This is a genomic window from Sphingobacterium sp. ML3W, assembly GCF_000747525.1.
Lineage (GTDB): Bacteria > Bacteroidota > Bacteroidia > Sphingobacteriales > Sphingobacteriaceae > Sphingobacterium.
Genome location: NZ_CP009278.1, coordinates 4,726,083 through 4,783,753 on the forward strand (window position 1 = coordinate 4,726,083; position 57,671 = coordinate 4,783,753).

At 37.7% G+C, this 57,671-nt stretch carries 42 protein-coding genes and 1 tRNA gene (1 of these 43 only partly in view); 14 read left to right on the forward strand and 29 right to left on the reverse strand.

Going from position 1 to position 57,671, the window contains the following annotated elements:
- The 9 genes from KO02_RS20210 to nagA all read right to left on the reverse strand — a co-directional run.
- Positions 1–1,143, reverse strand: partial view of a RagB/SusD family nutrient uptake outer membrane protein gene (locus KO02_RS20210; protein WP_038701229.1) — the 5' portion only. The gene continues 597 nt to the left of window position 1, outside the view; only the first 1,143 of its 1,740 coding nucleotides appear in the window; its start codon is at positions 1,141–1,143; the stop codon falls past the left edge of the window.
- A 4-nt stretch (positions 1,144–1,147) separates the two neighbouring features.
- Positions 1,148–4,450: a SusC/RagA family TonB-linked outer membrane protein gene (locus KO02_RS20215; protein WP_051960100.1), complete on the reverse strand. Its 3,303-nt coding sequence runs from the start codon at positions 4,448–4,450 to the stop codon at positions 1,148–1,150.
- A gap of 42 nt (positions 4,451–4,492) precedes the next feature.
- Positions 4,493–5,725, reverse strand: coding sequence for an exo-beta-N-acetylmuramidase NamZ domain-containing protein (locus tag KO02_RS20220; protein WP_038701231.1), 1,233 nt, complete (start codon positions 5,723–5,725; stop codon positions 4,493–4,495).
- A 482-nt stretch (positions 5,726–6,207) separates the two neighbouring features.
- Entirely contained in the window at positions 6,208–6,852 is a 645-nt protein-coding gene (locus tag KO02_RS20225; protein ID WP_038701233.1) for an N-acetylmuramoyl-L-alanine amidase, read from the reverse strand.
- 67 nt (positions 6,853–6,919) lie between these two features.
- A complete protein-coding gene (locus tag KO02_RS20230; RefSeq protein WP_051960102.1) occupies positions 6,920–8,692 on the reverse strand; it encodes a SusD/RagB family nutrient-binding outer membrane lipoprotein in 1,773 nt (590 codons plus the stop codon).
- Positions 8,693–8,703: 11 nt separating this feature from the next.
- Positions 8,704–11,865: a SusC/RagA family TonB-linked outer membrane protein gene (locus KO02_RS20235; protein ID WP_038701237.1), complete on the reverse strand. Its 3,162-nt coding sequence runs from the start codon at positions 11,863–11,865 to the stop codon at positions 8,704–8,706.
- A gap of 251 nt (positions 11,866–12,116) precedes the next feature.
- Positions 12,117–12,668, reverse strand: coding sequence for an acyl-CoA thioesterase (locus KO02_RS20240; RefSeq protein WP_038701239.1), 552 nt, complete (start codon positions 12,666–12,668; stop codon positions 12,117–12,119).
- Between the two features lie 168 nt (positions 12,669–12,836).
- A complete protein-coding gene (locus tag KO02_RS20245; protein ID WP_038701241.1) occupies positions 12,837–14,447 on the reverse strand; it encodes a glycoside hydrolase family 10 protein in 1,611 nt (536 codons plus the stop codon).
- A 172-nt stretch (positions 14,448–14,619) separates the two neighbouring features.
- Complete coding sequence (gene nagA / locus KO02_RS20250) at positions 14,620–15,729, reverse strand: N-acetylglucosamine-6-phosphate deacetylase (RefSeq protein WP_038701243.1); 1,110 nt, start codon at positions 15,727–15,729, stop codon at positions 14,620–14,622.
- Positions 15,730–15,854: 125 nt separating this feature from the next.
- On the opposite strand from nagA, the gene KO02_RS24300 reads away from it, so the two are divergent.
- The 9 genes from KO02_RS24300 to lipB all read left to right on the forward strand — a co-directional run bounded on the left by KO02_RS24300 (position 15,855) and on the right by lipB (position 27,806).
- Positions 15,855–15,929, forward strand: coding sequence for a hypothetical protein (locus KO02_RS24300; protein ID WP_316929689.1), 75 nt, complete (start codon positions 15,855–15,857; stop codon positions 15,927–15,929).
- Positions 15,930–15,939: 10 nt separating this feature from the next.
- On the forward strand, positions 15,940–16,326 hold the full coding sequence (locus KO02_RS20255; protein WP_038701245.1) for a RidA family protein: 387 nt from the start codon (positions 15,940–15,942) through the stop codon (positions 16,324–16,326).
- Positions 16,326–17,240: an EamA family transporter gene (locus KO02_RS20260; protein WP_038701247.1), complete on the forward strand. Its 915-nt coding sequence runs from the start codon at positions 16,326–16,328 to the stop codon at positions 17,238–17,240. The genes KO02_RS20255 and KO02_RS20260 overlap by 1 nt, the downstream gene beginning before the upstream one ends.
- Positions 17,241–17,316: 76 nt before the next feature.
- Positions 17,317–18,039: a hypothetical protein gene (locus tag KO02_RS20265; RefSeq protein WP_038701249.1), complete on the forward strand. Its 723-nt coding sequence runs from the start codon at positions 17,317–17,319 to the stop codon at positions 18,037–18,039.
- A 500-nt stretch (positions 18,040–18,539) separates the two neighbouring features.
- Positions 18,540–21,599 carry a SusC/RagA family TonB-linked outer membrane protein gene (locus KO02_RS20270; protein ID WP_081918441.1) on the forward strand — a complete coding sequence of 1,020 codons (3,060 nt, stop codon included), beginning with the start codon at positions 18,540–18,542 and terminating at the stop codon, positions 21,597–21,599.
- A 10-nt stretch (positions 21,600–21,609) separates the two neighbouring features.
- Complete coding sequence (locus KO02_RS20275) at positions 21,610–23,280, forward strand: SusD/RagB family nutrient-binding outer membrane lipoprotein (protein WP_038701251.1); 1,671 nt, start codon at positions 21,610–21,612, stop codon at positions 23,278–23,280.
- Between the two features lie 195 nt (positions 23,281–23,475).
- Positions 23,476–25,581, forward strand: a complete 2,106-nt coding sequence (gene recG / locus KO02_RS20280; RefSeq protein WP_038701253.1) for an ATP-dependent DNA helicase RecG — start codon at positions 23,476–23,478, stop codon at positions 25,579–25,581.
- 228 nt (positions 25,582–25,809) lie between these two features.
- Positions 25,810–26,997 carry a GTPase HflX gene (gene hflX / locus KO02_RS20285; RefSeq protein WP_038701255.1) on the forward strand — a complete coding sequence of 396 codons (1,188 nt, stop codon included), beginning with the start codon at positions 25,810–25,812 and terminating at the stop codon, positions 26,995–26,997.
- Positions 26,998–27,107: 110 nt separating this feature from the next.
- Positions 27,108–27,806, forward strand: coding sequence for a lipoyl(octanoyl) transferase LipB (gene lipB / locus KO02_RS20290; RefSeq protein ID WP_038701257.1), 699 nt, complete (start codon positions 27,108–27,110; stop codon positions 27,804–27,806).
- 100 nt (positions 27,807–27,906) lie between these two features.
- Here the strand turns inward: lipB and KO02_RS20295 are convergent, their stop codons facing one another.
- The 3 genes from KO02_RS20295 to KO02_RS22995 all read right to left on the reverse strand — a co-directional run bounded on the left by KO02_RS20295 (position 27,907) and on the right by KO02_RS22995 (position 30,432).
- On the reverse strand, positions 27,907–29,127 hold the full coding sequence (locus KO02_RS20295) for a hypothetical protein (protein ID WP_038701259.1): 1,221 nt from the start codon (positions 29,125–29,127) through the stop codon (positions 27,907–27,909).
- 305 nt (positions 29,128–29,432) lie between these two features.
- Complete coding sequence (locus KO02_RS20300; protein ID WP_038701261.1) at positions 29,433–29,825, reverse strand: hypothetical protein; 393 nt, start codon at positions 29,823–29,825, stop codon at positions 29,433–29,435.
- A 190-nt stretch (positions 29,826–30,015) separates the two neighbouring features.
- Positions 30,016–30,432 carry a hypothetical protein gene (locus tag KO02_RS22995; RefSeq protein ID WP_051960103.1) on the reverse strand — a complete coding sequence of 139 codons (417 nt, stop codon included), beginning with the start codon at positions 30,430–30,432 and terminating at the stop codon, positions 30,016–30,018.
- 100 nt (positions 30,433–30,532) lie between these two features.
- On the opposite strand from KO02_RS22995, the gene KO02_RS20310 reads away from it, so the two are divergent.
- The gene (locus KO02_RS20310; RefSeq protein ID WP_038701263.1) at positions 30,533–31,159 is read left to right on the forward strand and encodes a hypothetical protein; all 627 of its coding nucleotides are present in this window, start codon (positions 30,533–30,535) and stop codon (positions 31,157–31,159) included.
- Between the two features lie 218 nt (positions 31,160–31,377).
- Here the strand turns inward: KO02_RS20310 and KO02_RS20315 are convergent, their stop codons facing one another.
- The 3 genes from KO02_RS20315 to KO02_RS20325 form a co-directional block, all read right to left on the reverse strand.
- Entirely contained in the window at positions 31,378–32,160 is a 783-nt protein-coding gene (locus tag KO02_RS20315) for a hypothetical protein (protein ID WP_038701265.1), read from the reverse strand.
- 479 nt (positions 32,161–32,639) lie between these two features.
- Positions 32,640–33,434 (reverse strand): MBL fold metallo-hydrolase, encoded by a 795-nt coding sequence (locus KO02_RS20320; RefSeq protein ID WP_038701267.1) that lies wholly within the window; start codon positions 33,432–33,434, stop codon positions 32,640–32,642.
- Positions 33,435–33,589: 155 nt separating this feature from the next.
- Positions 33,590–35,017, reverse strand: a complete 1,428-nt coding sequence (locus KO02_RS20325) for an L-serine ammonia-lyase (RefSeq protein ID WP_038701269.1) — start codon at positions 35,015–35,017, stop codon at positions 33,590–33,592.
- 152 nt (positions 35,018–35,169) lie between these two features.
- Here KO02_RS20325 and KO02_RS20330 point away from each other — a divergent pair, with 152 nt between their 5' ends.
- Positions 35,170–36,747 (forward strand): glycoside hydrolase family 10 protein, encoded by a 1,578-nt coding sequence (locus KO02_RS20330; RefSeq protein WP_051960105.1) that lies wholly within the window; start codon positions 35,170–35,172, stop codon positions 36,745–36,747.
- 63 nt (positions 36,748–36,810) lie between these two features.
- Here KO02_RS20330 and KO02_RS20335 read toward each other — a convergent pair whose 3' ends face one another.
- The 5 genes from KO02_RS20335 to KO02_RS20355 all read right to left on the reverse strand — a co-directional run bounded on the left by KO02_RS20335 (position 36,811) and on the right by KO02_RS20355 (position 40,424).
- Positions 36,811–37,254: a hypothetical protein gene (locus KO02_RS20335; protein WP_038701271.1), complete on the reverse strand. Its 444-nt coding sequence runs from the start codon at positions 37,252–37,254 to the stop codon at positions 36,811–36,813.
- Positions 37,255–37,326: 72 nt separating this feature from the next.
- Positions 37,327–38,457 (reverse strand): TlpA disulfide reductase family protein, encoded by a 1,131-nt coding sequence (locus tag KO02_RS20340; protein ID WP_038701273.1) that lies wholly within the window; start codon positions 38,455–38,457, stop codon positions 37,327–37,329.
- Positions 38,458–38,494: 37 nt separating this feature from the next.
- On the reverse strand, positions 38,495–39,244 hold the full coding sequence (locus tag KO02_RS20345) for a TPM domain-containing protein (protein WP_235212400.1): 750 nt from the start codon (positions 39,242–39,244) through the stop codon (positions 38,495–38,497).
- An 80-nt stretch (positions 39,245–39,324) separates the two neighbouring features.
- Positions 39,325–39,756, reverse strand: coding sequence for a TPM domain-containing protein (locus KO02_RS20350; protein ID WP_038701277.1), 432 nt, complete (start codon positions 39,754–39,756; stop codon positions 39,325–39,327).
- A gap of 89 nt (positions 39,757–39,845) precedes the next feature.
- Complete coding sequence (locus KO02_RS20355) at positions 39,846–40,424, reverse strand: LemA family protein (protein ID WP_038703091.1); 579 nt, start codon at positions 40,422–40,424, stop codon at positions 39,846–39,848.
- A 177-nt stretch (positions 40,425–40,601) separates the two neighbouring features.
- On the opposite strand from KO02_RS20355, the gene KO02_RS20360 reads away from it, so the two are divergent.
- Together KO02_RS20360 and KO02_RS20365 are read left to right on the forward strand one after the other, a co-directional pair.
- On the forward strand, positions 40,602–42,140 hold the full coding sequence (locus tag KO02_RS20360) for an NAD(P)/FAD-dependent oxidoreductase (protein WP_038701279.1): 1,539 nt from the start codon (positions 40,602–40,604) through the stop codon (positions 42,138–42,140).
- 64 nt (positions 42,141–42,204) lie between these two features.
- Positions 42,205–42,277 (forward strand) — tRNA-Gly (locus tag KO02_RS20365).
- A 55-nt stretch (positions 42,278–42,332) separates the two neighbouring features.
- Here the strand turns inward: KO02_RS20365 and KO02_RS20370 are convergent.
- Entirely contained in the window at positions 42,333–43,547 is a 1,215-nt protein-coding gene (locus tag KO02_RS20370; RefSeq protein ID WP_038701281.1) for an MFS transporter, read from the reverse strand.
- Positions 43,548–43,827: 280 nt separating this feature from the next.
- On the opposite strand from KO02_RS20370, the gene KO02_RS20375 reads away from it, so the two are divergent.
- Positions 43,828–44,187: a PH domain-containing protein gene (locus KO02_RS20375; RefSeq protein ID WP_158500320.1), complete on the forward strand. Its 360-nt coding sequence runs from the start codon at positions 43,828–43,830 to the stop codon at positions 44,185–44,187.
- Here the strand turns inward: KO02_RS20375 and KO02_RS20380 are convergent, their stop codons facing one another.
- The 8 genes from KO02_RS20380 to sufB all read right to left on the reverse strand — a co-directional run bounded on the left by KO02_RS20380 (position 44,188) and on the right by sufB (position 57,662).
- Complete coding sequence (locus KO02_RS20380; RefSeq protein ID WP_038701285.1) at positions 44,188–44,913, reverse strand: LytR/AlgR family response regulator transcription factor; 726 nt, start codon at positions 44,911–44,913, stop codon at positions 44,188–44,190.
- A gap of 70 nt (positions 44,914–44,983) precedes the next feature.
- Positions 44,984–46,306, reverse strand: a complete 1,323-nt coding sequence (locus tag KO02_RS20385; protein ID WP_038701287.1) for a RagB/SusD family nutrient uptake outer membrane protein — start codon at positions 46,304–46,306, stop codon at positions 44,984–44,986.
- Between the two features lie 11 nt (positions 46,307–46,317).
- Positions 46,318–49,662: a SusC/RagA family TonB-linked outer membrane protein gene (locus tag KO02_RS20390; protein ID WP_038701289.1), complete on the reverse strand. Its 3,345-nt coding sequence runs from the start codon at positions 49,660–49,662 to the stop codon at positions 46,318–46,320.
- Positions 49,663–49,686: 24 nt separating this feature from the next.
- A complete protein-coding gene (locus KO02_RS20395) occupies positions 49,687–52,302 on the reverse strand; it encodes a zinc-dependent metalloprotease (RefSeq protein WP_081918442.1) in 2,616 nt (871 codons plus the stop codon).
- Between the two features lie 158 nt (positions 52,303–52,460).
- Entirely contained in the window at positions 52,461–53,942 is a 1,482-nt protein-coding gene (locus KO02_RS20400; protein WP_081918443.1) for a sensor histidine kinase, read from the reverse strand.
- A gap of 85 nt (positions 53,943–54,027) precedes the next feature.
- Positions 54,028–55,329, reverse strand: a complete 1,302-nt coding sequence (gene sufD / locus KO02_RS20405) for a Fe-S cluster assembly protein SufD (protein WP_038701291.1) — start codon at positions 55,327–55,329, stop codon at positions 54,028–54,030.
- Between the two features lie 54 nt (positions 55,330–55,383).
- A complete protein-coding gene (sufC, locus tag KO02_RS20410; protein ID WP_038703097.1) occupies positions 55,384–56,142 on the reverse strand; it encodes a Fe-S cluster assembly ATPase SufC in 759 nt (252 codons plus the stop codon).
- Between the two features lie 68 nt (positions 56,143–56,210).
- Positions 56,211–57,662 carry a Fe-S cluster assembly protein SufB gene (sufB, locus tag KO02_RS20415; protein WP_038701293.1) on the reverse strand — a complete coding sequence of 484 codons (1,452 nt, stop codon included), beginning with the start codon at positions 57,660–57,662 and terminating at the stop codon, positions 56,211–56,213.
- Positions 57,663–57,671 lie beyond the last annotated feature (9 nt).

Sequence of the window (57,671 nt, forward strand, 5' to 3'; positions counted from 1 at the left end):
CAAGAATTTTCTAGTCGAGTAACCCGAACTTGAATAATTAGCTACGACACTCATTAATCTTAATTCAGGAACAACAATTGCAGATAGACGTCCATCACGATTAGCAAGAACATCACCTACAGAAAGATCACCCTTATATACTTTTGACTTACCAATCGGTAAACCATCCTTTGCTAAGTAATTATCAATGGCATCCTTAGAAATACCTGACTGTGCCTCTTTATTATTATAAGACATCAATGCATGTTGCAAAACACCATTCACATATTCTTTAAACAAAATCATCTCCGAATGACCAACTAAAGATTCCGAAGAGAATAAAGCACGATAGTCCGAACCCAAAGAAAATTTACCTGATTTAATAATTTCTTCAGATGCCCATTTCGAAGCCTCTAGATAAGCCTTGGCCTTTTCTTTATCAATATCATGATATTTCAACCAAGTCCCCTCAAATAAGAAAACCCGAGACATATATGCCAATACCACATACTTATTGACAGCCTGTTTATCTGCACCGTCCGCAGCACGAACATTTTCAGCTGCAAATTTAAAATCTGCCAACACTTTATCCATCACAAAAGTTCTCGAATCTTTGTTACGATAGAGATCTGCATCATTTTCGGTCATTACGTGATCGATATACGGCACATCCCCAAAACTGTTGACAAAATTAGCATACTCAAGAGCACGAAAAAAACGACCTATTCCAGACCAATGATTTTTAGCTTCTTCCGATATAGGAGCGATTGGTACACTCTCAATAAACTGGTTCGCTTTTCTAATCCTTGAATAATAAGATTTTGTTCCCGCCACCGTTTGCGATGTCGGTAAAGCTGGTGACCATCCACCACCAGAAGTAGGGACATTTAAGGTAAATTCTGCCGGTGAAGTTGGGGCAAAATCATCATTCAAACTTTGACCTGAAAAATAAATTCCCCAAGTGTTATTTTTTCCATAACCCTTAAAATAAGAATTATAAAAACCGTAAGTATAAGTTCTTACATTATTTTCAGAAGACCAAAATGCAGGGTCTGACAATTGATCCAGAGGTTCCTTTACCAAAAAATCATTGCCCAAGAAATCTTTGGAACACGAACTGAACCCCAAAAGACTTACAATAGCTATATATTTTAAATATTTCATGTTACTAAAATGTTAATTGAACTCCAAAAGAAAAAGTTCTACGATATGGATACGAACGACCAAATGAGTTTTTATCATTTTTACCTTTTACTGTATAATCAGTCTCTGGATCAATTGGAACATCCAAATTTGTTATTTCAAATAGATTCTCACCAGAGAAGAAAATACGAGCTTTCTGAAATTTCGCTCTTTTAACAACCTCTTCAGGTAAAGAATAACCAAAGGTTAAGTTCTTTAGACGAACGTAAGACATATTCATCAAATATCTACTCTGTGGCATTGCATTGAATATTTCATTGCTCTGCAATTGATCTGTCGGACGGTAATAATAAGCATCGGTATTTTCCGGTGTCCAATAATCCATTTGATAATCGTACCATGCTTCACCTGGACGCCAGCCTGGGATAGCTAATGCTCCACCTGCCCATACACTACGCTCACCTACACCTTGTACAAAGACCCCTAAGTCAAAGCCTTTATAATTAAAATCTGCACGGAAACCATATTGGTATCTAGGTGTTGTATTTCCAAGAATTTTACGATCCCCTGGATTTTCCACCGTTCCATCACCCACACCAATCACACCGTCACCATTCAGATCCTTGTACTTTACATCTCCAGGCCCATATTTCAAGGTTGCTGTCTCATAATATGATTGAGAAGGAATACCACCATTTAAGATGTATTGACCTGAATTATCTTTTGTGAAATCACCTTCTTGAAACAATCGATCGGTTTCATAACCCCAGATTTCTCCAATCATCTTACCCGCATAATTTGAAGACAAACCTGATGCATATACAAGTGCAGAACCATCGTATTTAGAGATTTTCTCTGTGTAATCAGATAACTGACCTGACAATCGCATGCCTAAACCATTTGAAAATTGGTGGTTATACGCTAACTCCAATTCCCAACCGTTGGTTTGCATTTCACCAAAATTCCGCAATGGAGACGGTGCTCCAAAACTAGCAGGTTGCATTACTCCCCCTGTGATTAAATCTGAAACAGTACGTCTATATTTATTGAACGTTACATTCAACTTGTTTTTGAAGAACACCGCATCAAAACCGATTTCTTTAGTCGTCACCGTCTCCCAAGTAAGATCTTCCGATACAACAGAAGGTGTCGTCATCGTCACTTTATTCTCCCCATTAATTACCCAATCCGAAACATCCGTTCTTAAAGTAGATAGGTATAATGAATTAGGAACAGTCTGATTACCAACACTACCAATAGAAGCTCGTATCTTGAAGAAATCCAAAAATGACTTGGACCAATCCATATAATCTTCTTTCGAAACAACATACCCCAAAGATGCTGCAGGGAAAAACCCCCAAGTATTTGCTTTATTAAAACGAGACGAACCATCTTTACGAGCAAGGACCTCTACTAAATATTTATCTGCAAAATCATAGTTTATACGACCAAAAAAGCCCAAAGTAGACCAATGTGATACTTCAGAACCAGCAGTTATCGTTCCGTCAGCCAAGCCTATTTGAGGAAATGCAGGATCTAATAAACCCAATCTCTGAGAATATACCATATCTGCATTATACAGTTCAGCATTTGCACCAGCCATAACCTTAAAATTATGTTGATTTAGACTTTTACTGAAAGTAGCATATAAGTTTCCGACATGACGATCATTAAAACCACGTTGAATCTTGACCCTATTAAATTGCTCCGAAGTCCATGTTGATTGTTTGAAACCACCTAAATTCCAAAAATCATACCCAGAAACAGAACCACCATTTTCATTGTATTTATTTGTAAACGAGGTGTATGAATAATCTCCATCTATAACCAAACCCGGTAGAATCGTAGCTTTTGCTCCAAAAGTAAAACGGGCCATATTATCTTTTGTCAGATTCATATTAGCTTGCTCCGTTTCAGTAATCGCGTTACGAGTACCTACGCCATCAATTGTTCCATAAGGGTAGTTTCTTTGCCATCTATATAAATAAAACCACGGGTCATAAGTTTCAGAAGTATTAAAGATAAATGGTTTAGTTACATCCGAAGCTGAGTACAATACTTTAGCATACCCTGTCAACCAGCTGGTAATATCCGCATTAACACCTAAGTTAAAATTATAACGATTATATTGATCAGAGTTGACTTTCAAAACACCAGACTGACTCACTAATCCAAATCCTGCATTGTAATTCACTTTTTCAGATCCACCTGCAATGCTTAAATTGTGATTTTGTTGTGGAGTAAAATCTTTCATAAAAAGATCTTCTGCATCCCATGATCGATGAACATATAGATTTCCGTCCTTTACTTCATAATCACGTCCTTCCAACATATCACTACCAAGATCCTGACCTTCATACAACTGATTCCATTCTCTCATCTTATCAATGGCATAATCATCATAACGAATACCAAGATTTGAATAGCCCGCTAGCGCAGGGTTCGTTCTTTGCATAGCCAAGAGACCCGCACGAACACCGTCTGGAGCTGACGCCAATTTTGGCGTAGTTGTAGGTTTCTGCCAAGCAAAATTATTAGAATAATTGATACTTGTCTTTGTATTGCGTTTGCCGGATTTTGTCTTAATTAATACGACACCCCAAGCTGCTCTTGAACCGTAAATCGCAGCTGAAGCATCTTTAATAACAGACATAGACTCAATATCTGTAGGGTTTATCATCGACAAGCTCGGTACCTCGACACCATCTACCAAGATTAAAGGAGAAGCACCACCACTTGTTTGTAAAGAACCACTCACACCACGCAATCTGATTTGTGGATCACCACCTAAATCACCACTGGGGCTTGAAATTGTCAAACCAGAAACCGCACCTTGCAACGCTCTACCAGCATCGGTAATCGGACGCGTTTCAAAAGTTTTAGCTGCATCTACAGTTGTAACAGATCCTGTAACATTTGATCTCTTCTGACTACCATAACCAACAACAACAACCTCGTCTAAAGCCAGATTATCTTCCTGAAGTATGATATTAATCGTATTTGAAGAAACTACCACATCTTGCGAAACGTAACCAATAGAAGAAAATCTCAGTTTGCTACCAACAGTAGCCGTAATTTTGAATTGACCTTGAGCATCAGTTTTAGTAGCGGCAGTTCCTCCAATAACTACTACACTCACCTCCGACATTGGCCCATCTGGTCCTGTCACTACTCCTTGAACTGCATTTTGAAGTGCAGATTTGGATGAAGCTAGAAGTGACTGTGTTACTTTAGGATTATTCAGAACACTCTCTTTGCTTACATTACTGAAAGACTTGGAAGGCGCACTCAATCCCACTGCAACAGAAAATAGTATAAATTTTCTCATTGTATTGTAGCGTTTTAAAATAATAGATTTTTATATTGTAAATTAGTTTGTTTGTTCAAAATCAGGATATAATAAATACTTTTTACGCATCAATTTATAGACCTCTAAGTCAGATGCCCATGAAGCTCTAATATCTTGCTCTGATTTCCCAGCAAGAATTTGCAACCGTAATTGATCTGTACCAGCTAGCTTATCAAAAAAAGCAGGCCGAGCGAAAAAAGTCGATTTGTCAGGAGTTTTATTATAAAAATCCAAAAGGAATTTTAACGTAAACTTATGTTCAGAAGGAATAATATTTCTAAGGTCAAGACCATAATTAACAGCGCCCTTTCCCTCAACATGTTTTGTCATACCATGGCGTTCACCAGGAGTGAAAGTAAATGATCCATATACAGGATTGTTATAGCCAATAATTTGGAATGGCCAGTCCGTTCCACGACCTACAGAAATATCCGTGCCTTCAAAAAGACATAATGATAGGTATAGCCGTACTGACAATGCATTAGGTAGACTTGGGGAAGGGACTACAGGCAGGTCATACATCATCGTGTGGTCATAACCTTGCACCGGAATAATAGTGACATCACATTGTCTGCCATCTTCCAACCACTTTTCGCCATTTATCATCTGCGCCAATTCACCTATAGTCAAGCCATGGATCATAGCTATTTTATGCCAAGAAACATCAGATTTGAATTTATCATCGTGTCTCACAGGTCCATCAACTTGATCTCCATTGGGATTAGGTCGATCTAATATTATTAATTTCTTATTATGCTTGGCACATAATTCCATCACACGATGTAACGACGTGATATAGGTGTAAAAACGAGCACCAACATCCTGTAGATCAAATATCATGACATCAATTGACTTTACAATAGAATCTTGTTTCTGGTTACCCCCATATAAAGTATATAATGGCAATCCAGTTTTTGAATCAACGTCATTATCAAATTTCTCACCTCTCTCCACATCACCCCTAAATCCGTGCTCAGGTGCAAAAGCAAATTTCAGATTTATTTGTTCGTGCAATAGCACATCAACTAAATGTGTTTTTGATTGCCCAACTATAGAAGTTTGGTTCCCCATAACACCTACCTTCTTACCTTTTAACATCGGTAGATAAATAGCTAACTGATCTGCTCCAGTTAAGATCTGAGTGTTATTATTGATAGAAGTAAAAGAAGCCTGATTTACAACTGCTAATTTACTTGCACACGAAGTGAAAGTAAGAAAACTCGTCAATGCAAGGAATGCAAATAGTCTTTTCATATTTAATTAAAATTGATGATAGCCTATCTATCATACTGCCAAATAGTTAATAATTCGAGAATAAATGTAAGTAGATGTTTTCGTTTTTTTAACTAAATCACTTACAAAAACGCAAAACAAAGTAAGTAGTCACTTTTATTTCAAACAAAATACACCTGTAACTTTTTAACAGTTTTTAACATTAAAAATATCAAAAACATCATAAGTCATTGAAATATAGCTATTTATTAACAATTCTTAACGTTTACAAAAGCTAAATTAGTGTACCATATACACTAGTATGTAACATTTGTGATACTAAAGCAAAGTGTAGCATAAAACAGCAATTAAGGATTTATTAAAAATTCAATCCAAAAACATCACACGGGATATAAATACATTTATAAAATCGATTAAATTTCAAACAATCAAAGGAAAAAATGCGAATACAAAAAAGGAGTCCATAAGGACTCCATATATTTACACATTAATTTTCAGCAGTTCTATAGGGAGGATAATTTCAAATCAGCCAATTTTTTTCGCAATTTAACCATGAAAACATCACCAGGATCAGACTTTAACGTGATATAATTAGGATCTGTTTCTTTCCAATAAGTAGTATTACGAAAGGTTTTGTACTCGTGATGTCCAATCACAAAGTCTATCGGATATTTACTTTTCAATTGTCGTATAAGTGCTTCATTGGCCTTTAACTGTGCAGCGGTAAGTGGATACTTATCCCCGCCAATATTTTCAATACCTATTGCACAATAATTTAAACCAATTGTGTGTCTTGCAAACACGGTATCGGGTAAAAATTGATAAATAGTGCCATCTCTATCGATGACATACTGTGAGGATACGTTCAATGTACTAGCCTTCGTTAATTCCGGCCTACCGGGTAATAATACGGGGTTAAAAGTATTAAAAGTAGCCTGAACACTGTTATTTGCCGTCCAATGAACCACAACCATCGTAGGATGGATATAAGCATTTTCCTGCAATATACCATGTCGATTTTTAAGATACTCCAGAGAGAGCTGCTCACGCTCCGCATTCCAAGTAATCGGCTTTTGAATGATAGTTGGAGTTTGGGCAAAAACTAAAACAGGAAATAGGGTAAAAATTAATCGCAAAAGATTTTTCATATTAATGAAATAATTAGTAAAACGATAAAAAAGAAAGCCGCATTTTATTGCGGCTTTCAAATATAAATTATTCTTTGATATCCCACCAAACTGGGAATGACCAAATATCATCATTCAGAGCATTTGGATGTGACGCTCGCAAGTTCTCAGCATTATAATTTATTTCATGTGATACCTGACGCACTCTTCTAAACTGTTTTCCTTGCGGTATCTTTGTTTGGGCAGCTGCCGTAACCGTATATTCATAAGGCACTTTCCATCCGGGATAAACAAGGTTGCTAAAATCATATCTCCGCATATCGTTCCAATTTTGTTGTGAAAAGGATAAGGCTATTGATTTTTGAATCATAATTTTAGCTAAAGTAATATTGCCAGCCGTACCGATACCATTACTCAAGAAATTATCTATCTTAACATCTGTCATCGGAGACTTACTCGGGTTTATATTACCATAGGTACTTAATTTCATATTCATCAAATCAATATGTCCCTTAATACCGGATTTGTAAGCTTCAAATGCACCTGCCTTATCCCCTTTATTAAACAATACCTCTGCTTTTATAAAACACATCTCAGGATAGCCTAACAAATGTGTTGGCGCATCAGGTCGAGAGTAAAATGTTCCCGAAGCAGCGACTACACCATCTTTCCATTTATATATATCTGAAGCATCATTGTCGTAGCCCTTGGAGCTACTTTTTATTGATACATAAACAGTATCTCCCCAACGTGCATTATTCGCAGAATTAACATACCAAGTATGGGGAGCTATTGTACGACCATTATTATTAATTGGTACATCGCTTTCATTATATGCAGATGTCAATGGTCCTGCATTCATACGAATTGTTGATTGCATATCCACACCTTTACTCCGAACGAATTTCTTAGGAATACCATACTCTGCCCATGGAAGAAGTTTATCAGCTCTTGGATCTTCAATACCTTTTTGATCAAAGTTAGTCAAGATATCTTCATACCACTTTGTAATAAGCGTGCTCGTATTCATCCCTGCATTATCAAATACAATAGAAGTTTTCACAGGATCGGCAAATAAAATATCACCGATATTATCTGCTTGATCATCAATATGCGACACAGTAGTTCCTTCCCCAATGGACAAGGGCGCATTTTCAAGAGCTAATAATATAGCATCTGGCTTGTACAGACTTGACTTCTTAGATAAGTTATTTAGCCATCTTGCTTTTAATCCATAACACATTTTCAACCATTTATTTACATCACCACCATTCCAACTATCGCCTTCAGATAGTGGAGTGGCCGTACTTGGTTGTTGCATTTTAAAATACTCAATCGCTTGATCAATATCTGATAGACAACCTTCGAATATCGTTTTACCGTCATCAAATTTAGGTGTGATCTCTTCACCTAATGCCTCTGTGTAAGGCATTTCACCATACCAATCTACCATCAACATAAAGCCCATTGCACGAATGGCTTTAGTAGCACCTAAATAATGATAAGCACTTTCGGCAGTAGCCTTAGCTTCCATATCCTGGAAATTAGAACCAGCACCTACAAAAAAGAATTGATATGGGGTCGTTGACATGCCCGCGATTGGATTCCAACCAGCAGTCATACTTTGTTGCCCTGAACTATTGACAAAAGTCAATTGTTGTGTTATAAAATTTGCTCTCGTTCCAGCAGTACCTTGCGCATACAAATAATAGTGTTGAATCCAGGCCAATCGACTCTTTACTGAAGCAACTGTACTAGACGGTGTATTGGGGTCGACATTAATATCTAACCAATTTTTACTACAAGAAGAAAATAGGGTTACAACAAGTAGTAATGTTAATATTTTTCTATACTTATTCATGAGTTTCAATCTTAAAATTTAAAGTTTAATCCAAACATCACCCCCGCTGTATTTGGTACACCGTTAAAATCAATACCTACGGAACTTGACCCCACGACTCCAGAACCTGCAGCAGAAGTTTCAGGGTCCAATCCTTTATAATTTGTCCATAGCCATAGATTGGTTCCTGTCAGGGTTGCCGTTAAGCCTTTTACAACATTCGAAATACCTGCATTTTTAAGAACCCCATTTGAAAAGTTATAAGACATAGAAACACTTCTCAACCTTAACCAATTTGTTTTGGTCATAAAATTTGCACTTTCACGAGCATAAAAATCTCTCCAATAATCTTGAATTATACTTTTCCCACTAGTCTGTACACCTTTAACATCATAAAACTGATCGGCTAAAAACGTAAATGTTTTATCCATATAAATTGGATCCAAATCTGTCCCTCCATTGCGTACGGCTCCACTTAAAATCAATTCATCTCGATCTTCCGAACGTTTACTCATACCATTTAATGTCATCGCATAATCGGTTCCATTATAAACATCTCCTCCTATTCTAAAATCCAACAAAAATGATAAATTGAAGTTTTTATAGGTTAAGCTGTTATTGAAACCTCCGGTTAATTTTGGTTCGCGATTACCTATATCATAGGTCAACAGATTATCACTGACAGGCATGCCGGTATTTGCATCTAAAACAACTTGACCATTAGCTGTACGTGTCCATCGGGATCCCGATATTCCCATAAAATTACCACCATTAAATGAAGCTGCCTTCGCATTACCCACTTGAACATCCGTCACATACAAAATATCAACCCCAGCCAATAAATTATCAACAGTACCTTTATTTCTAGACATATTTAAGGTAGATTCCCATACAAAATCCTTTGTAACAATCGGTTTACCTGTTAATGACAACTCCATTCCTTTATTATAAATATCGCCACCATTAACAGAGATAAAGATATAACCAGTAGATTGACCTAAACGTGGAGAGAGGATTTGGTTATAGGAATTATTGGTATAATAAGCATAATCTATACCCAATCGACCATTAAAGAAACGCAATTCAGCACCAATCTCAAAAGAGCCTGTTGTTTCTGGTTTCAAATATGGATTGCCTTTTTGCCAATTATTACCAACTCCAACAATTTCTCCCAGATGAGAGATTGGTCTCCAGAGATAGGTATTGGTAACGTAAGGGTTTGCATCCTTACCTACTCGCGCATAAGAAGCACGTAACTTACCAAAGTTCAACCAATCTAACCCTTTATCCTTTAGCAACTCTGTAAAAACAAAACTTCCACCAACTGATGGGTAAAAATAGGAATGATTCTCCATTGGTAATGTGGAAGTCCAATCGTTCCTTCCTGTTACATTTAAATACAACATATTCTTGTAAGAAGCACGCAACTCACCATATGCACCAAATAAGCGTTTCATAGCATTTGTTACCCGAAATTGCTTATTTGCAGGTTCGATATTTTCAAAACTATAAAAATCTTCAACTTGCAAACGATAACCCATTTTTTGATTGTTAGTCGTCTTTGTTTGCTCTGAAAAGAAACCCACTAAAGCACCCAACTCGAAATCACCTACTTTTTTATTGAAATCTGACATCAAATTAGAAGACCAATAATTAAATTTAAAATCGCTTTCAGACATCATCCCTTCTTGCCACAATGGTTTTACAGCACCACCGGAAGCTAATTTTGTAGAATTTTTAGTCAAATAACTATCTGTACCTACACGGTAAGTGACATTCCACCAATCAAAAATTGGCATGGTCGCATTAAGGCTACCTGTAAAACGTTCGGTATTATCACCAAGTTTATTCTTATTGATTGTCCAATAAGGATTTTCAATATCATCCTGCAACGGTTGTAAGCCTTCAAAAAGTCGATACTTTGTGCCATCATCATTGAGATACTTCTTCATATTCTCACTCCTAGACCAACCATAGAGTGATTCCAAAGCTCCAGAACCTCCCGAACCCCATAAGCCTGCCGAAGTCAATGTCTTATCTGTATTTGATAGCGAGTAGGCAACATTTGCACCAACGATTAACTTACCAAATTTTTGATCACCATTAAATCGAAATGTGGTTTTATCGAAGCTTGTATTCGGAATGATACCTTTTTGGTCAAAGCGGGAACCAGATAAATAGAATGAACCATTTTGATTACCCCCCGATAAATTCACTGAATTATCAAAGATTGTTGAGTTTTGAAAAAAGTCTTCAATATTATTATACATCACATCATCAGCACCAAATTTTTCTCCCCAAGATTGTGTAGTATAGCTATCTAATAACCCTTGACTATTATATATACCCCTTTTGTATTTACTTTGCTGTTCAGGTAATCGATTGACCCAGTTATTGGAAACACGACTTGAAAATCCAATTTCAGTCCGACCATCTTTTCCCTTCTTAGTTGTGATAATAATGGCACCGGCTGCGGCTCTTGACCCATATAAGGCTGCTGCTGCAGGACCTTTCAAAACAGAAACATTATCAATATCTTCTGGGTTGACATCCATTACCCGATTACTATTTGAAGTTGAAGTTGCTTGAGCGCCGTCGAAAGCACTGTTGCCTCCAATAACTGTTGAATTATCATAAATAACACCATCAACTACAAATAGTGGCTGATTATCTCGTTCTAAAGAAGTACCTCCTCTCAAAATAATTTGTGCTCCTGCTCCTGCTGCTCCCGATGATTGCGTGACATTGACACCAGCAATTTTACCTGCTAAAGAGTTAATTACATTTGCCGTTTTATTCTTCATCAGCTCGTCCGATTTGATATCCTGAACAGCATATCCCAAAGCCTTTTTCTCCTTCTTTATTCCCATGGCCGTCACAATAACCTCGCTCAGAGCCTCTTCACTGCTCGAAAGCGAAATATTTACGGTAGAGCTTGAACCCACGGTCTCTCGCATTGGCTTGGAACCAATGGTACTAAAAATAAGCACATCTCCAGATTCGGCTTTGATTGTAAAACTTCCATCTGGATTGGTTTGCGTACTTACAGCTTTGCCTTTTATGCTTACTGTAACATTCGACATGGATGTTCCATCAGATGCATTGGTCACTTTTCCCGAAATAGTTTTCGTTTGTGCCCATAAACTGGTAGATAACATCACTCCCGAACAGAATAAGAGTAATTTTCTATTCATAATAATAAGTTAGATAGTAGCAATTGTTCATATCGGATGGTTCTATCCCGACAGGTTTATAATAATTATACTACAATAGTATAAAAAGGTTCTAAGTTTTGCAATATTATGCGCAATTATTTTTCAAATAAGCCTAAAAACACACATTGAAGCGTTTAATATGTAACACAATCGATTGAAATTGCATGATTAAGAAAAATAAAACGCAAAATAAAGCACGAAAACTCACTACACTAACTCAATTACATAAATCAATCCAATGCTATTTTCACATCATAATGCTGTCTGATATAATTAAGCTGTTCTTCAGAATCAAATTCTATATCCAAGATTGCCCGTTCCCGCTCTCTTTCAATTTCAATCTTAACAATACTGTTATAAAATCGAAAGACCTCTTTTTCACTCCCTAATATTAAACGTGGCACACGAACAGATTTCCCATTAGCATCCTTTGCCACCATCGTAAAATAAGATGAGTTGCAATGTTTAGTTTCACCGGATTGTATATTCATCGATTCAACACGAATACCAACCTCCATCGAACTATTGCCTACAAAATTGACTGATGCGATAAGCGTCACCAATTCACCAACTTCAATAGGTTTTAAAAAATTAACTTTCCCTACAGATGCCGTCACACAGTAATGCCCGGAAAACTTAGAGGCTACTGCAAATGCGATCTGATCCATCAACGATAGTACATAGCCACCATGTATCTTACCTCCAAAATTGGCATTCGAAGGCAACATCAATTGCGACATCCGTATAACAGATTCACCGGCTTTTTTATAAACTTCTTCCATAGAACTAAATATAGCTTGGAAAAATTCTAATTCCAAATCGTCACATTTCAATCAATAGCGCAAAAAAAAATCTATCAAAATCTATTAAATAGCTTATGAAACTATTTCATCGAAACAAAAAAAGGGGATATCCGCCTTGGATACCCCCTTTCAATAAATTCTTGATCACTATTTTATCTCTTCTGCTATATAGGGACTTTCATTACTCAATCGGTCCACTGCTTTAACCGCAACATATTGCAATTTTTTGCCATTCTTACTTTTCATAAGTTCCTTAGCCGTCACTGAAGGATCTAAAATCTCATACGACCACTCGCCACCATAATTGGTATAAAGCACCCAATGAAAAACTTGATCCACTTGTTTATGTTGCCACTTCGCAAATACAAACTCCTTCTCTGGTGTCAACAACAATGATGGCTTCAGCATCGGATTCGCATTCAACCAAGGTGTTCTTGGGATCAACACTTTATTCTGGTAAGGACCTTCAAAAACCGCCTTTGTCATCGCTGGATTTTTAATCAAACCAGCTAAGCTCCAATGAACAATACCTTTACTATTCGGCACGATATTGCGCATTGCCGCAATTTGATTTACAATTTCAGTTGGGTGTTCTGCTGTACGCTTCCCAACAGTATTGATACCTGGCCACAAATGTCTATGCATCGTATTTTCACTTTCCCACCATTTCAATAAGGTCGTAAAGCTTTGTTTAGCAGGTTGAATAGGCCAGTACAATTGTGGAGTGTAATAATCAATCCATCCCTTGTTCAACCAAAGTTTTGCATCTGCATACAATTGATCATACTGACTGGAGCCTTGAATACCTGCAGGATAACCCGGCTTCCATATTCCAAATGGACTAATTCCAAATTTTACAAAATTCTTCTCTGCTTTAATTTCTTTATAGATACGTTCAACAAATGTATTGACACTATTTCTACGCCAATCTGCACGCGCCAATGTCCCACCGCTTTTTTTATAGTCATTCCAGCTGTCATTATCTGGAAAATCCTGTCCACCGTTGTATTCGGCATACGGATAGAAATAATCATCAAAATGAACACCATCAATATCATAACGCTTAACAATGTCCATCACGACACGAACAGCATGATCCTGTGTCGATTTTTTCGATGGATCAAACCAATACCATCCTTGTTTTAGACGAACGACTGAATTTGGCATTTTTTTAGCCATGGACGATTCCGTCACTTTTCCACCAGAGGTATGATGCGCACGATATGGATTTAACCAAACATGTAATTCAATACCTCTTTTATGTGCCTCTTCGACCCAATATTCCAATGGATCATAATATGGAAAGGGTGCTTTTCCCTGCTCTCCGGTTAAAAAATAAGACCAAGGTTCTAAATCACTTTTATACAAAGCATCGGAAGAAGGACGTACCTGAAAAATAGCTGCATTAAAGTTATTTGCTTTCAAAAAATCCAAAATCTGGATTACTTCTTGCTTTTGTTCAGCCGTAGACAAAAAATTCTTACTTGGCCAGTTGATATTTGCGACTGAAGCAATCCAGGCAGCACGAAATTCACGTTGTACCTCAGGAAGCTCAACAACAACTTCTTTAGGTGTTTCAACCTTTTTCTCTTGAATAGTAGTTTTTACTTTTTCACGTTGAGGTTTATCCTTTTTATCGGGATGCTGTTGCACAACAACTGCGGGAGTGCCCTTTACTTCCTCTTGTTTTCTATTCTTTTTTGAAGAACAGGAAAATAAGAACAGCGCAACAGTCAATATTAATAAGTGATGTTTCATCTAAAAATGTTAATGTGATGTTTCAGAATTAAGCTACAAACTTAGATAAATTTGTTTCATATACAATGCAATTAAAATTGTATATGAAACAAATTATACCGATTTATTCTTAATTATAAAGATTTCTTTTATACAAAAATGTGTGGTTTAAATTTCTGTATCAGTCTAATTATTACGATATCAACTCTCCTTTAACCATCACGTTTTGAAGTTCAAAATCTGAAGAGAATATCAACAAATTGGCGATACTACCGCAGTTCAAGTTACCAATATCTGATCTTTTAAGTAGTCGCGCTGGATAGGTTGTAGCCATACGAATCGCTTCCTCCAAGGGAATATCAACCCGAAGTACAGCATTCTTAACAGACTCAAACAAGGAAACTGCGGCTCCTGAAATCGTACCATCAGGAAGTGAATAATAACCATCGTTGAGTACATGTTGATAAATCCCCTCCGAACATGCAGCAACAGCGTCCGTAATCAAAAACAAACGCTCACCCATCTGTTTTTTCGCAATTTTCACTGCTTCAAAATTGACATGGTGCCCGTCCACTATGATACTCGAACAGGCTGTCGGATGATTGAAGATAGCCCCTACCATACCTATTTCTCGATGATGCAACGGAGACATGGCATTGAACAAGTGCGTACTTGTTGGTATACCTAAATCAAAACCTTTTATCCCTTCTATAGATGTAGCATTGCTATGTCCAGCACTCAATAATAGTTCATAAGATTGTAGGTATTCTAGCACATCATCATCCATACACTCCGGAGCAATGGTCATCATTTTCACTACCATATTGTGCTCACCAAACAATTCTTTAATGTTTTCTTTCGTAGCTTTCACAATCAATTCTGCAGGATGCGCACCACGCTTCTTCACATTCAGAAAAGGACCTTCAAGATGTAAACCCAACAGCGCATCATGGTGAAAATGACTCGCAACCCGAATAGCTTCTTTAAAAACTGAAAAAGTATTCGTTGCCAAAGTCATCATATATGAAGTGGTACCTTTGCTCACCAATCGGTCCGAAATTCGCTGTAATGATTCAGAGGTCAATTGAGCAGAAAAAAGATCGTCTCCATCACCATATAACTGTAGGTCAATTAAACCCGCACAGATATTGGCTCCATGCACATCTATCTGTTGGCAATCATCAGGAATTTCTGCAGGATCGACCATCGCTATAACTTTACCATCTTCCACAATAAGTGCTCTATTTTCAAACAGGTCATAATCTGAAAAAATCCTTCCGCCCACTAAAGCAAGTTTATTCATTGTCTTTTATTTTTGATTCTTTAAAGATAATCATTGCGATTATCAAAATACAAGCGTAACTTAGTTCCATGTACTTTTTTAGAAAAAAAGACCCCAATCGCCCCACGAACGGCAATCTAAAAGCTATGCACATTATCAATGCCATAGCAATCATCGTATTCATTCTAGCGCTGATTTATAAAATTTTCATAGCATCCTAAATACCAACATATGTCTCAAAAAATTATTTTAAATACGGAAAAAGCTCCGGCCGCAATTGGACCTTACAATCAAGCGATAAAAGCCGATAAAACTTTATATGTATCCGGACAAATCCCATTAGTTCCTGAAACGATGGAATTGATCACAACTGGCGTTGCAGATGAAGCACACCAAGTATTGAAGAACGTTGATGCCATCCTGAAAAATGCCGGTTATACCTTTGAAGACGTTGTAAAAGCATCGATTTTCTTAAGCAGCATGGATGATTTTTCAACAGTCAATGAAGTATATGCGCAGTATTTCACTTCTGCACAACCTGCACGTGAGTGCGTTGCTGTCAAGACACTTCCCAAAAATGTAAATGTCGAAATCTCCGTGATTGCCTGGAAAGATTAATGGAAAACATAAAACAAGATACTGAAAGCCGCGGAAAGTATTTCTTAGCGGCTTTTTTAGCACCACTTATTTGGGGGTTTATGGCTGTTCCTATACGCCTATTAAAAAATTGGTCGGCAGAGGATATACTCCATTATCGTATCCTATTAGCGGTTTTACTCCTATGGCTGTTCAACCTGATTTTTAGAAAAGCAGAACTCAAAGTTGATTACCATCATTTTCAACAATTACCCAAAAATAAAAGAATTAGGATCAGCTATCTCACGCTTTTTTCAGCCATATTTTTATTTGCAAACTGGTATACCTATATCTATTGTATCAATAGTATTAGTGTCCAAGCTGGTGCATTTGCTTATATCCTATGTCCATTGATTACTACAGCTACTGGGTATTTTATTCTAAAAGAAAACTTAAGTACCACACAAAAACTATCTTTACTTATTGCCGGTGTAGGGGTGGTCATGCTAGCAACAGGATCCCTCACAGAAGTATTATGGTCGATAACTATTGGTGCATTATATGCCTTTTACCTCGTTTTACAGCGTGTCATACAGGGCTTTGATAAACTCAACATGTTGGCCATACAACTCGCTATATGTACGCTTTTTATCATACCACAAATGTTAATAGACCAAAGTCCAATACCTCAAGACAGCACGTTTTGGAAGGTTACTTTAGCTATGGCATTATTATTTACCATCCTCCCATTATTCTCCAGTATGTACGCTCTAAAGAAAATATCTTCTTCCACGCTCGGTATCATGCTGTATATTAACCCCATCATTGCTTTCACACTTGCAGTCACATATTTTGAGGAACAATTAGACTCCTATAAATATTGGGCATACGGTTTTATCTTAATAGCTATATTGGTTTTTAACTATGACAAAGTATTTGCTCGCCTAAAAAGATAAATACATTGTAGCAAAAGAAATTGAATTCACGTTATAGGAATATAATGAAATCATTCATTATATAAACCAACCACTTATGACAAAAACTCTAGCACAGCTTAGCTATTTCACGCTCTTTATTTTCCTTTTTAGCGCATGCAAAAAAGATGATACCACTTCACAGCAATGGGAAGATTTGGCGAATAAGAAAAGGGAGGCCATTGCGCAGCTCATAGCTACGGAGCCCTGTACAGACATCACTAAATGGAACATTGAAAAAGTAGCAAACTATTGGTGTGGACATTCCTATTTTCCTATGCATAAAAACATCAAGGCAAAGTTTGACAAACTTTGGAATGAATATATCGATATGCAATCCAAAGCAGAGAAAGCAGGTGTTAAAGAAGGTATTATCTACGAACTATGTGAAGAGAACATTTTGCACCAGACCGAACCCACACAGTTAATCTGTGAAAACGGAAAAGCAAAACTCTTATATATCGCAGATCTAAGCCTCGAGGAAAGCAAAGCACAAATAATACCAGTAAAAATCAAGATTGATACTTATTTGGCCAACCTAACCTGTAATGGTATAGACAACTGGACAACGACCATATTGTTAAAAGATTGTGGGTATGATTACCTACCCTACCTAAGAACGGCTGACGTAACCGAAATCAAGAAGGACGTCGCACGTTACAATTCATTAAAAATAAATATAATGAAACATGAAAAACCAGATTGTTCAACAGGAAGATATATTTTTCCAACTGGCATAACGTGCGTCAACAATAAACCTGTAGTTGAACTCTCCGAATAATGAAGGTACATCAAAATTTTAAATCAACCAGCCATTCCTAACTAATGGCTGATTGATTGAATGAGCCCTAAAAGGCTACGACAATATATATCTGCAGCATATATAACTTGACGACCAGTAAAATATTTATTCAACTATATTACTTCTAGGATTCAAAGCCGAGAAATGATACAAAAAGAATTATTCAAAAAAAATGACAAATCACAACAAGTTGATTTTAAGAGCAATAACTACATAGGCAAATCTTACTGTATCAAATTTGTTATAAACATTTTCAAAATTTACAAAACAATAGTATTTTAGATTTCATTTTACGAGATAAAGAGTCTCGTTCACTCTTATATTGATTTTTATTACGTTTACGAGATACGCGCCCTTCCACTTCTCAATATAAGACATCTACTAACCAATGAGCTAAATTGAATTAGCCATTGCTCATAAAATCTATTCTTATGAAATGTGTAAAAGACATAATTTGATCATAACACATATTATACTGAATGAATCATAAATTACAAACAACTCTAAAGGTATTGAGTATCGTTCCGACAATGCTCTTTTCAGTATCTTTACTCCATGCCCAAAACAATCAAGTGAAGGGTACTATTGTAGATAATCAATCAAAATCCCCAATAGCAGGAGCTACTATTAAAGTCTTGGGAACATCAACTGCGCGTTCATCGGATGCCAGTGGTATTTTTCAAATTAACGTTGACGATAAAAATCGTATTTTGAGTATCAGTGTTGTTGGATATGAAACCAAAACCATTACACTAGCTCCCAACGAGACAACCGTAACCGTGAGTCTTGTACAACAGACCCAACAACTGGAAAGTGTGGTCGTTACTGCATTAGGGATCAGTCGTACTCAAAAATCCTTGACTTACTCTACTCAACAAGTTAGCGGTGATGAACTGAATCGCGTCAAAAGCACCAACTTAGCCAATAATCTGAATGGTAAAGTTGCAGGAGTAAACATTGCTTCCAGTTCATCTGGGCCAGGTGGATCTGCAAAAGTGGTATTACGTGGTAATAAATCAGCATCGGGAAATAATCAAGTATTATATGTCGTAGATGGTGTACCAATAAACAACCAAACATTAGGCACACAGCCAGACGATGTTTTTGGAGGGCAGCGTGACCCAGGAGATCCAATTGCCATGATCAATCCAGAAGATATTGAAAATATATCTGTCCTAAAAGGAGCTTCAGCTGCTGCACTATATGGTAGTCAAGCGGCTAATGGCGTTATTTTAATTACAACAAAATCAGGCAAAGACGGCCGTACAACAGTTAATTTTTCTTCAAGTGCACAGATAGAACAAGCGACTTCTTTACCTGAATTCCAACATCAATATGGTCAAGGTTCTAAAGGTAAAAATAGTAATACCAGTGTATTTAGTTGGGGCGATAAAACGAACGAAAGTAATTACAATAATGTTGATCATTTTTTCCGAACAGGCAGTAATTTCACTAATTCGTTAACCTTATCTGGCGGAAATGAGAAAAACCAAACCTACTTTTCTTATGCAAACACCCTTGCAAAAGGAATTACGCCGAATAATGATATGACACGGCACAACTTCAACCTGAAAGAAAGCGCCAAATTCTTTGATGATAAACTTACTGTAGAGGGAAGCGCTAATTATATTACTCAAAAATTGGATAATGCTCCTACTGCAGGTTTTTATTACAACCCCTTGGTGGGCCTCTATTTATTACCCAGAAGTATCGATATCCAAAAATATAGAAATTACGAAACATTCAATCCCAATCGTAATCTCAATGAGCAAAACTGGTATACGCTCACTGATGATGAGACCACACAACAAAACCCTTGGTGGATCACCAATCGCAATTCAACAAAATCGACAAGAAACCGACTTCTCTTAAATGGTAGCGCAAAATATAAAATCGCACCATGGATAAGCATCCAAGCAAGAGGAAGCGTAGATCGTACAAGTGAAGTATGGGATAGAAAAGCATATGCAGGTACCCAACATATCTTAGCTCGAGAAAATGGTGCTTACAGCTACACCAATACAACCATTACACAGCAATATGGTGATTTAGTAGCCAACATGAATTTTAATATTGGCGACAAATTACAGATAACAGGATTGGTCGGAACCAGTATCACAGACTGGAAAACTGAAGGAACGGATTTCAACAGCGGTAAAGAAGGATTAAAAATACCTAACCAATTTTTTATCCAAAATACCACGACACCGGTAACCAAAACATTATCTGCAAACAGAAGACAATTACAATCGGTGTTTGCATCGGCCAATTTAGCCTATGACAATTGGATCTATTTAGATCTGACAGCCCGTAATGACTGGGCTAGCACCTTGGCTTTCACGAACTCCTACTCATTTACATACCCTTCAGCAGGATTAGGTATTGTGCTAAATGAGAAACTGAATATGCCTGAGTTTATCAATATGGCAAAAATAAGAGGTTCATACGCAAGCGTTGGAAATGACTTACCTCCATACACAACCTTGCTCACAAATAAATTAGATCCTTATGCAGTATTGACGGTCAATGACATTGCATTTTTAAAGACACTAAAACCAGAGAAAACTACATCTCTGGAGATTGGTACAGAATGGCGGATGTGGAATAATCGATTGAACGTCGATTTGACTTATTATAAAACCAATACAACCAATCAATTCTTTAAAATCGCAGCAAGTCACGCATCGCTCAACGAGCAATATGCCATCAATGCCGGAGATATTCAAAATCAAGGGGTAGAAGCCTTAGTTTCATTAGATGCGATCAAGAATGATAATTTTACTTGGACTACAAGCCTAAACTTTACTTACAATAAAAATAAGATTGTAAAACTAGATGACAACATCAAAGAATTTACATTAACAGGTGAAAGTCGTAATAATTTCGCATCCAAATTGGAAGTCGGAGGTTCATTTGGAGATATCTATGGTCAAGATTTCGTACGCAATGATCAGGGCCAAATCCTCATTTCTGAAGATGGTATCCCACAAAAAAACAATGCATTTACCAAACTTGGAAACTCCAATCCACTTTGGCAAATGGGGTGGAACAATAGTTTTAATTACAAAAACTTCAACCTAAGCTTCTTGATCGATGGTAAATTTGATTATGAAGTGATGTCTGTTACTCAGGCCTTGTTAGATGGATATGGTGTATCGCAAGCGAGTGGTGATGCCCGTACAAATGGAGGAGTTCCAATTAATGGAATCACACCAGGAGGAGCTGCAGTAACTACGGTAGATGCTGAACAATGGTATACTTCAACTGCCGGCATGGGACCTGTAAGCAGCCAATATATCTATGATGGAACGGTTGTAAGATTACGTGAATTAACATTAGGTTACGACTTCAATATCAAAGATAGCTTCTTTAAAAAACTTCGCGTTAATGCAGTCGGAAGAAACTTATTCTACATCACGAAAAAAGCTCCTTTTGATCCAGAAGTAACCATGTCAACCGGAAATTCATTAAGCGGTGTAGATATCTTCATGATGCCTGCAACTAGAAACTATGGTCTAACATTAAATGCAACTTTCTAAAAGAAAAACAATGAAACTCAACATAAAAAATATATCCAAGTTCTCACTTGCGCTTGTACTTATCGGAGGAACACTGAGTAGCTGTACAAAGGATTTTGAGGATTACAATAAAGATAACACAGGGTTAACCGATGAAGATTTAAAAGCTGATGGCCAAGATCTTGTCCTTTATTTCAGAAACGCCCAAATGGCTATCTATAATTTTTCTGGAGCAGGGGATCCAAATTCTTATCAAACACAGCAAAACCTCAATGCTGATGTATATGGTGGGTATTTTATGTCGCCCACACCATTCAACAGTGGTCAAAACAACCTAAACTACGCCATGGTAAACGGCTGGAATGGCGAGGCTTTCAAAGTACTCTATCTTGATGTCATCAAGTCCATAGACAAATTGCAAAAAAATGATCTTGCAGAAACTTACCCTGCATTATGGGGTTCCGCAATCGTCATTAAAGTTGCCGCAGCAAGTCGTGTTACAGATATTTATGGTCCCATCCCTTACAGTCAAGTAGGGACATCCAATACCATTCCTTACGACAAGCAATCTGATTTGTATAACAGCTTCTTCGAGGAACTTGATAAAGCCGCGGAGTACCTAAACTCATACAAAGCAGATAGTCCCATGGCTGAAAAAATCGATCAAATTGATTTGGTTTTTCCGAATACAGACAATCAAGTCCGATTCAAAAATTGGCTCAAAATAGCCAATTCGCTAAGATTAAGACTGGCCATCCGTTTGGTAAAAATTGATCCTCAACTCGCAAAAACTCAAGCAGAGAAAGCTTTAGACCCTGCTAATGGAGGTATCATCGAAACCAATAGTGAGAATTTCAAAATCACAGTACCAACTGACGGGACCTATAGCAATCCCCTTTGGTTTATCTCCAAAAACTGGGCAGATACACGTATTAATGCTTCATTAGCATCTTATCTTGTAGGTTACGATGACCCTCGAACTTCGAAATACATGTCTCCCGTCGCAAAAGACCCCATTACAACTACTTTTGCAGGTAAATATATTGGCATACGTACCGGAGCTGAAGGAATTGAAAAAGATAATTATCAAAAACTCTCAGCATTAAACACGGAGGGAACTACGCCTACATTTATCGCCAGTACAGCTCCTATTTTAATGACTGCTGCAGAAGTCTATTTCTTACGTAGTGAGGCCGCTTTGAGAGGTTGGGCACACACAGGAGGAACCGCACAATCGCTTTATGAAAAAGGTGTCGAAACCTCCTTTTCGCAGTGGGGCGTCACAGCTGGTTTAAGCACTTATTTAAATGACAACACGAGAAAAGCTTCTGCTTATGTAGATCCATTCAACGCAAAAAACAATGCCGAATCACCAAGTAGCTTAACTATTAAATGGAATGACGGAGCTACTAATGAAGAGAAATTGGAGCGTATCATTACCCAAAAATGGTTAGCAATATTCCCTGAGGGCCAAGAAGCTTGGAGTGAATTCCGTAGAACAGGATATCCTCGTTTATTCCCAGTAGTAGTCAATAATAGTGGTGGACTTATCGACAGTAAGATTCAAATTCGTCGTTTACCATTTCCGCAAAACGAGTACAATACCAATGCAGTAGAAGTACAAAATGCCATTTCCTTATTAGATGGTCCTGATAATGGAGGCACACGTTTATGGTGGGATGTGAATAAAGGCAATTTCTAGTAAAAATTACACCTCATACAAAAGGCGGTCTTTATTTTAATAGAGATCGCCTTTTTTAATAATCGAACAAGTAAGAATATTTTTTTCTCCACTTAAAGTATCCTCTTTTTAGCTTCAAAACCAGCAAATCGATTAAAGAGAAACCGTATATTGCTAAAATTTTAAGTAAATTCCTTAAATTAGCAAAGTAGAAGAATGGCTGATTTATCATTAATAACCCCAATAGAATATCTGAAAGGCGTAGGACCTCAGAAAGCTGATGTAATTAAAAAAGAATTGCAGATTTTCACCATTGGTGATCTGCTCAGCTACTACCCCTTTCGCTATATTGACCGTACGGTCTTCCATAAAATAAGACAGCTTGATGCAGATATGTACTCAGCTCAAGTTTTGGGGAGACTCATTGGGCTCAAAGAAGTTGGCGAAAAAAGAGCTAAACGTCTGGTCGGACAGTTTAAAGATGAGACTGGAAGCATTGAATTGGTGTGGTTCCAATCCATCACTTGGCTACAAAAATCCCTAAAAGTAGGTGCTGTCTATGTTATGTACGGTAAACCATCTGTATTTAACGGACAGATATCCATCACCCACCCTGAAATGGAACCTTATCAAACCCAAGCTAAAAACTTAGGGAACATGACGCTACAACCTGTCTATTCCTCCACAGAAAAGCTTAAAAAGTTCAACTTAGACAGTAAAGGAATCCAAAAACTACAACAAACGGCTCTAGAAACCGTATTCCGTCAGCTCCCTGAGCAGATGCCAACATATTTACTGGAAAAACATCAACTCATGGCTCAAGCAAGAGCCACAGTAGCCATTCATTTTCCTCAAAGCCAAGAAGAACTTACGCACGCGATAAAACGTATCAAATTTGATGAGTTATTTTATATACAACTCAAATTACTAAAGAACAAACAGCTTAACACCAAGAAATTTAAAGGTCAGATTTTCTCCAAAGTAGGTGACAAATTCAATACGTTTTTCAAAGAACGAATCCCTTTTCCATTGACCAATGCACAAAAACGCGTTGTCAAAGAAATTAGACAAGATACCGTCACTGGCGCACAGATGAATCGTTTGGTACAAGGAGATGTAGGTTCAGGAAAAACAGTCGTCGCACTCTTAACGATGCTCTTGGCCATAGACAATGGTTTTCAAGCCTGTATGATGGCTCCTACCGAGATATTAGCAACCCAACACTATACAGGACTTAAAGAATTGCTTGGTGAAGACATTTGCAATATCAAGTTACTGACGGGTTCAACTTCCATAAAACAACGTCGCATCATTCACGAAGAATTGGAAAATGGTACGTTAGATATCCTAATAGGAACACATGCGCTGATTGAGGACAAGGTAAAGTTCCAGAATTTGGGTTTTGTTGTTATTGATGAGCAACACCGTTTTGGGGTAGAACAACGCGCTAAGCTATGGCGTAAAAATAGTATTCCACCCCATATGCTCGTGATGACTGCTACACCTATTCCTCGTACCTTGGCCATGACCATGTACGGTGATTTGGACATCTCCGTTATTGACGAGCTTCCTGCAGGAAGAAAACCCATCAAGACAGTCCATTTCTTCGAAAGCTCTCGACTACGTATGTTTGGTCTTATCCGCGAAGAAGTTGCTAAAGGAAGGCAGGTCTATGTTGTTTTCCCGCTGATCAAAGAAAGTGAAAAGCTTGATTTACTTTATCTGGAAGCAGGCTTGGAAAATATTCAACGCGAATTTCCACTCCCAGACTATAAAATAAGTATCGTACACGGCAAGATGCCTGTTAAAGACAAGGATTTTGAGATGCAACGTTTTGTAAAGCATGAAACACAGATTATGGTAGCGACCACCGTTATCGAAGTCGGCGTCAATGTACCTAATGCATCCGTCATGATTATTGAAAACTCCGAACGCTTTGGTCTATCGCAATTGCACCAATTAAGAGGACGAGTAGGACGTGGCGCAGAGCAATCTTTCTGCATCTTGATGTCGGGTAATAAATTAAGTAAGGAAGGTAGATCAAGGCTAGATACCATGGTACGTACCAATGATGGATTCGAAATCGCAGAGGTAGATCTAGAATTACGTGGTCCAGGCGATATCTCGGGCACACAACAATCCGGTGTATTGGAATTGAAGTTGGCCAACCTCGCTACTGACCAACAATTACTTTCTGAAGCGCGGAATGCTGTTATTGACATCTTCAAAGAAGATCCCGAAATGTTAGAAGAACGACATGCTTTGCTTAGACAATATCTGGCTCAAAAAACCGACGGTATCGCTTGGGATAAAATTTCATAATCAACAAAAATAAACCCTATCCCTTTAACCAAGAGTGCAATAGACACCTAGAATAAAATAACAGGATAAGCAATGCGAATAAAACAATTAAACTAAAAACGATTATCTTTGTATTATTGTTATTGAGTCATCGTGATATGCAATCCGCATCATTTCACCTTCCTTTTGCAAAACAGTAACCTGCATTGCAGAATCTTAATAGACAATATCAAACTAGAATAGAAAACAATGGCAAAAATCAAAATATACGATACAGAAGTAAAACCCGAAACAGCGATTCTTGTAAGCGTTATTCCACAGGGAGTTACCGAAACAAAAGCACAAGAATATTTGGAAGAATTAGAATTTCTGGTGCAAACTGCTGGGGGGATTACAAAAGGAATCTTCACACAAAAATTAACCTATCCAGACCGAGCAACATTTGTTGGAAGTGGAAAACTGGAAGAAATTAAAGCTTTTATCATCGCCGAAGAAATTGATATGGTGGTGTTTGATGATGAATTGACACCTTCTCAACTTCGTAATGTTGAGAAAGAACTAAAAGTTAAGATATTAGACCGTTCCAACCTCATCTTGGATATTTTTGCCAGTCATGCGAAAAGTGCACAAGCAAAAACACAAGTAGAATTGGCGCAGTTACAATACCTTTTGCCCCGATTGACCCGCATGTGGACTCACTTAGAACGTCAACGAGGTGGTATTGGTATGCGCGGCCCCGGTGAGAGCCAGATTGAAACGGATAGAAGGATTATTCTAAACAAAATCACGGTATTCAAAGACCGTTTAGAATCTATCGACAAACAAAATGAAACACAACGTAAAAACCGAGGCGATATGATTCGTGTTGCTTTGGTCGGCTATACCAACGTAGGTAAATCAACCATCATGAACATGGTTTCAAAATCCGACGTGTTGATTGAAAACAAATTATTTGCCACTTTAGATACGACCGTACGTAAGGTTGTCATTGACAATCTTCCATTCTTACTGTCCGATACCGTTGGGTTTATCCGCAAATTACCACACCATCTAGTGGAGTGTTTCAAATCTACTTTAGATGAGGTGCGCGAGGCAGATGTATTGATTCATGTTGTGGATATTTCACACCCTAACTTTGAAGATCATATTCACGCTGTTAATGAAACCTTGAAAGAAATTGGCGCACAGGACAAACCCGTGATTACGGTGTTCAATAAAATCGATGCTTTTATACCGACTAAAGAAGAAGGTGAAGAAGGAGAGAAAATAGTAACTTTGGCGGACTTTGAAAATAGCTGGATGGCAAAAAATGCAGATCCTGCCATCTTTATTTCAGCAACCAACAAAACAAACTTGGAGGAATTCAAGCAAAAGCTGTACGAAATCATTGTAGAGATGCACAATGCTCGCTACCCGTACAATAACTTGCTTTATTAATTCGATTGATAACAAATTAAGCTAAGATTGTAGCATACCACCTATACGATGTAACTGCGATCCTAGCCTAATTATTTACAAAAGGCTAAAAGATAAATAGCCATATCACTATGCAAAATAAAAAAGTAACGTTTATCGATTGGGGGTTGGTTGATTACCAAGAAGCCTGGAATAGACAAGAAGAAATTTTCAATAAAACCTTAGCCGTAAAGCATGACAATCGTGTGAATGAGACAACGGTACCAACAGAAAACTTTCTAATTTTCAACGAGCATCCACATGTCTACACATTAGGTAAATCGGGTAAACCAGAACACCTTTTATTGGATGAAAAAGCATTAGCCGAAAAAGAAGCAACCTACTACAAAATCAATCGCGGTGGTGATATCACCTATCATGGCCCTGGACAAATAGTAGGCTACCCAATAATGGATTTAGACAACTTCTTTACCGATATCCACCTGTATCTACGCACATTAGAAGAAGCTATTATCCTCACATTAAACGATTACGGTATCCAAGCAGGACGATACCCTAGTTTCACAGGCGTATGGATAGATGGGGATAATGAAAAAGCACGTAAAATATGCGCTATGGGCGTCAGAGCAAGCCGTTGGGTCACCATGCATGGATTTGCATTCAATGTGAATGCAGACCTCAGCTATTTCGGTCATATTGTACCCTGTGGTATCGACGACAAAGACGTCACCTCCATGGAAAGAGAGCTGGGCTACAAACCCGATATAAATGAAGTAAAAGATAAGTTAAAAGGGCATATTGCTCATTTATTCGCAATGGAATTGATTTAAAATAAGAGAGGACTGACAGTTGTGAGTCCTCTCTTATTTTAAATTTAACTAACTAACTAACTAACTAACTAACTAACTAACTAACTAACTAACTAACTAACTAACAATAAAACATACTTACATATCGAACTGCCTTCCCATTTTCAAAAGTGATAATGAACATACCCGCATCACCATTTGAAATCCTATAGACATGCGGAGCACCTATCCAGTCGGTCGAAATCAGATGTCCAAAGTGCTTCACAAATTCCTTTTCTTCGTAATTCATATCGATCCGCTCCTGCCCCATCCGTAATGCAATATCATTACTGAAAGAAACCTGATACACAGAACCAACTACTTTCCCGTTTACATTTTCTTCAAATGCCACGATATTATTATCAGATTTATAATAATACAAAGGTTCCCAGCCACATTCAGGCATATCAGGTATATCCTCCATTCTTTTCATCTGAAGTTGCTTCGTCTGATTATCTGTTATCTTGCCATCATAAAGAAGCATTCCCTTCCAATCGAAGTGCATACGCATTTCTTCCACCTCTTTCATCAATAGATCAAATGTTGGTCGATTTTGAAACCGATCTGCGAGAAACAATTCAAAATCAATATCCACCTTTGGATCTTGAAATCCCGCATTTTGATAGGTCTCTTGCCAGTATATCAATGCCTGCTTTAATTTTTCATCATTACCCCATGCAATTTCACGTAGCCTACCCACCAATACCATTTCCTGCTTTTGATCTTTATTTCTTACCTTGAGATATTCCTTTAATACCTTATCATACGTCAATTCCGATCCTAAAAATTTTGCTTGAATAAATTCTGGACTTTCATGAAAATGATCACCAACATATACCCAACCATCCGTGTAAAGCGGTATATAATCGATACAAACCATTTCATTCAGTCGCGCTCGCCTTATAGGCGTACTTGAAACACTTGGTGCATTGCGTACACGCAATTCCGACACTTGCACAAAAAAATGAGGACATTGGCTCCCCTGCGTTCCCCGATAGAAATATTGCGCTGGTTCACCAGCCGAACGCTTACCATACATAGCCCTTTGAAGAGGCTGTTTATTGATAAAACCTATATCGCCGTTACTTACTTGTACCTGATACTGTGTTTGAGAAGAATCCAACACATACACAGGGGCTTCAGTAGAAAATATCCCCAACAAATCCATCTGATTATTTTCAATACGGTAAAGATGTCCCCATTTTGAAGTATAGACAGGACGGTCTCCCGCAGGTTGAGCCATACCTACAATAGGCAAACAAGTAAATAGCACAAAAAATAAAATATATCCTGTTCGTAACATAAAGAAACATTTATAAAATAATTGCAACCATTCAATACTTGCAATATTTTTAAAGAAAAAAAATCTATTAAAACACAAAAATAAAACAAAACCACATCAAATGAAATCACTTGAATCAGGGATTTTTTTCATCTCGGAAAAGTAAAATCAGACCTACTGCTCCGTAGCTAAAAACAAACCCATATAAAACAACAAAAGCTAAATCTTCATGAATGGAAGATTCAGCTTTTATTACCATCACGATACGACAGAACTTAAAAACGGTAAATTGAATAGCTATGCTTACATAACAGCCAAGACGATACTTACTCCCGCTCGAGAAAAGAGATTTGCTTTTCGAGAGCAAGTATTATTTTCTCTTGCGTACGAACCGTTTGTTCTAAAGCATTGATCACTTTATTTAGCGCATCCACCATCAAGTCCGATCTCTCATCCGCTGCAGGAGTATGGTATATAACAGGTATTCTCTCCATACCTGCCGAATCCTTATACATATCTCCTACCCCCATTAACAACCAGGTCGGACTCACGTCATCGTATTTATTCAAAATAAGAATCATCGCATCAGAACTCAAAGCAGAATACTTTTGTACCCCCTTAAAATTTGCATAAGAAAGTCCCAAACCTTCAAAGAAAACCGCCTTATTGATTCCCTTACTTTCCGAAATTAATAAGACCCGTTCTTTAACACCAGCCATAAATTCCCTTAATTATTTTACCTAAAATCCCCACCAGAACAGTAAGCATCAGCATAAAATCATAAAATAAAAACCTAATCCCAATAACAATCATAGCAATAGATCAAAGGTAGATCGAAACCAAATCATTTCCTTTAGACATGCAATGCCATCAATATGCTTATAGACATTCTGTTCTTGAATACTCAAATTATTTCTTTTTTAAAGTATCAAGTTCAGATTCATACACCGACAATTGTCTTTCCATGAAGAAAATTATCTTTTCTTGCGATTTAATTGTAACATTTTGTGTCGAAACAACTTGCTGCAAAGCATGGATTACTGCATTACTAACCCCATCCAACTCTGCATTCAGATAAGTTTCACTACCCTCAACAACAATAGGTTTAGGTTTCAACATTTCCCCTTCACCCCGTAACAACCATTCCGCAGAATAGTCTGGATAATTTTCCATTAAACTAATTAACCACTTGGATTGAATATCCGTACCATTAGTCAATGCACGGGTAAAAACACCCTTACTAGCTCCAATAGTGGCTTCGAAAGCCGATACGCTCCTCCCCTCATGGTCAGCAACTAGTTTAATTCTCTTCAAAATAGAACTCATAAATGCAAATTTTATTCAAATTAACTTGTTTTGATTAAAAATAGTTCTTATATTAGTTTTAACGAAGACAATTATTAATAACCAATTTAACCAAAAATTTATGATGAAAAATACACAAAAGAAACTAAAAGCGAAACATTTTCGCTATTTAAGTAAAGATATCATCAAAAATCCGATGATATACCTCCGTGAATATTTCTGGAATCACACCAATATATTCTATTGGCAAAACGACATCAATCTCTTTGTTACGTGCGGAGCTTATCCAACGATGTCTAATGGTGATGATACCGAAAATGGTTTCCATTGCAAAAAAATGATACAACAGATAGAAGTCGCTTATGTCATTTTCAAACAATGTGGTCTACCAAAACACCGTAATCCGTTACAATTATTTGATAAACGAGAAGATTATTACAACTACACGCATGACTTTGAATTCACCAGTCATGGCAAAAGAAATCCGCATGAATTAATCAGCAAATTTTTTTCCTTCCAGACTTTAAGAAAATGGTATGAAACGATGGATGAACTGATGCAGCAACTGACCCTGAAAAAAGCAAACGATCATGATCAGTTTGGAGATAAAATAGTGGCCATTCGTGAGCTCCTTATTCGACTTGCATATGCGCTATACTATATCTACGAAGATCAGGGCCTTATCGTGCCCGTACCTTCTTATGTCAAAACTGAGCCAGCAGAAACAGCTAAAAGTCTGAAAGAATAATCTAAAACAAATAATAAGGCGTCTAAAACAATGCTACACTTCCATCTTCATATCTACTACACGAATAGCTATATCAAGATACCACACACTTAAAAAGTGTAGCAAAAAATAAGATCAATACCCAACTTGACGAAGACCATATAGACGCCCTATCTACAATTCCCCTCAATAAATTACCCGTTAATTACGATTATGAAAAAGAAAAAACTAGTTAAAGACTATTCCCAGTCCAGCTCATCATCCGAGTCTGAAGACATAGGAGGAGTAATATCAGGAAGTTTTTGTTCAACAAAATGACATAATTGCCCATCCCGAATCAATAAAGCATCAAATATTTCGGCAGTCATATACACCTTATTGTTGGACAGAAACTCATCCTCTCCTTGAGCAGAAACTAACCAAACACGAACAGAAGCGAGACATAATAGTAATACATTGGGTTTATCCTTTATGGAAAATCGAATCGAACGTGAGTCCCTATCCTCATCATTAGTAATGATTAACTCCTTACTTGAACAGTGCTCCAACCTATTTTCATTATCTATCGATATTTGGATACAGTGCATTCTAACAATAACTTTGGATGCTCTTTCTGGAAACAAATGAAACTCCCGCGCGTAGGTAGGTGGCATCGTGAGGCAGACTTCCCCTTTGTCAGATTGAAAATCTGCTGTTGGATAATTTCTAAAGAAACTTTGCCAACTGTTCTTCTTTGAAAATCGAAAATTTCTTAACGATTCCACGCTCCCGTAACCCAATTTTAACTGTCCTAATTCATGTACCTGATCATTACGTACTGCTTGGTAAACTTGATTAGCAAAACGTGAAAAAGTATCTGTTTGACGTGGTTCATTTTCCAAAATCTTCAATATGCTGTAAATCCTACTCGCCAATTTTCTGCTGTAGCTAAAATCAATAGACGTTAATTTGCTATTATCACTCAAATTATAATCTTTCCCCTTCTTTCTATATGGATTTTTAGGTCTTTCAAAATTGAACATAGACTGTTATACACTGGTTATCATTAAAATTAGGTTATTTATCAGACAATAACAACCTCTATAACAATTCATTAATTAACAGTAGAAAAGTCCACTGAAGTCCATCAAACTCCTTAAAAGTCCATATAAGTGCCAACAGTGTCCGAGGTCGGTTCGGAAATGATGGGTAACAACTGCGCATCATCTTCGGGTCTGATTCGACTTTGCTTCGACCATTGTTCGGCAACGCTTCGAAACCGAGGCAAACAACAGTCAAATAAACCGCACGCTTAAGCGAAACCAGTATCGAGGTAATCACGAAACATATTCAAACAATTTCCAAACCATACCCGAATAATCCAAAATACAAAGTTGAGGCCTCCATATCCAACATATAGCGAACAGCATGCAAAAAACTATGCACCATCAGAGTGAAGCTTGTGATTAATTAAATAGGATTTAAAGAAGCTATATTAGACCTAATAAACGTGATATAGAGATTAACGTACAACTTCACATTCAGCCTGTACTGATATAGAATGAATATCAAATATTTCTGTTTCTTCAAACCGAGTTGCTACAGAAAGGAAAATATCTTCACAGTGTGGTCTAAATGTGTCATGAACAATCTCAACGGTGTTGTTTTCTCCGGAAAGGTGGGTCAACATGAGGTGTTTTAGACGTGGTGAACGGTGATTGATGAATAAATCAAGGGCAACAGTATTGGAAAGGTGTCCCCAACCGCTACTGATTCTATTTTTCAAAAAATATGAATAGCGTCCATTTTTAAGCATGTCTTCATCAAAATTGGACTCCAATAATAAGACATCCGAATGTTTGATGACATGTTGCACATTTTTACAGGGGCGCCCAATATCGGTCAAAACACCAATATTATACGTTCCATCAGAAATCAAAAAACTACAAGGCTCTTTTGCATCATGATACTTGGGTATTCCATAAATTTTCATTTCTCCGACCGTCGTAACCGTATCTGCATCGATATAATGGACTAAATGAGCAGGTAGATGCAATCTTGTTCCTTCATAACTTCCTTCAGTGATATATACGGGTATATCGTATTTTTTCACAAAAACAGATAACCCTCGAATATGGTCGGTATGTTCATGCGTGATAAAAACTGCTTTAATCTTTGTCGGATCAATCCCTAAATTGAACATACGCAAATGGATATGCTTGTTGTTAATCCCAGCATCTACCAAAATTGCAGTCTCGCCCTTTGCGATATAATAACAATTTCCATTACTGCCCGAAGCAATAGCACAATATTTCATCTGTAATTAATTTGTTCTTTTAAAGGCCATATGGAAAATCAAAACCAAATTATTCATCTTTAATTTCTATTTTCAATGGCCTCCATACTACTTCGTGGTCTTTTGTTTGTGCCACCTGCCTATATGGATATTTCGTGACAGCACCTACAATTTAATTAACATTCAGGTAAGCTTAAAGGAATTTGGACAGCCAATCCACCATCCGCAGTTTCTTTATACTTGACATTCATATCCAATGCTGTTTCCCACATGGTTTTAACCACCGCATCCAGACTTACTTTGGCTTTATCAGGATTTGACTGCAATGCTAATTGGGCTGCTGTAATGGCTTTAATAGCTCCCATGGTATTACGTTCGATGCAGGGAATCTGAACCAGACCACCTATTGGATCACAGGTTAAGCCTAAGTGATGTTCCATCGCAATCTCTGCTGCCATCAAAACCTGTCTTTGAGACCCTCCAAGACATTCGGTCAAGGCTCCTGCAGCCATCGCTGATGACACACCAATCTCCGCTTGACAACCACCCATTGCGGCTGAAATGGTAGCACCTTTTTTAAAGATGGAACCAATCTCCGAAGCTGTTAAGATAAATTGAATGATTTTATCGTCCGCCCCCCCATTATGGAAAGTAATGAAATACTGCAATACCGCAGGAATAACTCCCGACGCACCATTAGTAGGTGCCGTAACGACTCTCCCAAATGATGCGTTTTCTTCATTCACCGCTAACGCAAAGCAACTCACCCAGTCTAAGATGTATTGAAAATTTTCACCCCCGGCTTTTATGGCTGCAACCCAACTTTCATAATCATGGTACGTGCGGTCTTTGAGCAATCGATGATTCAGCTTAGCTGCTCTTCGTTCTACATTTAATCCTCCTGGCAGAATACCTGAGGTATGGCAACCACGGTATATACACTCAGATATTGTTTTATAGATATTGAGCACCCCAGCACACGTTTCTTCTTCTTCGCGCCAAGCATGTTCATTTTCCAATACAAGATCCGATATTTTTAATCCGGTGGTCCGGCACCAATGCAATAAATCCTGAGCTGTTTCTACTGGAAATGGTAAATCCACCTCCGATAAAGGTCCACTTTCATCATTTTCCTGAACAACAAATCCACCACCGATGGAATAATAGGTTTCACTCACAGCTTTTCCATCTTTTAAAAAAGCTTGAAAAGTAACCGCATTGGGATGAAAAGGAAGACTTTCACTATATAGAAACAGTAAGTCTTCTTTATAGGTGAAAGGAACAGTATGAATACCCGCCAATTGCAATTCCTCTATTGATTTTATATGTTCTACTTTTGGTGTTACCTGATTAACATCAAAAGTCACAGGATCATCTCCACTCAGTCCCAATAGCACAGCGATATCCGTTCCGTGTCCTGTGCCTGTTTTAGCCAAGGAACCATACAATAAAATCTTGACGGACTCCACGATATCAAGCACAGCTTTATCCTGCAATACTTTCGTAAATTGCTGTGCAGCACGCCAAGGACCTAAGGTATGTGAACTCGATGGTCCAATACCAATTTTAAACATATCAAAAACGGAAATTTGCTCTTTGCTCATTCTTTATTTATAAAGCGCTATTAAAATGGTGTTTTTAGGACAGTCCAAAAACATTGCAATTTACAGAATATAAAACAACAACAAAGTTCTTACAAAGATTTAATACTTTATCAATAAAGCTTAATTATCTTTGTTAACTTATCATTAAACAAATGAGATTTAAACACCTTCTGCACTTACTTGGAGTATTTTTTTTAATCGCAATAACCGCACAAGTTCTACACGCTCAACCTAGTCCCAAAAGAGAAGTTCGAGGGGTTTGGATTGCTACGGTTGGTAACATTGATTGGCCAACTTTAGCGACTGGAACGAATGTTGATAAACAAAAAAAAGAACTTGTACATATCTTGGATGAGCATAAAAGATCGGGTATGAATACCATTCTTTTTCAAATTCGCCCTGCTGCTGATGCATTCTATGGAAGAGGTCGTGAAGCATGGAGCCGCTACTTAACCGGTAAACAAGGGAAGGCCCCAGAACCATTCTACGACCCTTTGGATTTTATCATCGACGAATGTCATAAAAGAGGAATGGAACTACACGCATGGATCAATCCTTATCGTGCATCGACTACCCTGAATCCTAATCATTTTTCGGAAGATCACATCACAAAAAAGAAACCTGACTGGTTTTTTACTTATGCAGGTAAGAAATTATTCAATCCTGGCATTCCAGAAGTACGACAGTACATCATCGATGTTATCATGGATGTCGTCAACAACTATGATATCGATGGAGTTCATTTTGATGACTACTTCTACCCTTATCCCGATAGCCGCAATACGGCGATTCCTGACCGAGTCACCTATGGTCAATATCCCAATAACATCGCTAACATCGAAGATTGGCGAAGAAACAATGTGGATGTATTGATTCGTGATTTAGGAATTGCAATCAAAGCAAAGAAACCTTATGTAAAATATGGTGTCAGCCCTTTTGGTATTTGGGATAATAAAAATGGTGCTAATGGCGGTTCTGACACGCGCGGTTTAAGTGGTTATCGTACCCTATTCGCTGACGGGGTAAAATGGGTTCAGGAAGGATGGATCGATTACATCAATCCGCAGATCTATTTCCCTTTTCACAACCGTGCCGCGGCATATGAAATATTGGTCGAATGGTGGCAACATCACACCTATGGTCGTCATTTTTACATTGGACATGGTGCTTACCGTGTCAATGAGCAGAAGCCGGGCTGGACTGACCGCAGTCAGATTCCCCGACAGATCCGTTACCTACGTGAGCAGCCCAATGTACAAGGTAGCATATTCTTTAGTTCTAAATCATTGACAGATAATTTGGCGGGTCTTCAAGACTCCTTGACATATAATTTGTACCAAGCTTGTTCGTTACCTCCAACGATGCCTTGGATAGATAGCATAGCTCCAAATGCACCATTTGGCCTACAGCTCCATACTTCAGAGAACGGCATGAACAATCACTTGGTCTGGCAAAAACCGGATCGTGCAGCTGATGATCAATCTGCTTATGGATATATCGTTTATAGATTCGAAGAAGGAGAGAAAACAGATCTAAATAATACAAGAAAAATCATTCATATCACTTATAATGAAGATGATTTACAATACGAGGATAACGACTTGGGTAAGAATAAACAATATTACTATTTCGTGACGGCACTAGATCGTATGAAAAATGAAAGTGAACCTTCCAATATCAGAAGTACCCAGAAAACTCTTGACTACAATCATGCCTATACGATGCAATAAATACAGCATTAAATGATGTCAGTTGAAAAGGTCAATTTTTAAAATGAAATTGACCTTTTCAATTTATTTCAACAATGCATCACGGTACTCAACCGTAATCGCCGGCAATAGAATTTCTTGTCCTTCGTTTTTTAAGGAATCAGCATAAGCGTTGGTACTGCTTATTGCTTTAAGATAAGATGACACTAATTCATCTGAAACCTGAATTTCTTTACCCTCTTTAATATTGACGACATACTGATTATCCACCAATTTCACTTGTCCGAAAAAACGATAAGCAGCGGCTTTCAATAAAGCCAAATCAGCTATCGATAGTTCCTCTATTCGCGCTCCTGCAGGTAATGTAACATCGATAAAGGTATTTCCCTTAGCTAAACTATCAATAGGTGCATCTAAGGGTATAGCGGCTAAAGCAGCTAAATTAAGAACCGGTACTCCGGCTTCTTGTTTGTTCTGACAACCGATAAATAATACCATTGCCAATATCAGGGATAATAAAGTACGCATATGCAATAGTATAAATAAAAAGGGCTTTTCAACGAATCGAAAAGCCCTTTTTGTTATTTCCTTACACTGCTATTACTTTAGCAATTCTTCCAATTTTGAATGTAATTCTTCACCACGTAAGTTTGAAGCTACAATTTTACCAGTTGGGTCTATCAGGAAGTTTTGCGGAATACCACGCACTTCGTATAAACCAACAGGAGCAGATTTCCAACCTTGTAGATCGGATACATGTTGCCATTGTCCCAATTCATCAGTAGCAATAGCTTTCATCCAAGCATCTTTTTTACCGGGATTATCCAAAGAGACTCCGAATACAGTAAAGTTTTTATCCTTAAATTTATTAAATGCCGCTACCACATTTGGGTTTTCTTGACGACATGGTCCACACCAGCTAGCCCAAAAATCCAATAACACATATTTTCCTCTTAACGAAGAGAGTGCAATCTCATTTCCTGCTGTATCCGGTAATGAGAAATCAGGTGCCATTGATCCAACAGCAACTGCTTTCAATTTCTCAATTCTACTCGCTAATGCTTGTCCTTTTTTACTGTTTTTCAAATCTGCAGACAAAGCCTGAAAACTAGGGATAATCAATGTATTGACATTCTCTGCATCCAATTTGTCCGACAATAAATCTAATGTAATAAAGCTAGATTTGTTATCCTTAATGAATTGCTCATCTGCTTTCTCTTGTTGTTCATTAATTTCACCAGCTTCTTTTTGTAGGCCTGCAATAAAAGTTTGATCGTTTCTTTGTTCGTCAGTCGCATCAGCATAACGTTTGTTTAGCGCTTGAAATGCATCTGAGTAAGGTTTAACCGCAGATTGGTATTTTGCAAAATCATTATTGAGTGCATTACCTGAAATAACTGCGTTTTTCATCTCATCATTAGACTCCACTTTGATTACACCATTTGACAAATAAACTTGTGTCAAATCAGGGTTTCTAATTTCTTGAATCGAAGTGCCATCTGCAGAAAGAATCAAATATGCTTTAACCGGACCTGCAACAGAGCCATTGAATTTAAACTGCCCACCAGACACTGTCGTTGAATCAATCTTACGTGCATTATTTTCAGCATACTGCATAAAAACTTTCGCTTTATCAGAAGCCCCTTTAATTTTACCAGTAACCGTAAAGCTCTCTTGTGCAAAAATAAAAGCTGGGATAAAACTTAATCCCAATAATATTCCTTTTTTCATTCTATTCTAATTTTATTTTTTATCTCATTCTTAATCACTACCATCTACCACTAGCTCCACCGCCTCCGAAGCCGCCGCCTCCGAAACCTCCGAAGCCACCACTATCGCCGCCGCCGCCAAAGCCACCGCCCCCTGAACCTCCTCGTCCTAGGGTATTTAAAAGTGTCCACCAAAGTAAATCTGAACTTCCTCTGCCGTTCATCATTTTACCACCACCATTACCACCGTTTCCACCTTTTTTAGAAATCAAGGCAATGACAATCATAACGACAACAATAAGAATCAGCATCTTCGAGGTACCGCCACTTCCATTTGGTTGTTTAGGATCCGCTTTATACTCACCTTTGGTATAGGATATCAATGCATCTGTTGCATTATTGACTCCTGTATAATAATCTTGTGCTCGAAAGGCAGGCTTAATCTCATTTTCTATAATTCGGTGTGCAATTGCGTCAGGTACAGCACCTTCTATACCATAGCCTGTCTGTATAGTAACAGCGCGGTCGCCAATTGCTGCCAATAATAATATTCCACTATTGTATTTCTTATTTCCGACCCCCCATTGTTGTGCAAGTCTCACTGCATAATCACTGATGTCGTAAGAACCTGTTGAATTCATCAGAACAACAGCAATCTGAACGGAGGTCGAATCTTCAAAAGCCAATAGCTTCCGCTCCAACTGATCCATTTGACTCGCTGTCAAGGTCTTTGTATAATCATTAACCAAGCGGTTTGGGGTAGCAGGAAAATCCTGCGCAAATAAATGTGTTACACTTAAAAGCATCATTATCGTCGTCAATACGAAGATATGGATGTATGAAAATGTAGACTTGGTCATGGACCTATATGCTGTTAGTTTATTCATTTCTATTTATCGCCAAAAACAATATCATTCGGTAATTCATTAATATCGTCATCCTGTCTGGGGTAAAATTTCGCTAATTCTGCACCAGCGTTCTGAATTCCTCGGATCAACCCTTCTGCAAAAGCCGCCTTTCGAAATTCTTGAACCATAATCTCCTTTGTTGACTCCCAAAAATCGGCTGTTACTTTTGTATGGATACCAGCATCTCCTATAATAGAAAATTTATGATCTTCATGTGCTAAGTAAATTAAAACACCATTTCTTAAGGCCGTTTTATGCATGGCCAATTTCTCAAAATAATGCTTCGCACGGTCAAAAACTTCCCCAGGGCAATGCTTTTCAACAACCACACGAATTTCGCCCGATGTTCTATTCTCCGCCAAACTGATTGCATGCACTACTTTTTCTTGTTCTTCTGATGAAAATGCTCCCATTAATAAAATTGTTTTTAAATAAAAAAAGATGAATGTGTGCACAAGATAAGCCCATCATTCATCTTTTCTAGTAAACTAATACGGTATACTTAGAATGATACTGTCGGCGCTTTATCTGCACCTTCTTGTGCTGTAAAAGTTCCTTTAGCTTTGAAACCAAACATACCCGCCATTAAATTGTTAGGGAAGCTACGTACCGTTGTATTGAATTGCTGTACAGCTTCATTATATGCTCTGCGTTCAGTCGAAATTCTATTTTCGGTACCCTCCAATTGTGCTTGTAGTTCTAAAAAGCTTTGATTTGCTTTCAAATCTGGATAAGCTTCCACTGTAGCCATCAATTTACTCAATGAACCTGAAAATTGATCTTGAACTTTTTGATATTGTGCAATTGTTTCTTCATTCAAGTTGGTAGGATCTACCGTAATAGAAGTTGCTTTCGCACGTGCTTCAACTACTGCTGTCAACGTACCTTCTTCGTGCTTTGCTGCTCCCTTAACAGTATTCACCAAATTTGGAACTAAATCTGCACGTCTCTGATATGCATTTTCAACCTGTGCCCATTTTCCTTTCACATTTTCATCTTGCGATACCATGGTATTGTATCCACATGAACTGAAAGATAACGCGACCATTAAACCAAAGAATGCGACTAATAATCTTTTCATTTTTTTCGTTGAATTAATATTTTTCAAAATAATTTTAATGGAAAGCTTACTACAAAGGCCATACCACTCCCACGAATATAAGAATAATTTTAAGCGCATAAGTATTTATAACTAAAAAAATACAGCAGATATCCTTAACTTTACGCTGTTTTGGGATAAAAACCCAGCAAGATTGATATGCAAAAAGAAATTGAATTAGCGATTGCTCCAGAAAGAATCGAAGATCATGATTACATTCTAAATCAGGGCTCTATAGCTTTAAAAATAAATTTTGAACGAATCAAGGGTTTTAAAATCCGTAAACGTTCTATTGATGCACGTAGCCGAAATGTTATATTCAGAGCACGTATTATTTTTTTTATAGACGAAAAACCTACTACCGAAGTTTTTAAGACAAATTTTCATGCTGTACAGGATGCAAAGCCGGTATTAATTATTGGCGCTGGTCCTGCCGGTTTATTTGCGGCACTTCAATGTCTAGAAAAGGGATTGAAACCAATCATTGTTGAACGGGGTAAAGACGTTCAAGAGCGCCGTCGTGATTTAGCGAAGCTAAACCGCGAGGGAATCGTTGACGAAGATTCAAACTATTGTTTTGGCGAAGGTGGTGCAGGTACTTATTCGGATGGTAAGCTCTATACTAGGTCTGATAAGCGTGGGGATATTGATAAAGTATTAAAACTATTTGTAGCGCATGGTGCTACTGAGGATATCTTAGTCAACGCACGTCCGCATATTGGTACCAACAAATTACCACATATCATCCAAGCCATTCGAGAAACTATTATCGAACACGGCGGTGAAGTTATTTTTGAACAACGTGTTGTGGATATCACCACTGAAGACAATCAGGTGACAGGTGTTACGCTTGCTAGCGGAACTGCATTAAAAGCCAAACATGTCATCGTGGCAACAGGACACTCGGCACGTGATATTTTTGAACTTTTCCGTAAAAAAAACTGGTTGCTTGAAGCAAAAGCTTTTGCTTTAGGTGTACGCATCGAACATCCACAAGAAATCATCGATCAGGCACAATACCACTGTGAAATCCGCAGTGAACACCTACCTCCAGCCTATTATAGTTTAGTGGAACAAGTAAATGGGCGTGGTGTATTTTCATTCTGTATGTGTCCTGGCGGTGTCATTGCCCCTTGTTCAACAGCAGATAATGAAATTGTGGTCAACGGTTGGTCGCCCTCTAAACGAAATAATCCACACGCCAACTCGGGCACGGTTATTCAGATCAACCTCGAAGATGTTCCGGGTTCGGACAGTAACCCATTTGCGATGTTGGACTTTCAGCATGAGATAGAAAAGCGTGCATTTGAAGTAGGTGGTGGAAAAATGGTTGCTCCTGCTCAACGTATGATTGATTTTGTCGAAGGCCGTATATCCAAAGATCTTCCGGAGAACTCGTATAAACCAGGCACAATATCAGCAGACCTTACGCAGGTACTTCCCAAATTTGTCTACGAGGCCCTACGCGGGGCTTTACCTATTTTTGGAAAAAAAATGAAAGGTTATTATACCAATGAAGCTATCTTGGTTGCTGTAGAATCTCGCACTTCATCCCCAATACGTATCCCGCGTGATAAAGCAACTTTACAACATCCTGAAATCAAAGGGCTTTACCCTTGCGCTGAAGGTGCGGGGTATGCTGGAGGAATTATTTCCGCCGCAATTGATGGGATGAATTGTGCAGATGCGATAAACTAAATTGATAAAATATCAAATTGGTCTTGCAAAGAATCAAATAAAGCTGTATTTTTGTAGCACCAACGCGAAAGTAGCTCAGTTGGTAGAGCACAACCTTGCCAAGGTTGGGGTCGCGAGTTCGAATCTCGTCTTTCGCTCAAAAAGAGAAAAGCTTCCATAATTTGGAAGCTTTTCTCTTTTATATGCCTTTTACTATTTTTTCCCTAAGCGCATAACTGCCGGTGTAAAGAAAGACAGTATCCCAACAACGACCATCAATAGACCTGCTATCACAAAAGCATTGGCTACCCCGATAACATCAGCAATAAAACCCGTAAAGAGCAGACCAACGACACTAGGCAGAATAGCAATACTAAAATAAAGCGAGAATACGCGGCCCAACATCTGTGGAGCTACCTCTTCCTGAATCGTGGTCATAAAGGATGCTGAAAATAAGGACATCGATATCCCCCCAATTCCAGTCACTATCACAAATGGGATAAACCAGGTCGAAGGAAACCATCCTGAAAATGCGAAAGTCAGTCCTAAGACAATATGCATTGCATTAATCATGATTATTTTAGAAAATTTAACTTTAAACGCGCTCAATAAACCGCCTCCAACCAACATTCCCACTCCCCAAATAATTTCAATCACACTCATCTCCCACTTTCCTCCGTTAAAATGTCCGATGGTCAATAAGGGAAACATGATGGCTATTGGCATGACACAAAAAGTGGCAACCATAGCGTAAACGAATAACAAGCTCAAGCCTCGATTGTGATAAATAGCTTGCATCCCTTTTTTCAGATCATCCCATACTTGCCCAAACGATAATTTAGAATCCACAGTTAAATGTGGAATGGTAACAAAAAGCAGGGAGACAATCGCTACTGCCGCACCAATGACGTCCAAATAGAGCACTTGTGCGATTGAAAAATATGTAATCGCCAACGTCCCCAATGCTGGTCCTGCAATACTACTTACAGACTGTAGCATCTGATTAATTCCTGATACACGTAAAAGCTTATCTTCTGGCACCATTAATGGTGCTATCGCTTGCATAGCTGGTGCATGGAATGCCGAACCAACAGAACGACATGCCAATAATAAATAGATGATCGATAAACTTACGGCGGCTCCTTGGAGTACAAAAGTCATGAGCAATGTACACAATGCGATAAATGCATCTGCAAAAATCATCACTTTTTTACGATCCCAACGATCTATAAAAACGCCTACAAAAGGACCAATAAGTGCTTGTGGTAATAATCCGGCAATACCTGCTAAAGCCAATACCTCCGCAGATTTGTGTGTTAAACTCAGCCAAACAATTACGGCAAAATTGACAGCAGAGCTGGTCAATAATGACACAAATTGTCCAATCCAAATATACATGTAGGTTTGAAACCAATTTTTATTTTCCATAAAAAAAACAGCGTAAAATACAACTGTAAATGATTTGAAATATCATTTACATCAATGAACAATTACCTTGACAAACGCAGTCTACCAAGGTTTAAAATAAAATGTTGTATAAAAATCGATATGCATAATGTTACAAAAATAGAAAAAATAGGGAATTTTCATCTAAAATTACGTTAACTTTAAGATGAGTACCATCCTATAAGCCATGAAAATTTTCAAAAGTAGACAAGACCACTTGATAAATGCTATAACTATTGTTCCCCTAATGTTCGTATTTATCATGATGTTTATCGAACTTATGAATGATGAAGCAACTTTAGTTCAGTTGATGACCGTTATAGGGCTTCCTACAGTCTTAACGGCGATATTGCTATTATCGCGCCCAAAATATTCGATTGACAATTCATACTTTTATTATAAAGCTGGTCTAATTAATGGGAAGATTGCCATAGAGAATATCCGTAAAATTGAGGTTGGAAAGACATTATGGGTTGGCTTTAAACCAGCAACTGCTCGTAAGGGTTTGATTGTCCATTATAATAAATATGACGAAATTTACATCAGTCCCGATAGCAATGAAAATTTCATAAATGAACTGTTACAATATAATCCAAATATTCATCTTATAAGGACTATATAACTAGCGATCCAACCACATTTGAAAATCTGAAGATTTGTCTTCACTCACGATTATTTCAACCTCTGCAGGTAACGCGGGTTGCACTTGTAATCGGATACGATTACGACCCACCTTCAACATATCGACAATCGATTCGATATGTATGATGAATTTGCGATTGACCTGAAAGAAGAATTGAGGGTCCAATTTTGATACGAGTCCGGTAATGGTATCTTCAACGATAAACTGACTTCCCTCATTTGTGTAGCCATACAACAATTTATCTTCAGCCATAAAGTAAGCAATTTCGATGGTCGGAATCGATTTTAAACGCATACCATAACGTACTAAAAACCGACTTTTATATGGTAGATTACTATTTTTATCTTCAAAAAAGTGAGCTACTTTATTTAATGCTTCTTGCAATTCATCTTCATCATACGGTTTCAAAAGATAAGCATAACCTTGATTCTGAAAGGCCTTTAACGCATAATCTTCGAAAGCAGTTGTGAAGATTACTGGAACTTGGATTTTAACTTGATCAAAAATATCGAAACTTAATCCATCCCCAAGCTGTACATCCATAAAAATCAAGTCGACGTCATGTTTCAGTAGCCAATCTGTAGCCTCTCTTACCGTAGTCTTAACCGTATAATCAAACTTTGCAGAAATCAATTGGCTCAATTTCTCCAATAAGCTCTCTGAAGCCCAGTTTTCATCTTCTACGATTAATATATTTTTAAACATGTGTTGAATTTATAAAAAAATCCCCATTCTTTTCAGAATGAGGATCGAATTTTATAAAATTGATGATAGATTACAATTCTGGGTTATTCGATATCGCTTCTTTGGGATAACGAATCACATAACGTGGATCATTTTGATTTAAGAAATAATCTTTAGACTGGTAACGATGTACAATTTCTGGACGAGTTGTACGCTTCAGATCGTACCAACGTAGTCCCTCTAAAGCAAACTCCTTTGCACGTTCCTCGATAATAAACGAAATCAAGTCTTTATCACTAATTGTTGACAACTTTGTTTGAGCCGCTGCAAAGGTTGCAGCGGTCAATCTGTTTTTCAATAGTGTAGTCAATTCTTGTTTCGCTTGAGTAGGTTTTCCTAAACGAGCTGCGGCTTCTGCTTTAATCAAATATAATTCTGCATTCCTAAAGGTTACGTTAAAACGGTTATTCCCACCTTTTTTAGATACAATATTATCATCCCATCTTTTCTCAAAATAACGTGCAAAGCGTAAATCGCCTTTCTCGTATTTTGCCAATAATGCCGGACTGATGAAGGTTGAACGAGATACATCCGTCTTTCCTACTTCTTCCCAGGCTTGAATCATTTCTTTAGATTCAAAATCGTTGGGCAATTTTGAGGATGCGTCCTTTAAATCTTCCAAATCGGCATTGATAGCTAAACCACGGTCTGCCGCTTTCGCTGCAAGTTCCCATTCACCCCGGTATAATCTTAAACGTGCTTCAAAAGCCTCATAAGCACGACGGCTGAATCTGTATTTTACAGCAGTGGCTTGATCAATAATCTGAAGTAAATCTGACGCTTCTTTCATATCCGTCAAAATTTGTTCATATACTTTTTCTACCGTTGCTGGAGTAAACAACTGCTCCAAATCCACTTTTATCGAAAGTGGTACGCCACGATCTGTAGCTGCTGTAGCTGGATTGTAATTATCAGCATATGTATTCAACAATTCAAAATGCGCATAAGCACGTAATAAATACGCTTCCGCACGGATTTGTTTTACATTATCTGTATCTCCTGCTTTGTCCTTAGCCTCAGCAATGATGTGGTTGGCATAAAAGATACTTTTATAGAGCGTTTCCCAAGCCATTGGCTGTGTGTGGCGATCAGGGTTTTGATCATTCCAAAGATAAAGATCTTTCAATGTTCCGAGATCTGTAGAAAATTCATCCAACAGCAACTCATCTGTACGTAAGTTTAAGTATGATTTATGTGCTGGATAAACTTTATAACCACTAAACATCAAAGCTCTAAAATCAGCTTCGGTAGTAGGAACGACGGTCCCTACTGGTTGTATATCTAAATATTTATTGCAAGAAGTGGTTAATAGTCCACCAACTAACAATCCGATATATATTAAATTCTTTTTCATAGATATCTTAATTAAAATGATGCCGTTAAACCAAAAGCAAATGATTTGGAGATCGGTTGAGCATAATTATTACCATACGTTTCAGGGTCAAAATATCCATCATAATTATTGCCAAATACAAATAAATTACGCCCTTCAATATTAAAACGAATATTTGATGCTTGTACTTTACTTGCAAGCGATTTTGGCAGCGTATACCCTAAACGGATACTGTTGACACGAAAATAACTCATCTTCTTAGACCAGATATCTAAATAATTAAAAGCATTAGAAGGGTCGTTACCATCCATCCAACTGTAGGCCATCCAACGGTCATTCGCGTCAGCACTTGTTGATCCTATGGCGATAAATTCTTTCGAACCTGGAGTAAGCGCTTGCAATACATCTTTTGTATAATTCGAACCACGATCTACAATAGCTGGATTGTAGGTTGGACTACGACGCATCCACTGATCGATATTGAATACAACAGATACCGCCAAATCAAAATTCGCATAGCGGAACCTATTGGTCATACCACCAACAAACTTAGGATCCATACTTCCTCTATATTTGAATTTACTTTGATAATCTTTGTTGTCCATCGTAGAACTCACGGCATATCCAGGCATAAAATCCGAAAATGGATCATATAATTGAAAATATTCTTCATAAGATATTACATCACGCTGATCATTATAAAACTGTGGAAGGCCATCAGCATCCAAACCAGCAGTTTCAATTTCATATAATGAGCTGATAGGATTACCTTCTCGCGCATCTACATTATAAGCTGTTGGATTAGCCATCACACGTTTCAACTTATTACGATTATGTGCGATATTAAAATCGGTCGACCATGAGAAACGGTCGCGCACGATGTTTTGGCTGCCAATCGATAATTCAATACCATCATTACTTACGGATGCCCAGTTTCGCTGAACATTTGGGAACCCATTCTCCAATGGTAATTGACTTGCACCGATTAAATCTGTCGATAATCGATTGTAATAATCAACCGTGAATTGTACTCTATTTCTTAAGATTCCAAAATCAAAACCTGCATTCCAAGACTGCGTACGTTCCCAACGTAATTTATCATTAGCAGGCATACCCACGACAATACTTTCCTCTGCATCTCCTGGTAACAATGTACCTGTACTGTAATCGCCAATAATAAATGGATAGGAGTTACGGTCGATATTCCCTTGTATACCATAAGAACCTCGGAATTTCAGATTCGAAATCCATTCTTGATCTTTCAAAAAAACCTCTTCTTTTGCGTTCCATGACCCGGATAGAGACCAGATCGGTAGGAATCGATATTTCGGATCTACACCAAACATATTGGATCCATCATAGCGAATACTTCCTAACACATTATATTTACGTTTGTAACTATATGTTGCATTGGCATAAAATGACGCATAAGAAGTTTCACCTATCGTTTTAGCATATTGTCTAAAGCGGCTATCATTAAAATAAGTGCTATTTGGGAATATAATATTTTCTGATGTTAAGGTCTTCGGGTTAAACCCGAAACCACGAGACATAACTCCTGTATTTTTTGATCTTCGCAACTCAGTACCCGCCATGATTTCAATATCATGATCGTCATTAAAGTTTAAGTTGTACTGTGCAAAAGATTTCCAATTATATTGAAAAATACTGTTTTTATCATTTTGAATCGTTCCACCATCAGGTAGGAAATATTTTGTTTTTTTTGAAGCACTATCGTAATAACGTGTACTTTCTCTAAGCTTTCTTGTATTATAACTTTCCTTATCAGCAAAGCGCTCAATCCCTGACTCTTCAAACTGTAAGCCCAATTCAGTACGTAAAGATAAAGAAGGCAATACCTGATATGTCAAGTTAGCAATTGCTTTTAGACTCTTATTATTCAAATTATAGTTTGTATTGGCGCGTTCCTCAAGTGCATTAAAAGAAATATACGTATCTCTCTCATATCCTACGATATCGGGATCATATACATAATTACCCTGTGCATCTCTCGGCGTCAAATATGGGTTAACGGTACGTGCATAAGTATTGGGGTTGGTAAATGCATCACGATCTTGAATGAAGTTATTCCGATCGGTAGAAGAACCTAATAAATTAATCCCCGCTTTCAGTTTATTACTGATTTTAAAGTTATTGTTTAAAGTCAATGAATAACGACGCATACCCACACCTTTAGTGGCTGCTTGTTCATCATAAAATCCACCAGACAAATAAAAATCATGTCCTTCTGATCCACCTGAAATTGAAGCTGTATATTGTTGGTTTAATGCTGTACGGTACAATTCATCGCCCCAGTTATGATTCTGGTTGCGCAATTGACTGATGGCATCTTGTGTGGCCGTAGAAAGCCCCGTCAAACCAAATTGACGATAGGTACCCAATTCATTGTTCGCATTTAATAAACGTGCGATAGCACCTTGACTGGTCCGGTAAGTCAAATCTGTACGATTGGCCATTCCCAATTCAAAATCTACCTTCTCCGATGCATTCATCAGATTCAGTTTACTGAAATCTGGTTTTTGAGTCACAAAACTGTTAGCCGATACCGAAACTTGAGTAGGTCCTTTTTTACCTTTTTTGGTTGTAATTACGATCACACCATTTGCTGCACGAGCTCCATAAATGGACGTCGCAGCAGCATCCTTTAATACGGTGATGTCCGCAATATCATCAGGGTTGATACCCGCAATCGGTAAATTAGAAAGATTGTTTAAATTATCTTTATCAAACGTATTGGGCAATGCTGTTCCTTCAATTGGTAAACCATCGATAACCCATAATGGGTCTTGGGTACCATTTAAAGATACCGTACCACGGATACGTATTTTTGGAGCGCTGTTTGGCCCACCATTGAGATTACTCAATTGTAAACCGGCTACTTGACCTTCCAATAACTGATCGACACTCGAAACACCAGTTTGCTTGATTTCGTCTAATTTCAACTTATTGTAAGCAGTGGTATTCTTTACTTTACTGATATTGTTATATCCAGTAACAATGACTTCTTCCAAAGCATTTGCAACTTCTTCCAAAAAAATCGTATTGTATACCTTTCCTACCTGTACCTGCTTATTTTCATAACCGACAAAGGAAACCGTAAAATACTTAACATCCGTAGGGATGGTCAGGGTAAAATTCCCCAAGTTATCTGTCACTGCTCCCAGTGCAGATTGTTGGATTTGCCCAGTCACACCGGTAGACTCTCCAACTGCTGTGCCATCTACAAAAATCGTAGCACCTAAAATCGGTGTTTGCTTTTTGCTATCCAACACTTTTCCCTTTAGGGTGACGGTTTCTTGTGCATAAGAAATGAGCTGCACGCAAGAAAACACGATCAAGAGGATAAATTTATTCATGTGTTTTATTATATATAAATTTTGTTAATTACTTGTATTTAAAGAACTATTGATACGCATCAATAAGTCTTGATAATGAGCCTGAGTAGTGAAATCGCCTGAAGATTGTGCTGCTTTAATTAATTTTTGAATTTGAATCAATTCAGCACGTTTTACTGTTAACATTTCTGCTGTTCTACTCATACCAGAAACATGAACATTACGTAAATTGTTCTCTTCACCAATTCCATGAGCTACACCATGTACAGGACAGAAAACAGGTTTTGCCGCTTGCATGAATTGGTCTACAAAAGATAATTTTTTTGTATTTAGCTTATCCATACTTTTATTGTTCGTTACCAACAAAATATCAATATAGTTTTGTTGTAACATGCGTGCATCGATATCTAAATTTTGCTTTGCAATCGTTTTTGCAAAAATATCCTGACGCAATGTTTTCAAGAATTCCTCAATACTCCAAGCTTGATCACGTCCGAAAAGTAATTCCATTTCCGTCATACGCAATAGCCGTTGATCCTGAAGCAAGTTGTATAACAAACTATATTGGAATTCTCTCTTTAATGTATAGGGTGCATATTCAAATGATCCTACTGGGCTATCTTTCAAAGGAAATGTTTTCGTCATCAACTCCTTGCGGAACAACCATTCGGGCAAGGTGAAAACATGCTCCTTCAAATACGCTAATGCTTCTATTTGGGTCTGACGAGGGACTGGTGCGTAAGCATCTTTACCGTCTCCTAGAACTGGATTATTTAAATAAATACCACCAATATTATTCGAAACATGATCCGCATAAGCATACCATTGTCCGATAACAGCCATGTATAATTTGCCTGCTTTATAGTAGTCCTGACCAGCAATAGTTGTCCAATTAATAATTTGGGGCATTATGCGTTTCAAATTTTTCAAACCATAAGCACCCGCCAGCATCGCATTATCGCCAAGATCCTCGGATTGCGATCTTGGGTCCACTGTATTCTTATGATCCTGTTGTTCTCCATACCAATAGTATGGATTATCTTGTTTCGATTCTATCTCTTTCTTAAGCAAAGGAAGTTCTTCCCAAGCCGTTTTATTCGGATACCAACGGTATGCCCAAGCAATTGCATATTTATCGTATAAACCAATAATTGGGGTAATGGCTTTTACTTGATCTTCGGGTTGCGCCACATAGTTAAAGCGAGCATAATCCATGATAGATGTCGCCGTACCACCCATCTTTTCTGTGAAAGAAGCTGATCGTAGTGAATCTACTGGAAAACTATACGAAGAACCCATATTATGCTTCAATCCTAAGGTATGTCCAATCTCATGTGATGATACAAAGCGGATAGCGTGTGCCATCTTCTCATCTGAAAATACATTACCACGAACGGAGGTATCGATAACACCAGTCTGCACACGCATCCAAGTATTTAACGCCGTCATCACATTATGCCACCAGATGACATCAGCTTCCAAAATTTCACCTGTACGGGGGTCAACTACTGAAGGCCCCATTGCGTTGGCTTGTGGAGAAGCAGCATAGGTAATAGCAGAGGTGTTGGCATCGTCAATATCAAAGTCCATTCTAGCAGGGACTTCTTTTGCAATAATAGCATCTTTAAAACCGGCTTCTTCAAATGCTGTTTGCCAATCGTGCACACCTTCAATAATTTGTTTACGCCATTGCTGTGGTGTCGCTGGATCGATATAGAATACGATTTGTTTTTTAGGAACAACCAATTCTCCTGCTATATAACGTGCCACGTCTTCTTCGCGAGGCTCTAAGCGCCAGCGCGTTACTAATTCTCTTTTTTCAAGTTCTTGTTGTTTATCAGAAAAATACCACCGAGGTGTGGTAAAGTAACCCACTCTTGGATCTGAGAAACGTGGTTTCATTGCTTCTTTTGGTAATTCCAAGATATTACTTGTCACCGTCAAACTGATTGGAATAGATTCGTTTCCTTCCGTTACGCGTGTCGATAATATCGAACGGATTACGACATTATTATCAAAGGATTTCATTTGATCGATAATGGATAGTGCCGTCTTTGGTGAGGTTCCTAATCCAATATTGGTAAATACATCATTGAAACTCTTTTCAGTACCATCAAAGATCTTGTTTACCTTAATGATGACGGAAGATGAGTCTTTATTATACCCTTCGATCTTGAATGATTCGATGAAAGAAGGGGTAAAATTATCAGCCACAGAACGTGCAATAGCATCTTCTATGGGTACTTCGACTTGTGGTTTAATCTCACTTGCCCAAATTTCTTTACGCGCTTTCTTTAAGGAGAAACGAATAACTTTATTTTCATAATTCATTCCCTTATTTAAACCTGCTTCGTTCAAAGCTAAAGGCACAGAAGAAATTTTATTGATCAATAAAAAGTCTTGCTCTAATTTTTCTAGCGGAATTTCAAAGAAGAAATCCTTCTCCTTATTAATAACATTAAAAACACCACTATCAATTTTGGCATTTTTTAAAAACTTGTCATAAACTAATACGGAATCCTTTTTTGTGGAATCAGCAGTAACAACTTTCTTTTTACCTAAGCCTAAAGGACTGAGCAGCTGACAAGAATTGAGAATGAAAATAGAAAAGAAACTTAAGCATGCAAATGCTGAACTTCTTTTGAAATGCAGATTATTCATTTGTAATTATATTATAGGACTAATAGATACAGGGCGGTGAAGATGCCAATATATTATCAATCCAAAAAGCAATTCCGAGTGAAGACGTAAATTTTAGGAGTGAGTCCGCATTATTGATGGAAGAATTAACCCAGGACTATTAAACTTTTGTCTTATATTTATTGACTATCAATTGGTATAGGAGGTAAATAAACCGTAAAGTGAGTTTCAGTCTGCTGTATCTCAAAGCCTTGAACATGATAAAAATCATAGACATGTGCAATCATATGCGTACCATAACCTGCAGAATCCATATCTGATTTTTTTAACAAAACACTATTTTTCACAGCAATTCGACCACCCATTTCAGTGATAACAATCGTCAATGGCTGCATCTTACTGAGTTCATTATGCTTAATCGCATTTTCAATCAAAATCTGCAAACTGAACCTTGGAATACTTAAAGCTAACGCTTCTTGAGAAATAGAGATCTCCAATGGATTGAGCGTATCGACGAAGCGAATTTTTTGCAAGAAGAAATATTCTTCAGCAAGTACTACCTCTTCACGTATGGTCGCTAAACCAGAATCATCGCCACTTAAAAATTTACGGTATACTTTCGCCATTTTTCCAACAAAAACTTTTGCTTGCACTGGATCTTTCCCAATCAACTGCTGCAATGAGCCGAGGGCGTTGAAGAGGAAGTGGGGATCAACTTTACGCTTCAGATTCTCAAAACGTAACAATGCATCTTCTTTTTGATATTCCAGATTTCTAAGACTTAAGCGTTTGGCCTTTCTATTTTGTAGATCCATCAAAAACATACAGAAAAGCATTATCCCTATACCAATTGCTCCAAGGAAAAAACTCACCCTACTTATACTATGCACATCGTCTTGAGTTGTGAGCAAAAGTACATTGACAAAAAACTTATTTTCCGAAAATATCCCTTTAAGCTTATACTCGTTCACAATTACATCAAGAATCAGATATTCAGATAAAATAGTGCTATCTTTTACTGGATAGCTCACAAAATTCTTTTTTTTCTTTTCCCCTACTCTAGCTAAATCAGGATGCATCAAACATATCCCATCTTGATCGTATAATTCGAAATATGCACGCATACCTATTTTCTGATTGGCAACATAGGTATTCAATCGATTCAGATCTAAAATCAATTGAAGTATTCCAGTCCTTGTTTTTATGAAAACCTCCAAGTACTTATCGCTTTGAACTTGAATAAATCTGACAGATTTAAAACCGTTTGAAATTTCACTTGCAACTTGGGTAGGAACGCTCACATTTGGATTCTCATACCATTCAAATTCTTTCGAAAAATACGCACCACTACTCTTCCAGAAGGAGTAGGATAGAATAAATTGACTCACATCACCTTGTTCTATCAATTTATTGATAAAGCCTTGTTGATTCTCATCTGCCGCAATCCCCATCAACTGAAAGGTACGCTCAAAGTCATCAAATTCCTTCTGAACAAGCTGTGCCTTTTCAAGTGATATCTCCTTCAAGAATCGCGTATTAAATTCCTCCAATCGTTGGTCAATCACTCGAAACATGAGCAAATAGACAACTAGAGTACAAATAATCGCTAAACCAAAGATTAGAAAGCGATTGCGTTTAAGAGAAAATAAAGATTGTTGCATATTTTAAGATTAACCGCTCTGCCTGCGGAAAAAAAAACGTTTGAATTAAAATTCAAACGTTTTTATATATCGAAATAGTTTGAAACTATTTGCTTGTCAAGCTTTCTTCAACCAGCTCTTCTACATATTGACGAACAACCTGATTCGAGAATCTGCTTGTAACATCAAATGCGAAAGCATGTACCAATAAGATACGTGCGGCTTCTTCACCGATACCTCTTGCTCTTAGGTAGAAAAGGGCATCGTTGTCAAACTGACCAATGGTACAACCGTGCGAACACTTCACATCATCAGCAAAAATTTCCAATTGAGGTTTTGTGTAAACCGCTGATTTATCAGAAATCAACAAGTTATTATTTTGTTGAAATGCGTTCGTTTTTTGTGCATCTTCACGAACGAAAATCTTTCCGTTAAAAACAGCTGTCGATTCGCCCTGTGTTATGTTTTTATACCATTCGTATGATTCACAATGAGGTTTCATATGATCCACTTCTGTATGGTTATCTACCAATTGCTTATCATCTGTCAAGTTGATACCATATAGGTGACTCTCCACATTTTCAGCATCAAGACGTACATTGATATTATTTCTAATAAATGATGCACCTGGGAAATTACAGTTATAGTTGTTATATAAACTGTACTTCTCTTGATAGATTTCGGTATGATTAAAGTAGTGGCTTACTGAGGCTGCTACTTGCAAATAATAATGTTGCATTTTAGCATTCTCTTTCACAACAATCTCAGAAACTTTATTCTGAATGTTTTTAGCAGCACCATCTGCGGTCATATAAGACTCGATAATCTCTACTTCAGCATTTGCCTCCACAACAATCAAATTACGCGTTTGCGAAAAGAAATCTTCTTGACCTGTCGCAACGTGAATAATATGGATTGGTTTTGACAAGATTGTGTTTTTCGCTAATGCTACAAAAACACCGTTTGTATACCCTGCAGTATTCAATGCTACGAATGGATTCGTTGTTTTGTCTGCATACTGTGCAAAATGAGCTTTAAAAGCAGGCTCTTCCACAGCATCTTCCATAGTTTTAACGATAAGACCGTTCTCCTCTTCCAACGAAGAGAATGAAAGCATGTATTGACCGTTAACTAATACGATGCGGTGTGCATCCAAATTCGGAATTTCACCAGCACTAAAATCTAACCCTTCAATATCCACATCCGAATTCAATACATATGATTGATCGATAAGCTTATGAATATTGGTGTATTTCCACTCTTCATCTTTCACGGTAGGAAAGCCAACTGCAGAAAAGCGATCAAAAGCTTGTTGACGTATTGCCGACAAAAATGTAGGCTCTGTCCCTTGCTCTTGAAAACTGCTCAACACTTGTTGAAGTAATGATTCTGAAACTAATGTATTCATTTTATATTTTAATCAAATCGCTAAAAACCCTATTCCTTAAAAAGATTGGAGTCACTATGCGTTTTGTGCGTCTAATTCTTTTAACCAATCGTAACCTTTTTCTTCCAATTCTAAAGCTAATTCTTTAGGACCGGACTTCACAATACGTCCGTTGTACAATACGTGAACCACATCAGGCACGATATAATCTAAAAGACGTTGGTAGTGTGTGATGACAACAAAAGCATTTCCTTCTGAACGCAATTGATTTACACCATTTGCTACAATACGTAATGCATCAATATCTAGACCTGAATCTGTTTCATCCAAAATTGCTAATTTAGGGTTCAACATCGCCAATTGGAAGATTTCATTACGCTTTTTCTCACCACCTGAGAAGCCTTCATTCAATGAACGATTAGCCAAATTAGCAGAAAACTCCACTAATTGTTGCTTTTCTTTCACCATTTTCAAGAATTCTTTTGCTTCCATTGGAGGCAAACCTTTATATGCGCGAATATCGTTGACAGCTGTCTTCAAAAAGTTAATATTCGATACTCCTGGTATTTCGATTGGGTACTGAAAAGCTAAAAACAAGCCCTCACGAGCGCGATCTTCTGGAGATAACTCCAATAAATCAACATTCTCCAACAAAGCTTCACCTTCTGTCACTTCGTACACATCACGACCGGCTAAAACATTTCCTAAAGTACTTTTTCCAGCACCGTTTGGACCCATGATTGCATGAATCTCACCTGCTTTTACTTCCAGATTTAAACCCTTTAAAATTTGTTTGCCGTCTACAGACGCGTGTAAATTTTTTATACTTAACATTTCTTTATTAGTATTGTGTATTGCATATAGCGCCATCATCTAGCTCCTATCCGCAAAATTTTCTATATCTATCCTACTGAACCTTCTAATGAAATCGCTAACAATTTCTGTGCTTCTACTGCAAACTCCATTGGCAATTGGTTTAACACTTCTTTTGCGTAACCATTGACAATAAGACCTACCGCCTTTTCCGAATCGATACCACGTTGATTTAGATAAAAGACTTGATCCTCTCCGATTTTCGAAGTAGTAGCCTCATGCTCCAAAGTTGCTGTATTATTACGATTCTCGATGTAAGGGAATGTATGCGCACCACAACGGTCTCCAATCAATAGCGAGTCACATTGTGTAAAGTTTCTTGCATTATCGGCATTAGGACCAATTTTCACCAATCCTCTATAGCTATTATGGCTTCTACCTGCAGAAATTCCTTTAGAAATAATTTTTGATTTGGTATTCTTTCCGATGTGAATCATCTTCGTACCCGTATCTGCTACTTGCATATTACGCGTCATCGCTACTGAATAAAACTCACCTACTGAGTTGTCACCTTTTAAGATTACGCCTGGATATTTCCATGTAATTGCAGATCCCGTCTCGACCTGTGTCCATGAGATTTTACTATTATCCCCTTTACAGATACCACGCTTCGTTACGAAGTTGAAAATACCACCTTTACCATCTTTATCACCAGGATACCAGTTTTGTACCGTAGAATATTTTATTTCAGCGTCTTTCTCAGCGATTAATTCAACTACAGCTGCGTGTAATTGATTTTCATCACGCATTGGGGCAGTACAACCTTCCAAATAGGAAACGTAAGCACCTTCTTCAGCTACAATTAATGTACGCTCAAATTGACCTGTATTTTGCGCATTGATACGGAAATATGTTGACAGTTCCATTGGGCAACGAACGCCTTTTGGTATGTAAACAAAAGATCCATCTGAAAACACAGCTGAATTTAATGCGGCATAAATATTATCGGTTTGAGGAACTACTGTTCCCAGATATTTTTTTATTAATTCGGGATACTCTTGAACAGCCTCCCCAAAAGAACAAAAAATCACACCCTGTTCTTTCAATTTTTCACGGAAAGTTGTTTTCACAGACACTGAATCAAATACAGCATCTACGGCTACAACTCCTGCTAAAATTTTCTGTTCATCCAAAGGAATTCCTAGTTTCGCAAAAGTAGACAACAATTCAGGGTCTACCTCGTCCAAACTATTTAATTGCGGCTTTGCCTTCGGCGCCGCATAATATGAAATGCCTTGAAAATCAACCTCAGGTGTTTCAAAATTTTGCCATTTAGGCATTTTTAGGGTCTGAAAATGACGGAATGCTTTCAATCTCCACTCCAATAACCATTCAGGTTCGTTCTTCTTAGCTGAAATAAAACGCACGGTGTCTTCTGTAAGACCAATCGGCGCAAATTCCATTTCGATGTCTGTTGTGAACCCGTATTTATATTCCTCGAGCTCCAGCTCTTTTAGTAAATCGTCGTCTTTAGTACTCATAGTTCGCTC

Excerpts from the sequence above, each read along its gene's own strand:
- sufB (WP_038701293.1), bottom strand. The coding sequence starts at position 57,662 with ATGAGTACTAAAGACGACGATTTACTAAAAGAGCTGGAGCTCGAGGAA.
- KO02_RS20330 (WP_051960105.1), top strand. The coding sequence starts at position 35,170 with ATGAGATTTAAACACCTTCTGCACTTACTTGGAGTATTTTTTTTAATC.
- KO02_RS20245 (WP_038701241.1), bottom strand. The coding sequence starts at position 14,447 with ATGAAACATCACTTATTAATATTGACTGTTGCGCTGTTCTTATTTTCC.
- KO02_RS22995 (WP_051960103.1), bottom strand. The coding sequence starts at position 30,432 with ATGAGTTCTATTTTGAAGAGAATTAAACTAGTTGCTGACCATGAGGGG.
- KO02_RS20380 (WP_038701285.1), bottom strand. The coding sequence starts at position 44,913 with ATGTTTAAAAATATATTAATCGTAGAAGATGAAAACTGGGCTTCAGAG.
- KO02_RS20340 (WP_038701273.1), bottom strand. The coding sequence starts at position 38,457 with ATGAAAAAAGGAATATTATTGGGATTAAGTTTTATCCCAGCTTTTATT.
- KO02_RS20300 (WP_038701261.1), bottom strand. The coding sequence starts at position 29,825 with ATGGCTGGTGTTAAAGAACGGGTCTTATTAATTTCGGAAAGTAAGGGA.
- KO02_RS20395 (WP_081918442.1), bottom strand. The coding sequence starts at position 52,302 with ATGAATAATCTGCATTTCAAAAGAAGTTCAGCATTTGCATGCTTAAGT.
- lipB (WP_038701257.1), top strand. The coding sequence starts at position 27,108 with ATGCAAAATAAAAAAGTAACGTTTATCGATTGGGGGTTGGTTGATTAC.
- KO02_RS20235 (WP_038701237.1), bottom strand. The coding sequence starts at position 11,865 with ATGAATAGAAAATTACTCTTATTCTGTTCGGGAGTGATGTTATCTACC.
- KO02_RS20260 (WP_038701247.1), top strand. The coding sequence starts at position 16,326 with ATGGAAAACATAAAACAAGATACTGAAAGCCGCGGAAAGTATTTCTTA.
- KO02_RS20360 (WP_038701279.1), top strand. The coding sequence starts at position 40,602 with ATGCAAAAAGAAATTGAATTAGCGATTGCTCCAGAAAGAATCGAAGAT.
- KO02_RS20350 (WP_038701277.1), bottom strand. The coding sequence starts at position 39,756 with ATGGGAGCATTTTCATCAGAAGAACAAGAAAAAGTAGTGCATGCAATC.
- sufD (WP_038701291.1), bottom strand. The coding sequence starts at position 55,329 with ATGAATACATTAGTTTCAGAATCATTACTTCAACAAGTGTTGAGCAGT.
- KO02_RS20275 (WP_038701251.1), top strand. The coding sequence starts at position 21,610 with ATGAAACTCAACATAAAAAATATATCCAAGTTCTCACTTGCGCTTGTA.
- KO02_RS20315 (WP_038701265.1), bottom strand. The coding sequence starts at position 32,160 with ATGTTCAATTTTGAAAGACCTAAAAATCCATATAGAAAGAAGGGGAAA.
- KO02_RS20335 (WP_038701271.1), bottom strand. The coding sequence starts at position 37,254 with ATGCGTACTTTATTATCCCTGATATTGGCAATGGTATTATTTATCGGT.
- KO02_RS20225 (WP_038701233.1), bottom strand. The coding sequence starts at position 6,852 with ATGAAAAATCTTTTGCGATTAATTTTTACCCTATTTCCTGTTTTAGTT.
- KO02_RS20215 (WP_051960100.1), bottom strand. The coding sequence starts at position 4,450 with ATGAGAAAATTTATACTATTTTCTGTTGCAGTGGGATTGAGTGCGCCT.
- KO02_RS20240 (WP_038701239.1), bottom strand. The coding sequence starts at position 12,668 with ATGGAAGAAGTTTATAAAAAAGCCGGTGAATCTGTTATACGGATGTCG.
- KO02_RS20220 (WP_038701231.1), bottom strand. The coding sequence starts at position 5,725 with ATGAAAAGACTATTTGCATTCCTTGCATTGACGAGTTTTCTTACTTTC.
- KO02_RS20230 (WP_051960102.1), bottom strand. The coding sequence starts at position 8,692 with ATGAATAAGTATAGAAAAATATTAACATTACTACTTGTTGTAACCCTA.
- KO02_RS20385 (WP_038701287.1), bottom strand. The coding sequence starts at position 46,306 with ATGAAAAAGAATTTAATATATATCGGATTGTTAGTTGGTGGACTATTA.
- nagA (WP_038701243.1), bottom strand. The coding sequence starts at position 15,729 with ATGAATAAACTTGCTTTAGTGGGCGGAAGGATTTTTTCAGATTATGAC.
- KO02_RS20390 (WP_038701289.1), bottom strand. The coding sequence starts at position 49,662 with ATGAATAAATTTATCCTCTTGATCGTGTTTTCTTGCGTGCAGCTCATT.
- KO02_RS20325 (WP_038701269.1), bottom strand. The coding sequence starts at position 35,017 with ATGAGCAAAGAGCAAATTTCCGTTTTTGATATGTTTAAAATTGGTATT.
- recG (WP_038701253.1), top strand. The coding sequence starts at position 23,476 with ATGGCTGATTTATCATTAATAACCCCAATAGAATATCTGAAAGGCGTA.
- KO02_RS20400 (WP_081918443.1), bottom strand. The coding sequence starts at position 53,942 with ATGCAACAATCTTTATTTTCTCTTAAACGCAATCGCTTTCTAATCTTT.
- sufC (WP_038703097.1), bottom strand. The coding sequence starts at position 56,142 with ATGTTAAGTATAAAAAATTTACACGCGTCTGTAGACGGCAAACAAATT.
- KO02_RS20255 (WP_038701245.1), top strand. The coding sequence starts at position 15,940 with ATGTCTCAAAAAATTATTTTAAATACGGAAAAAGCTCCGGCCGCAATT.
- KO02_RS20310 (WP_038701263.1), top strand. The coding sequence starts at position 30,533 with ATGATGAAAAATACACAAAAGAAACTAAAAGCGAAACATTTTCGCTAT.
- KO02_RS20270 (WP_081918441.1), top strand. The coding sequence starts at position 18,540 with ATGAATCATAAATTACAAACAACTCTAAAGGTATTGAGTATCGTTCCG.
- KO02_RS20345 (WP_235212400.1), bottom strand. The coding sequence starts at position 39,244 with ATGATGCTTTTAAGTGTAACACATTTATTTGCGCAGGATTTTCCTGCT.
- KO02_RS20370 (WP_038701281.1), bottom strand. The coding sequence starts at position 43,547 with ATGGAAAATAAAAATTGGTTTCAAACCTACATGTATATTTGGATTGGA.
- KO02_RS20375 (WP_158500320.1), top strand. The coding sequence starts at position 43,828 with ATGATGTTTATCGAACTTATGAATGATGAAGCAACTTTAGTTCAGTTG.
- KO02_RS20320 (WP_038701267.1), bottom strand. The coding sequence starts at position 33,434 with ATGAAATATTGTGCTATTGCTTCGGGCAGTAATGGAAATTGTTATTAT.
- hflX (WP_038701255.1), top strand. The coding sequence starts at position 25,810 with ATGGCAAAAATCAAAATATACGATACAGAAGTAAAACCCGAAACAGCG.
- KO02_RS20355 (WP_038703091.1), bottom strand. The coding sequence starts at position 40,424 with ATGAAAAGATTATTAGTCGCATTCTTTGGTTTAATGGTCGCGTTATCT.
- KO02_RS20265 (WP_038701249.1), top strand. The coding sequence starts at position 17,317 with ATGACAAAAACTCTAGCACAGCTTAGCTATTTCACGCTCTTTATTTTC.
- KO02_RS20295 (WP_038701259.1), bottom strand. The coding sequence starts at position 29,127 with ATGTTACGAACAGGATATATTTTATTTTTTGTGCTATTTACTTGTTTG.